The organism is Streptomyces sp. NPDC046303 (genome assembly GCF_055588085.1).
On sequence record NZ_JBVJFA010000009.1, the window covers coordinates 1 to 57,367 of the forward strand.

Below are 57,367 nucleotides of genomic sequence, written 5' to 3' on the forward strand. Positions count from 1 at the left end.
CCAGATGTGGAAGCCCGGTAACGGGTGAAGCTGACTGGTACTAATAGGCCGAGGGCTTGTCCTCAGTTGCTCGCGTCCACTGTGTTAGTTCTGAAATAACGAACGGCTGTGTCGGTGCCAGCGTTCTGAATTTCATAGTGTTTCGGTGGTCATAGCGTTAGGGAAACGCCCGGTTACATTCCGAACCCGGAAGCTAAGCCTTTCAGCGCCGATGGTACTGCAGGGGGGACCCTGTGGGAGAGTAGGACGCCGCCGAACAATCATTGCGGGAAGCCCCGCACCAGCCCTTTCGGGCCCGGTGCGGGGCTTTTCTGCGTTCAGGGGCTCGCGCCGTTTGGGGCGGCCCCGCGCATTCACCAGTCGGCGGGGTAGCTCTTGAGGCTGCTCGTGTCGAGCGTCCAGCGGCCGGCGGTGACGGTGTCCCCGAAGGCGTAGGGCACCGTCTTGCGAAAGCGGACGCCGTCCGGTCCTGCTGAGGGATCACTGTGCACAGTCACGGTCCGCTTGTCCTTGCGGGGGTCCACGACGACGTACAGCGGAACACCCATCTTTGGATAGTCGTGCAGCTTGTCGCGGATGTCAGTGAGCGAATTCGTGCGTGAGACGACTTCCACCACCATCAGGACATCGCGGGAGCTGACGACCTTCGCCATGTCGTCGGTGTCCTCTTCCGCGATGACCATGAGGTCGGGGACCTTGGTCAGGCCGGTCTGAGGATCCCCCATGTTCGTGTCGTTGAGGGCGATGACCTCAGGTGTCTGGGCCTCGATCTGACGGCGCAGTCGCACCACGTTGAGCCCGCGGGGAGCGGTGGGGCTCATCATGGTGAGGACGATCTGACCATCGGTGGTCTGCACCTTCCACCGGTCCTCCTGGTGCTCGGCCAGCTCCGCGAGCCGCTCCGCGAAATCGTGCAAGCGGCGCATCTGCTCGGGGGTGAGGTCGGCCGTGGTGTCCTCCTGGCGGGTGCCCGGCCAGCGTACGCGTGAGGAGGATCGGCGCAGCGGGTTACAGGCGGCCGGCGGCCTTGAGGGCCAGGTAGGCGTCGGCCAGGGCCGGGGCCAGGGTGTCCGGGGTGGCGTCGACGACGTGGACGCCGTGGCGGGTGAGCTGGTCGGCCGTGCGGCGGCGCTGCGCCTGGGACTGGGCGCCCGCCGCGGCCTCGTAGACCGCTTCCGCGCTGCCGCGGGACGCGGTCATCTCCGCCACGTGCGGATCCGCCACCGAGGCCAGCAGGACCGTGTGGCGCTGCGTGAGGCGCGGAAGCAGAGGCAGCAGGCCCTCCTCGATCGGCGCCGCGTCCAGGCTCGTCAGGAGGACCACCAGGGACCGGCGCGGGGCACTGCGCAGGATCGTTGACACCAGGGTGCGGGAGTCCGTCTCGACCAGTTCGGGTTCGAGCGTCGCCATCGCGTTGACGAAGGACGGCAGGACGTCGGCGGCCGGGCGGCCCTGGACCTGGGCGCGGGGGCGGCGGTCGTGGGCCAGCAGGTCCACGCGGTCGCCGGCGCGGGTCGCCAGGGCAGCGAGGAGCAGGGCCGCGTCCATCGCGGAGTCCAGGCGGGGGGCGTCTCCGACGCGGCCCGCCGAGGTGCGGCCCGTGTCCAGGCAGATCAGGATGTGGCGGTCGCGTTCGGGACGCCACGTGCGGACCGCCACGTTCTGCTGACGGGCGGTGGCCCGCCAGTCGATGGAACGGGTGTCGTCACCGGGGACGTAGTCGCGGAGGCTGTCGAACTCGGTGCCCTCCCCGCGGGTCAGGAGGCTCGTACGGCCGTCCAGTTCCCGCAGGCGCGCCAAGCGCGAGGGGAGGTGCTTGCGGCTGGTGAAGGGCGGCAGGACGCGGACCGTCCAGGGGACCGTGTGCGTGCCCTGGCGGGCCCACAGGCCGAGCGGTCCGTACGAGCGGATCGTGACCCGGTCGGCCTGGCGGTCGCCGCGGCGGGTGGGCAACAGGCGGGTGGTCATGCGGCGGCGTTCCCCGGCGGGGACGTCCAGCCTGTGGCGGGAGGCGGCCGTTTCCGTGCCCGGGGTCCAGCTGCTCGGGGGCCAGGCGTCGCGGACGCGGGCCCGGAGCCGGCGGCCGCTCGGGTTGGTGAGCGTGAGGTGGACCTCCGCCGGCTCGCCCAGCCGCACCGAAGTGTCGCCCGAGCGGGACAGGCGCAGGCCGCGGACCGGCGCCGCCAGGGCGCAGTCGAGCGCGCAGGCCAGTGCGAGCGGGCCGTTGACGGCGAGCATCCCCGTCCAGCTCGGTTCGAGGATGCCGACGGGGATGCTGCCGAGGGCCGCCAGCAGGGCCGTGCGTCCGGTGAGGGCCATCAGCGCGGGACGGGGACGTGGGAGAGGATCGCGGTGATGACCGCGTCCGCCGTGACGCCTTCCATTTCGGCTTCCGGGCGCAGCTGGACGCGGTGACGCAGCGTCGGCAGGGCCAGGGCCTTGACGTCGTCGGGGGTGACGTAGTCGCGGCCGGTGAGCCAGGCCCAGGCGCGGGCGGTGGCCAGCAGGGCCGTCGCGCCGCGCGGGGAGACGCCGAGGGTCAGCGACGGCGATTCGCGGGTGGCACGGCAGATGTCGACGACGTAGCCGGCGATCTCCGGGGAGACGGACACCCTGGCGACGGCCTCGCGGGCCGCTTCGAGCTGGGCCGGGCCGGCCACCGGGCGGATGCCCGCGGCATGCAGGTCACGGGGGTTGAAGCCGGCGGCGTGCCGGGTCAGGACACCGATCTCGTCCGCGCGGGACGGCAGCGGCACGGTGAGCTTGAGGAGGAAGCGGTCCAGCTGGGCTTCCGGAAGCGGGTACGTGCCCTCGTACTCCAGGGGGTTCATGGTGGCGGCCACGAGGAAGGGCTCGGGCAGCGGGCGCGGCGTGCCGTCGACCGTGACCTGGCGCTCCTCCATCGCTTCCAGGAGCGAGGACTGGGTCTTGGGCGGGGTCCGGTTGATCTCGTCCGCGAGGAGGAGGTTGGTGAAGACCGGGCCGTTCTGGAAGGAGAACTCGGCGGTCCGGGCGTCGTAGACGAGGGAGCCGGTGACGTCGCTCGGCATCAGGTCCGGCGTGAACTGGACGCGCTTCGTGTCGAGTTCGAGAGAAGCGGCGAGGGCTCGTACGAGGAGGGTCTTCGCGACGCCGGGGACGCCCTCGAGGAGTACGTGGCCGCGGCACAGCAGGGCGACGACCAGGCCGGTGACGGCGGAGTCCTGACCGACCACGGCCTTGCCGATCTCGGTGCGGAGCGCTTCGAGGGAAGCGCGGGCGCTGTCCGCGGCGGCGGACTCGGTGGCCGGGTACGTCATGACGTACGGACCTCTCTTTCGAGGGCGTCGAGGTGGTCGGCGAGCGCGACGAGTGCCGCGTCGTCGGAGGGAGTGGGGCCGAAGAGGGTGGTGGTCACGTCGTGGCCGCCGTCGCCGAGCCGGGCGGACACGGCGGGAACCAGGGTGGCGGGGTCGTGGGCCTGGGAGGCCGGTACGCCGACCAGGGCGGCCAGGCGTTCGCGGGTGGCGGCGCGCAGCACGGTGGAGGCGCGGTCGCGGGCCCCGGCCTTGCGGTAGAGGCGGGCGCGGCCCTCGGTGGTCTCGGAGGCGCGGATGACGACGGGCAGTTTCTCGGTGACCAGGGGGCCGAGCCGGCGGGCGCGCCACAGGGCGGCGAGGGCGGCGGCCAGGAAGAGCTGGAGCAGGGCCCAGGACCAGCCGGCCGGGACGAGTTCGAAGAGGCTCTTGTCCTGGTCGGCTTCGGTGCCGCTGCCCGGGTCGGAGTCCGCGAGGGACGGCATGTACCAGACGAGTTGCGGGCGGGAGCCGAGGAGTTGGAGGGCGAGGGAGGCGTTGCCCTCCGAGGCGAGGCTCTCGTTGAGGAGGATCGTGCCGGAGCCGAGGAGGACGGTGTCGCCGCCGGCGCCCGCCGGGAGGACGAGGAGGGTGGGCCGGCCGTCGCTGGGGTAGCAGGCGGTGGCCCGGGGCAGGTCGGTGGTGTAGCGGCGGTCGTCGCCGGTGTCGGCGCGGCCCGCGGAGGTGGCGGCGGGCAGGCCGCAGGCCGGGGTGAGGGTGTCGGCGCCGGTGGCGTCCTCGGCGCGGACACCGGGGGCCAGGTCGGTGAGGCTGTGGCTGCCGGGGGCGAGGAGGACGGTGCGGCCGCCGGAGAGGTCCATGGCCGAGCGGATCAGGCCGCGCTGGCGGGTGCCGAGGCGGTCCGGGTCGGTGATCAGGAGGGTGGTGCGCGGTCCGGCGGCTTCGGCGGCCTCGCGGGCGGTGGTGACGACGCGGGTGGTGACGCCCCGGTCCTTGAGCAGCTCGGCGGCGGCCCTGCTGCCGTAGGGGTCGGCGGAGCGCGGGTCGAGGAGGCCGTGCCGGGTGCCGGAGTTCAGGGCGGCGAGGGCGACGCCGCCCGCGGCGAGCACGGCGAGGAAGCCCAGGAGCCACCTGGCCTGGCGCAGCCGGCGGGTCCGCTGCGCGGCGCCGCCGGGGCCTTCGGCCGGGGCGGGCCGGACGGCGGGCCGGCCTGCGGGCCGGGTGGGCCCGGGGGCTGCGGCCGGGGTCGGGGGGCCCGCGGGCGGGGTGGGGCCGGTCATGCGGTGGGTCCCGTCAGGAGCGGCTTGGCACGGTCCAGGGTGAGGTCGAGGGTGCGCAGGCGGGCGTAGGTGTCGGCGTCGGCGGAACGGCCGCCGTAGGTGACGTCGTCGAAGGTGCGGGCGGCCGCGCGGAGATCACCGGCGTGGTCGGGGAGGGAGACCGCGGCTTCGGCCGCCGCCTCGTCGGCGGTGCGGCCCGGGCGCGGGTCGAGCAGGGTGCGCTCCTCCAGGGAGCGGACGACGGCGCGCATGCGTTCCTGGACGGCTTCGGTCCAGCGGCCGGCGGCGGCGTGGGCCTCCGCGGCCGTGCGGTGGTCGGCGGCGCTGCGGATGCCGTCGTCGAAGAGGACGCCCGCGCCGGCGGGGATCCGGGCGGGGGCGCCGAGCCGCCACCACAGCGCGCCGACGGCCAGGACCACCAGGAGGACGATCACCACGAGGCCGAGCGTCCCCCCGGGGGTCGCCCCGGAGGCCGCTTCGAACAGGTCGTCGATCCAGTCGAGGAACGTGCGCAGGGCGCGGTCCAGCAGGCCCGGATCGTTCTCGTGGTACATCGGCTTGGACAGTTCGCGCTCGGCCGCCTCCTGGGCGGGCTCGCGCGGCGTCGTGACCGGTGGTGTCTCGGCGCCCGGCAGGAGCGCCGTGGCACGCGTGATGAGGCCCCCCGTGCTCATCATGGGTGGTCAGCCTCCGGTCGTGCCGTAGTTCTCGATGCCGGCGGCCCGGGCCAGCTCCAGGTCGAGCCCCTCGCGGCGGATGCGCTGGTCCACGTAGAGGAGGACGGTGACGCCGGCCGTGATCGGCATCACGATGGTCTGGGCGATGATCGAGCCGATGCCGGAGAGGACGAGCGCTCCCCAGGCGGTGGAGGCGGTGCCGTCTTCCATCCCGGCCAGGCCGCCGCCGTAGACGGCCATGCCGAGGATGGTGAGCGGCCAGACGATGATCGCCGAGACGATGCCGGTGATGATCTGGGTGAGCACGGTGATGCCGAAGATGCGCCACCAGGTGCCCTGGACCAGCTTGGAGGACCGGGCGAGGGCCTTGAAGACGGTGCTCTTCTCCAGCATCAGTGCCGGCCAGGCCAGGCTGAATTTGATCCACAGCCAGACGATCAGCGGGACCCAGGCGAAGATCCCCAGGACGGCCAGTGCCGGGTTGTCGGCAAGGATGCCGGGCAGGGCCAGTACGGCGAGGAGGAGGATCGCGCCCAGTCCTACGAGGAGCGTGAGCCCGGTGAGGCGCAGGAGCTGGGGCCGGGCCTCGCGCCAGGCGGCGGAGACCGTGGACGTGGTGCCGAGCACCGCCCGGCTGTAGACCATCGTCAGCATGCCCGTGGCCACGATCCCGCCGAGGGCGGCGATGAAGCCGACACCGGCGAGGGCCGCCAGGGCTACGGCGACGTCGTTGAGCGCCTCGTCGAGGTCCGCACCGGGCTCCGGCGAGACGGCGAGGTCCCCCAGGGCGTACTTCTGCGCGAGCAGGCTGAGCACCTGCACCACGGTGGCGATGACCAGCGTGATCGGCAGGACCGAGCGCCAGTGGGAGCGCATGGTGGCGACCGCGCCGTCCAGGATCTCGCCGAGGCCGAGCGGGCGCAGCGGGATCACGCCGGGCTTGGCGGCGGGGGGCTGGCCCCACTGGCCGGGGCCGCCGGGGCCGCCGGGGTAGCCGTACTGCCCGTACTGGCCGCCGTACGGGCCGCCGTGCTGGCCCCCTTGCGCTCCCCAGCCCTGGCCCTGCTGGGGCGGCTGGGGCTGCTGGGGCGCCTGTGAGGGCGGGTTCTGGCCGGGGGCCGGGCTGGTCCACTGGCCGGGCGGCGGCTGCTCGGCCGACCACTTCGAGTCGCCGGGGGCCGGCCGGTCGGTGGGCGCCCCGGGCCGCTCGCCGTCGGACGGATCGGATCCGGGCGAAGCCCAGCCCGGAGAGTCGTTCATCGTCGCTCCTTCACGTGCACCTGCTGCGGCGGGGGCGCTGGTCGCTGCCATCGTGCCACGTGGGGTACACGAACGGGCCGGCGATCCCCCCGGATCCTCGGCAGCCCGTACCTTCAATTGTCACCCGGATCCGGGGCAGACTGGTCGACCTGATCTCCACGCAGGTCCGAGGGGCGATTTCCAGCCCTTTTGGCTGTGGGACAGCTCACCGCCAGGTAACGATTAGCTAATGGGATGATGTCAACCATGAAGGGACGCGTCCTTGTCGTCGACGACGACACCGCGCTGGCCGAGATGCTCGGCATTGTGCTGCGTGGAGAAGGTTTTGAGCCGTCGTTCGTAGCGGACGGTGACAAGGCACTTGCTGCCTTCCGGGAGGCGAAGCCGGACCTGGTGCTGCTCGACCTCATGCTGCCCGGACGGGACGGCATAGAGGTCTGCAGGCTGATCCGGGCGGAGTCCGGCGTACCGATCGTGATGCTCACCGCCAAGAGCGACACGGTGGACGTCGTCGTGGGCCTGGAGTCCGGGGCCGACGACTACATCGTCAAGCCGTTCAAGCCGAAGGAGCTGGTGGCCCGCATCCGGGCCCGCCTGCGCCGGTCGGAGGAGCCCGCGCCCGAGCAGCTGGCCATCGGCGACCTCGTCATCGACGTGGCCGGGCACTCGGTCAAGCGGGACGGCGCTTCCATCGCCCTGACCCCGCTGGAGTTCGACCTGCTGGTCGCCCTGGCGCGCAAGCCCTGGCAGGTGTTCACCCGTGAGGTGCTGCTGGAGCAGGTCTGGGGCTACCGGCACGCCGCGGACACCCGCCTGGTGAACGTGCACGTGCAGCGCCTGCGCTCCAAGGTCGAGAAGGACCCGGAGCGCCCCGAGATCGTCGTGACGGTGCGCGGTGTCGGCTACAAGGCCGGACCCAGCTGAGGTGCAGTCCGGCAAGGGCCGGGGCGGCTCCCGTTGGGGGAGCCTGCGGGCCGGCCGGCTGCTCCAGGAAGGAGCGCCCGGTGCTTCCGTGCTGCGGCTGTGCGTACGCCTCGTACGCCGGCCGCTGCTCCCGGCTGTCCGGCTGTGGCGGCGCAACATGCAGCTGCGGGTGGTCGCCGCCACCGTGCTGATGTCGCTCTCCGTGGTCCTCGCGCTGGGCTTCGTGGTGATCGCGCAGGTCAGCGAGGGCCTCCTGGCCGCCAAGGAGGAGGCGGCGCAGAGCCAGGCCGCGGGCGGGTTCGCGGTCGCACAGGAGAAGGCCAACGCCCCCGCGACCGTGGACGGGCCCGACGCCGCCGACAACAAGGTGGGGCTGGACGCCAGTACCTGGATGAACTCGCTGGTCAAACAGCTGGCCAGTGGTGGTCAGACCGCCTTTGAGGTGGTCGCGCTCGGCGCCGGGACCGGTGAGCAGATCCTGCCCGGCACCCAGGGCGTCAAGGGCGCCCGTGCCTCGGGCAACGTGGATCCGACGGCCAGCGTGCCCGTCAAGCTGCGCCGGGCCGTCAACCACTCGGCCGGCACCTTCAAGACCTTCTCGGAGATCCGGTACACCGCCGGGGCCGGGGAGAAGAAGGACCCCGAGCCCGCGCTGGTCGTGGGCAAGCGGCTCACCGACATCAACGGGGACCCGTACGACCTGTACTACCTCTTCCCGCTCACCCAGGAGGAGGAGTCCCTCACCCTGGTCAAGAGCACCATCGCCACCGCCGGGCTGTTCGTCGTCGTGCTCCTCAGCGCCATCGCCTGGCTCGTGGTGCGGCAGATCGTCACGCCCGTCCGGATGGCCGCGGGGATCGCCGAGCGGCTGTCGGCCGGGCGGCTCCAGGAGCGGATGAAGGTCACCGGTGAGGACGACATCGCCCGTCTGGGCGAAGCCTTCAACAAAATGGCCCAGAACCTCCAGAACAAGATCCAGCAGCTGGAGGACCTCTCGCGGATGCAGCGCCGGTTCGTGTCGGACGTCTCGCACGAGCTGCGCACCCCGCTGACGACGGTACGGATGGCCGCGGACGTCATCCACGACGCGCGGGTGGACTTCGACCCGGTCACGGCGCGCTCCGCCGAGCTGCTCGCCGGGCAGCTCGACCGGTTCGAGTCGCTGCTCGCCGACCTGCTGGAGATCAGCAGGTTCGACGCCGGCGCGGCCGCCCTGGAGGCGGAGCCCATCGACCTGCGGGACGTCGTGCGCCGCGTCATCGACGGGGCCGAGCCGCTCGCGGAGCGCAAGGGCACCCGGATCCGGGTGCTCGGCGACACCCAGCCGGTCATCGCCGAGGCCGACGCCCGGCGGGTGGAGCGGGTGCTGCGCAACCTGGTCGTCAACGCGGTGGAGCACGGCGAGGGACGCGATGTGGTGGTCCGGCTGGCGTCCGCGGGCGGGGCCGTCGCGGTCGCCGTACGGGACTACGGCGTCGGGCTCAAGCCCGGCGAGGCGACCCGTGTCTTCAACCGCTTCTGGCGGGCCGACCCGGCACGGGCCCGGACGACGGGCGGTACGGGCCTGGGCCTGTCCATCGCCGTCGAGGACGCCCGGCTGCACGGCGGCTGGCTGCAGGCCTGGGGCGAGCCGGGCGGCGGCTCGCAGTTCCGCCTGACCCTTCCGCGTACGGCCGACGAGCCGCTGCGGGGCTCGCCCATCCCGCTGGAACCCGAGGATTCCCGGGCCAACCGGGCCAGGGCCGCCGCCGATGCCGCGGGCGCCGCGGCGGACCGCCGGCAGCCGGCGGACGCCGGGGACCGGTCGCCGATACCGCCGCGGCCGGCGGTGGCCTCGGTGCAGTCCGTACCCGCCGACCCGACGGCCCTGCCGGGCAGCGGAGCCAGGGTCGTGGCCCGGCCGGCCGAGCAGGCACCACAGGAGGACCGAACTGATGCCGATGCCGATGCCGACGGACGCTGAGGGCGGGAGGCGGCTGCGCGGCCTGCGGGCGTACGCGCTCGGTGTGGCCGTGCTGCTGCTGGCCGGGTGCGCCTCGATGCCCGACCACGGCGAGATCCGCCGGGTGCAGGCTTCGCAGGGCGTCGACTCGCAGGTCCGGGTGTTCGGCGTACCGCCCGCCGACAAGGCCAGCGCGGGCGAGATCGTCGACGGTTTCCTGGAGGCGATGACCAGCGACGATCCGCAGCTGGAGACGGCCCGGAAGTACCTCACCGAGGAAGCCGCGAAGAGCTGGCGGCCCGGTACCGCCGTCACGGTGCTTTCGGCCGGCCTCGACCGGTTCCCGGTCCGCACCGAGAAGGATCCGGACGGGCCCCGCTGGAAGGTGACCGGCAAGAAGCTCGCGACCGTGGACGAGCGCAGCGCGTACCAGCCGGAGAGCGGCGATTACGCGGAGTTCCTGCAGCTGGTGCAGGAGGGCAAGCAGTGGCGGATCTCGACTCCGCCGAGCAGCCTCGTGCTGAGCGAGTCGGACTTCCAGCGCATCTACATGCCGGTCAACAAGTACTACTTCGCGGGCGGCACGTTGGTCGCCGATCCCGTGTACGTGCGCCAGCGCAGCGACCCGGACTCGCGGATGGACCCCACGACGCAGACCGTGCAGTCGCTGCTGGCCGGGCCGTCCAGGTGGCTCGGGCCGGTCGTCGAGTCCAGCTTCCCCACCGGGACGGAGCTGCGGCCGGGCACCAAGTCCCTTTCGTACGACGGCCAGAACACGCTGCGGGTGCCGCTGAACGACAAGGCCGACAACGTCGCGTCGCCGCAGTGCCAGAAGATGGCGACCCAACTCCTGTACACGGTCAAAGAGCTGACGGCCTCCCGGCTGGACCGGGTCGAACTGCTGCGCTCCGACGAGAAGTCCTCCTCGCTGTGCTCGGTGACCGAGGTGACGGCGGCCGTCATCGCCAACCGGCCCCGCACGCCCCAGTACCAGTACTACGTCGACAACGACGACCGGCTGGTCCGGATGAAGCTCGACGTCACCGCCGAGGACCAGCAGCCGCGTTCGGAGCGGGTGCCGGGACCGCTGTCCGCGCCCACCGCGATCAAGGTGGACTCCGCGGCCGTGTCGTACGACGAGGGGCGCGCGGCCGTGGTCTCCCAGGACGGGCACGGGTTGTACGTCGTGCCGCTGACCGGGGCGGGTGCCATGCCGCAGCCGGTGCTGACCGGCAAGGGAGCCGCGCCGAACACGCTGACCGCGCCGAGCTGGGACGCGGCGGGCGACTTGTGGGTCGTCGACCAGGATCCGCAGCATCCGGCGCTGTGGCGGGTGCCGGGCGGGACCCGGACCCCCGAGAAAGTGCAGGTGGCCGGGCTCGACGGGCGGATCACCTCGCTGAAGGCCTCCTCCGACGGGGCGCGCATCGCGCTGCTCGTGGAGAACAAGGACCGCCGCAAGAACCTGTGGGTGGGGCGGATCGAACGGCCCGACCCCAAGGGGGACGGCTCGGCGGTGTCGGTGCGCGAGCTGCGCCCGGCGGCCCCGCAGATGGCGGACGTGACGGCGATGAGCTGGGCGCCGCGGGGCCGGCTGCTGGTGGTGGGCCGGGAGAGCGGCGGGGTGGTGCAGGCCCGTTACATGCTGGCGGACGGTTCGGTGGCCGCGGGGAGCCTGCCGGGGGCCACCGGGCTCGTCGCGGTCGCGGTGGCGGCTGCGGAGGACGAGTCGAAGCCGAAGCCGGTGGTGGGGTACTCGGAGGACGGCATCGTGTGGCTGCCGCCGGGGGCGCAGTGGCGCACGGTGGCGGGCGGCCGGGCCCCGGTGTACCCGGGCTGACCGGTGCGCCGGTGAGTTGTCCACAGGGGTGGCGGGCCTTTGCGGGGCCCGCCACAGTGGAGGCATGCGGGGGTGGTGGCAGGAGCTCGCGGGGCTGGTCCTGCCGGTGGACTGCGCGGGCTGCGGGGCCGCGCGGGTGCTGGTGTGCGCCGGCTGCCGGGAGGCGCTGAGCGGGGCCGGTGCGGTGCGGGCGCGGCCGCTGCCGCGGCCCGGGGGGCTTCCGGTGGTGTATGCCGCCGCCGTGTACGAGGGGCCGGCGCGCGCCGTACTGCTGGCGCACAAGGAGCGCGGGGCGCTGCCGTTGGCCGGGGTGCTGGGCGCTGCCCTGGCGGGGGCGGTGACCGCGGTGCTGTCGGCGCCGGATGCCGACGGCGCGGCGGGCGGGGTGGGTGCGGCGGGCGGGGCAGGGCGGGAGGTGGCGCTGGTTCCGGTGCCGTCGGCGCGGCGGCAGGTCCGGGCGCGCGGGCACGATCCGGCGCGCAGGATCGCGCTGGCCGCGGCGGGGCGGCTGCGGCGGGCCGGGGTGCCCGCGCGGGTGGCGCCGGTACTGGGGCTGCGGCGGGCGGTGGCGGACCAGGCGGGGCTGGGGGCCCGGCAGCGGCGGGAGAACCTCGCGGGGGCGCTGCAAGCGCGCCCGGGCGCGGCGCGGCTGACGGACGGGTCCGTGCTCGTGCTGGTGGACGACCTGATCACCACGGGGGCCACGCTGGCCGAGGCGGCGCGGGCGGTGCGGGCGGGCGGTCTGGGCGAGGGGGCGGCGCCGCGTGCGGCGGTGGTGGCCGCGACCGCGCAACTCGGACAGAGCAAAAATCCCGTGAATAGATTTGGAACTGCCGGGGAAGGCCCATCGTTGCAGGTAGTAAGAGTGGATGGCCACCTGAACGGAAGTATGTTCCGGTAGCGGGTGCCGACAACCGTCATAGAGGGATATGTTCGGTTGTGAGGACTGGCGAGCCTTAAGGCCACACGCATCGCTGTCGCTCGACTCCGAAGTCGGTGGGGTGTGGATCTTGCCGATGGGGGAGGAGGAGGTGAAAGTCGCCAAGTCCGAGGCTCCGGCCTTCACCGGAGTCTGGTGCGAAAGGGAGACGCTTCGCCCCGTCGGGCGGAGCTATCCGGGAACGGAGTTCTGCGTGGACATCGTCGTCAAGGGCCGCAAGACCGAGGTGCCCGACCGGTTCCGCAAGCACGTGGCCGAGAAGCTGAATCCGGAGCGGATCCAGAAGCTCGACGCCAAGGTGATCAGCTTGGACGTCGAGGTGTCGAAGGAGCACAACCCGCGCCAGGCCGACCGTTCCGACCGCGTGGAGATCACTCTGCGCTCGCGGGGCCCGGTGATCCGTGCCGAGGCCGCCGCCGCCGACCCGTACGCGGCGCTGGACCTGGCTCAGGACAAGCTGGAGGCCCGGCTGCGCAAGCAGCACGACAAGCGCTACACCCGCAGGGGCGCGGGCCGGCTCTCGGCGGCAGAGGTCGCCGACGTCGTGCCGGACGCCGCCCAGCTGAACGCGAACGGCGAGCCGTACTCCGAGGAGAAGGCGAACGGGGTTCCGATCACCCGGATCGGTTCCCTCGAAGTGCAGGGCGAAGGACCGCTCATCGTCCGCGAGAAGACCCACTCGGCGGCACCCATGTCGCTCGACCAGGCTCTGTACGAGATGGAGCTGGTCGGACACGACTTCTATCTGTTCGTCGACTCCGAGACCAAACTTCCCAGCGTTGTCTACCGGCGCCACGCCTACGACTACGGCGTGATCCACGTGAACCCCGACGGGGCCTCCAGCTCGGAGGAGCCGCGCGGTGGGGCCGGGGGCGCGCTCGGCGGCTGAGCATCTCGTTCCGCTGCCCCCGCGGGACGCTGCGGCGTCCTGCGGGGGCCTTTGCGTGGCGCGTATGCACCGGGCGGTCCGCAGCGGCCCCCCGCGCCGTGCCGCGGGCATGGAATCATGGCGGGCAGTCAACCGGCGGCGCAGCCGGTCCGGTTGGCCCAGCAGCTCGGCACATGCAGGGGGAGGAACGATGGCGGACAGCTTCGGGCCGGTGCGCGGTGACGACGGTGCGGGCTGCCGTGAGACGGACCCGCCGGCGGAGTCCGCCGGGCCGTCGGCGGGGGAGCCCATCCGGGTCCTCGTCGTCGACGACCACGCGCTGTTCCGGCGCGGGCTGGAGATCGTCCTCGCGCAGGAAGAGGACATCCAGGTCGTCGGCGAGGCGGGGGACGGCGCGGAGGCCGTGGACAAGGCGGCCGACCTGCTGCCGGACATCGTGCTGATGGACGTACGGATGCCCAGGCGCGGCGGGATCGAGGCGTGCACCTCGATCAAGGAGGTGGCGCCCTCCGCGAAGATCATCATGCTGACGATCAGCGACGAGGAGGCCGACCTCTACGACGCGATCAAGGCGGGCGCGACCGGGTACCTCCTGAAGGAGATCTCCACGGACGAGGTGGCCACGGCGATCCGGGCGGTGGCGGACGGCCAGTCGCAGATCAGCCCGTCGATGGCGTCGAAGCTGCTCACCGAGTTCAAGTCGATGATCCAGCGGACCGACGAGCGGCGGCTGGTGCCGGCGCCGCGGCTGACGGACCGGGAGCTGGAGGTCCTGAAGCTGGTGGCCACCGGCATGAACAACCGGGACATCGCCAAGGAGCTGTTCATCTCGGAGAACACCGTGAAGAACCACGTGCGCAACATCCTGGAGAAGCTGCAGCTGCACTCCCGGATGGAGGCCGTGGTCTACGCGATGCGCGAGAAGATCCTGGAGATCCGCTGACCCCTCCGGCGGGGCCGGTGCCGGTGCTCAGCCCAGGCGCGCCAGTTCGGAGGTGACCGCGGAGGCTTCCGCCGCGCTCTGCGCGCGCTCCACGCGGACCGTGTCGCAGCCGACCCACTGCGCCGCCTCCCACAGGGCCTGCGCCATCGGCAGGGCGGCCTTCGGGGAGGTCAGGGAGAGCTGGCGGGCCACCAGCGTGCGGCCCTCGCGGGCCGGGTCGACGCGGCCCTGGAGCCGGCCGCCCGCGAGCAGCGGCATCGCGAAGTACCCGTGCACCCGCTTCGGCTTGGGGACGTAGGCCTCCAGGCGGTGCGTGAAGCCGAAGATCCGCTCCGTGCGGGGGCGGTCCCAGACCAGCGAGTCGAACGGCGAGAGCAGCGTGGTGCGGTGGCGGCCCCGGGGGGTCGCCGCGAGCGCCGCCGGGTCCGCCCAGGCCTGCTTCCCCCAGCCCTCCACCGTGACCGGGACCAGCCCGGAGTCCGCGATCACCGCGTCGACCTGCTCCCCCTTGAGGCGGTGGTAGTCGGCGATGTCGGCGCGGGTGCCCACGCCCAGCGACTGCCCGGCCAGGGCCACCAGGCGGCGCACGCACTCGCGGTCGTCCAAGTCGTCGTGGAGCAGCGCGTCGGGCACGGCGCGCTCGGGGAGGTCGTAGACCCGCTTCCAGCCGCGGCGCTCGCTGCACACCACCTCACCGGTGTCGAGCAGCCACTCCACCGCGATCTTGGTCTCGGACCATTCGAACCACTCTCCGCCGTTCTTGGCGCCGCCCAGCTCGGTGGAGGTCAGCGGGCCGTCGGCCCGCAGCCGGTCCAGGACCGCCTTCGTGGAGCGCTCCTTGTCCTGCAGGACGTGCCAGCGGTGCCCCCGCGCGTAGCGGGCGCGGCGCCGGAAGGCGAAATGCGGCCATTCCTCGATGGGCAGGATGCAGGCCGCGTGCGACCAGTACTCGAAGGCGTGGCGGTCCGACCAATACGCCTTCTCCACCGCTTCCCGGCCCACCGCGCCCAGCCGCGCGTACGGAATCAGCTCGTGGGAGCGGGCCAGCACCGAGATCGTGTCCAGCTGGACGGCGCCCAGGTGCCGCAGGACGCCCCGTACCCCGCCGCGCCGGTCGGGCACGCCGAGGAAGCCCTGCGCGCGCAGGGCGATACGGCGGGCCTCGTCGGAGGACAGGGACAGGGTCGGCTGCGGCAGGCTCGTCATGATCCGCAGCCTAGGACGCACCACTGACATCGGCGGGCAAGTAGGGGAGAGCGGGGGTCAGTCCGAGGTCAGAGGGGAGGAGGGCGCCGATCCAGCAGTCGCGGGCGGTGCCGTTCCTGATCACGGCGGCCCGCAGCAGGCCCTCCATGCGGAAGCCGACCTTCTGCGCCACGACGCGGGATCCGGTGTTGCCGGCCTCGGCGCGCCACTCGAGCCGTACGGCGCCCACCTCGGTGAAGGCCCAGCGGGCCACGGCGGCCACGGCCTCGGTCATGTAGCCCTGGCCGCGGTGCTCCTTGACCGCCCAGTAGCCGATCTCGTACGAGTCCCCTCCGTGCACGTGGAGGCCGACGGCGGCCACCAGCGGACCGCCGGTCCCCAGGCGCACGGCGAAGGGGTAGGCGGTGTCCTCGCGCCAGCCGTTCGGTACGACCTCGTTCACGAAGCCGTGTGCGTGCGCGCGCTCGTAGGGGGAGGGCACCAGGGTCCAGCGCTGGACGTCGGGGTCGAGGCAGGCGGCGTACACCTCGTCCTCGTCCGCGGGGACGAAAGGCCGCAAATCGAGTCGGTCGGTCGTGAGGGTCGTGTGCTCCATGCACGGATTCTGGTGCCCGGGCGGGTGTGGGGGGAACTCTTTTTCATAACCGCGGGCGGGAACAGCGGCACCTTCGGCGTCCCCCGTACGTTCTCAATCCGGGCGCCCACGCCCTCGCGGCTACGGCGGACCTCCCGACGCGACCACGTCCTCGCTTACGATGGCCGTTGCGGTGGGGCCCACCTGCCGTGCCCGTGTACGAACAGTGCCCAGGCCCGACCGGCAAGGAGACAAACCTCGGTGTCCGTCTTCAACAAGCTCATGCGTGCAGGCGAAGGCAAGATCCTGCGCAAACTGCACCGCATCGCGGACCAGGTCAACTCCATCGAAGAGGACTTCGTCAACCTCTCCGACGCCGAGTTGCGGGCGCTCACGGACGAGTACAAGCAGCGGTACCAGGACGGCGAGAGCCTGGACGACCTGCTGCCCGAGGCCTTCGCGACGGTGCGCGAGGCCGCCAAGCGCGTCCTCGGCCAGCGCCACTACGACGTCCAGATCATGGGCGGCGCCGCGCTGCACCTCGGCCACGTGGCCGAGATGAAGACCGGTGAGGGCAAGACCCTCGTCGGCACCCTGCCCGCCTACCTGAACGCGCTGTCCGGCAAGGGCGTCCACCTGATCACGGTGAACGACTACCTCGCCGAGCGCGACTCCGAGCTGATGGGCCGGGTGCACAAGTTCCTCGGCCTGGAGGTCGGCTGCATCCTGGCGAACATGTCGCCGGCGCAGCGCCGCGAGCAGTACAACTGCGACATCACCTACGGCACGAACAACGAGTTCGGCTTCGACTACCTGCGCGACAACATGGCGTGGTCGAAGGACGAGCTGGTCCAGCGCGGCCACAACTTCGCCGTGGTCGACGAGGTCGACTCGATCCTCGTCGACGAGGCCCGCACCCCGCTGATCATCTCCGGCCCGGCCGACCAGGCCACGAAGTGGTACGGCGACTTCGCGAAGCTGGTCACCCGCCTGACCAAGGGCGAGGCCGGCCAGCCGCTGAAGGGCATCGAGGAGACCGGCGACTACGAGGTCGACGAGAAGAAGCGCACCGTCGCCATCCACGAGGCCGGTGTCGCCAAGGTCGAGGACTGGCTCGGCATCGAGAACCTCTACGAGTCGGTGAACACCCCGCTCGTCGGCTACCTCAACAACGCCATCAAGGCGAAGGAACTGTTCAAGAAGGACAAGGACTACGTCGTCCTCGACGGCGAAGTCATGATCGTCGACGAGCACACCGGCCGCATCCTCGCCGGCCGCCGCTACAACGAGGGCATGCACCAGGCGATCGAGGCGAAGGAAGGGGTGGACATCAAGGACGAGAACCAGACCCTCGCCACGATCACCCTGCAGAACTTCTTCCGCCTCTACTCGAAGCTGTCGGGCATGACCGGTACGGCCATGACCGAGGCCGCCGAGTTCCACCAGATCTACAAGCTCGGTGTCGTCCCGATCCCGACCAACCGCGACATGGTCCGCAAGGACCAGCCCGACCTGATCTACCGCACCGAGGTCGCGAAGTTCGCCGCCGTCGTCGACGACATCGCGGAGAAGCACGAGAAGGGCCAGCCGATCCTCGTCGGTACGACGTCGGTCGAGAAGTCCGAGTACCTCTCGCAGCAGCTGTCCAAGCGCGGCATCCCGCACGAGGTGCTCAACGCCAAGCAGCACGACCGTGAGGCGACGATCGTCGCCCAGGCCGGCCGCCGCGGCGCCGTCACCGTCGCCACGAACATGGCCGGCCGCGGTACCGACATCAAGCTCGGCGGCAACCCGGACGACCTGGCCGAGGCCGAGCTGCGCCAGCAGGGCCTGGACCCGGAGGAGCACATCGAGGAGTGGGCGCACGCCCTTCCCGCGGCGCTCACCCGTGCCGAGGCGGCCGTGAAGGCCGAGTTCGAAGAGGTCAAGGCACTCGGCGGGCTGTACGTGCTGGGCACCGAGCGCCACGAGTCGCGCCGTATCGACAACCAGCTGCGCGGCCGCTCCGGCCGACAGGGCGACCCGGGCGAGTCCCGCTTCTACCTGTCGCTGGGCGACGACCTGATGCGTCTGTTCAAGGCGCAGATGGTCGAGCGCGTCATGGCCATGGCCAACGTGCCGGACGACGTGCCGATCGAGAACAAGATGGTGACGCGCGCGATCGCGTCGGCCCAGTCGCAGGTCGAGACCCAGAACTTCGAGACGCGCAAGAACGTCCTGAAGTACGACGAGGTCCTCAACAGCCAGCGCGAGGTCATCTACCGGGAGCGCCGCCGCGTCCTGGAGGGCGAGGACCTCCAGGAGCAGGTCCGCTTCATGATGGACGACACGATCGACGCGTACATCGCGGCCGAGACGGTCGAGGGCTTCGCCGAGGAGTGGGACCTGGAGCGCCTGTGGGGCGCCTTCAAGCAGCTCTACCCGGTGAAGGTCACCATCGAGGAGCTGGAGGAGGCCGCGGGCGACCGGGCGGGCATCACCGCCGAGTTCATCGCGGAGTCCATCAAGGACGACATCCACGAGCAGTACGAGGCGCGCGAGAAGGCGCTGGGCTCCGAGATCATGCGCGAGCTCGAGCGGCGCGTGGTGCTGTCGGTGCTGGACCGCAAGTGGCGTGAGCACCTGTACGAGATGGACTACCTGCAGGAGGGCATCGGCCTGCGGGCGATGGCCCAGAAGGACCCGCTGGTCGAGTACCAGCGCGAGGGCTTCGACATGTTCAACGCCATGCAGGACGGCATCAAGGAAGAGTCCGTCGGCTACCTGTTCAACCTGGAGGTCCAGGTCGAGCAGCAGGTCGAGGAGGTTCCGGTGCAGGACGCGGCGCCGTCGCTGACGAAGGAGCCGGCCCGTCCGGAGATCCGGGCGAAGGGGCTGGAGGCTCCGCAGCGCCCGGACCGGCTGCACTTCTCGGCGCCGACCGTCGACGGTGAAGGCGGTGTGGTCGAGGGCGACTTCGAGTCCGACGGCACCGGCGGTGACGGTGACGGGATGACGCGGGCGGAGCGGCGGAAGGCCGCCAAGGCCTCCGGCGGGCGTCGCCGCAAGAAGTAGCCCCCTGCGGGGTGAGCTCGCCGGCCGGGGCCGGACACCGTGGAGGGTGTCCGGCCCCGGCCGCGTTGCGCGCGCCTCACACGCCGACGGCGCCGGACGGTCCGGGCCCCTGGAGTTCCACCGCCGCGCAGCGCCAGCGGAGGTCCGGGCCCTGTTCGAGGCGGAAGGCCATGGCCGTCATGCGGTCGCCCGTGGCGATCCGGGCGAAGGCCTCGATCACGCCCGGGCCCGGGATGAAGCGGCCGCACTGGCGGACGACGGGGCGCAGGTGGTCGCTCAGGTGCTCCGCCGGAGCCAGGGTGACCAGCTGCTGGTAGGCGGGGCCGACGGTGTGGCCGAGGAGCGAGTGGACCGGCCGGAGGCCGCTGACGACCGCCAGGAGGCGGTCGGCGAACCAGTGGTGCGGGCCGAGCCGCGGGGCCCGCGGCGGGGCCGCCGCGGGGCGGCGGGTGTCGCGCCGGCCGGCGGGCCGGGTGCGGGAGTGGCCGCCGGTCCGGCGGCGGGCCGCCTCGCCGCCGATCGTGCCGCGCATCGTGGTGTCCATCGCGCTCTGCCCCCACAGTCGGGCCCGGAGCGGTACCGGGCGGTAACTTGATGGGGAACTTCTACGCCGCTCCCGCACGCTCCGCAATCGCCTCGTCACTGTGAGTTCAGGCCGGGTTCCGGTTCACCTATCCGGGTGGCCGGAGGGCGCCGCCACGGCCCGCGGACACCCCCAGGGGGACCGGGGTGGACGCGGCACGGTGCGGCCCGCGCCCTCCGAAGGGGTACGAGGCGGTCACTCTCCCGGCAGGCAGGGCCGCAGTCGTATCCTGGGGGCGTTTCCGACTACCGAAAGCAGCCGGCCATGCGCGTGTACGTCCCCCTGACCCTCCCCGGGCTCGCCGAGGCGCACAAGGTGGGTGAGCTGGGCCCCGGTCCGCTGCGGGCGTACGCCGTCACCCCCGGGCTGCGCGAGTGGTACGTGTCGGACGACATCGAGGAGCTGGAGTACGCGGCCCTGAGCCGGGCGGCGGCCGCCTCTCTCCGCCTGATCGCCGCCGACCCGGCCGCCCCGCCCCGGCGGGTCGTCGTCGCCGTGGACATCGCCGACAAGGCCGCCACCGCCACCCCCGGCGTGGACGAGGCCACCCTGGGCCAGGTCGCCCTCGCCGACCCCGTGCGGCTCGCCGCGGCCGCCGCCGTACACGTCGACGCCGACGACGCCGAGGCGGACGTGGCCGCCGCCGCGCGGGCCGTCCCGGCCGCCGACACCGGGGACGCCGACGCGCAGTTCACCGTGGACGGCGCCGAGGACCACGAGCTGCTGTGGTTCGGCGTGCAGGAGATCCCGGGGTTGCTGACGTGACGCCGTCGACCCATATCGTGTGGGACTGGAACGGCACCCTCCTCCACGACATCCACGCCGTCATCACCGCCACCAACGCCTCCTTCGCCGAGCTCGGCTTCGCTCCGATCACCCTCGAGACCTACCGCGACTTGTACGTCGTACCGGTGCCCAAGTTCTACGAGCGGCTGATGGGGCGCCTGCCCACGGAGGAGGAGTGGGTGGTCATGGACGACACCTTCCACCGCCACTACTGGGCCGCCGCCGAAGACGCCGGACTCGCCGACGGCGCCCGCGAGCTGCTCCGGGACTGGGAGCGCGACGGGCTCACGCAGTCCCTGCTGTCCCTCGCGCCCCACGACAAGCTCGTACCGCTGGTCCGCCTGCACGGCATCGACCGGCACTTCCTGCGCGTCGACGGACGGACCGGGCCCTCCCACACCAGCAAGGCGGGGCACCTCGTACGGCACATGGCCGCCCTGGAGGGGACGGGCGTGACGGCCGCGCGTACGGTCCTCATCGGAGACGCCGTGGACGACGCCCTCGCAGCGGCCCACGTCGGCGCCCGTGCCGTCCTCTACACGGGCGGATCGCACAGCCGCAGCAGTCTGGAATCGGCCGGTGTGCCCGTCGTCGACACCCTGGCCGAGGCCGTCCGCACAGCTCGAGAACTGGCCGAATAACGACGGTTGCGCGGACGCGCCCCCGACTCCTCCCCGTCGCTGTCCACAACGTCAAAGTTAAACCTCAAGTTTTGTACACATCCATGACGTGTGCGGGGTGGGTGGAGATAGCCTGGTACCCGTGATCAGCGCGATATTCATCGGGGGCGCCGAAGCCTCCGGCCTGCGCCCGAGGCACCACCGTGCCCGGGCCCTCGCTGGTCCCCGCCGCCGGGACGAGGCGCCTATGGCTCATTCCCTTCCGGTCGGCTCTCCCTACGGCGCAGCCCCGATCCCGCCCGGACCTCCCGGCGCGGAGCGGAGCTGTGCCCTTTTTTCATCACCTACGTCACGCAATGGCGCGTTGACCCCAGGAGCCAGAGGACATGCAGACCAAGCTGGACGAAGCAAAGGCCGAGCTGCTCACGCGGGCGGCCCGGGTAGCTGAGAACAGCCCGGCCGGGGGGCTACTTCCGACTGGGTCCGAGCAGGGGGAGCGTCCCGACCGGGACACGGTGCTCGCGTACCTCCAGCGCTATTACCTGCACACCGCCCCCGAGGACTTGCTGGACCGGGACCCGGTCGACGTCTTCGGGGCAGCGCTCTCGCACTACCGGCTCGCCGAGAACCGGCCGCAGGGCACGGCGAACGTGCGCGTGCACACGCCGACCGTCGAGGAGAACGGCTGGACCTCCAGCCACTCCGTCGTCGAGGTCGTCACGGACGACATGCCCTTCCTCGTGGACTCCGTCACCAACGAGCTGTCCCGCCAGGGCCGCGGCATCCACGTCGTGATCCACCCGCAGGTCGTCGTCCGCCGTGACGTCACCGGCAAGCTGATCGAGATCCTCGGACCCGACTGCGACGCGCACGGCCCCAGGACCGCGCGCCCCCACGACTCCCTCGTGGAGTCCTGGATCCACGTCGAGATCGACCGCGAGACCGACCGGGCCGACCTCAAGCAGATCACCGGCGACCTGCTGCGCGTCCTGTCCGACGTCCGCGAGTCCGTCGAGGACTGGGAGAAGATGCGCGACGCCGCGCTGCGCATCGCCGACGGCCTGCCCGACGAGCCCACCGCCCCGGACCTGCGCGAGTACGAACTCGAAGAGGCCCGCGAACTGCTGCGCTGGCTCGCCGACGACCACTTCACCTTCCTCGGCTACCGCGAGTACAACCTCGTCGACGGCGACGCCCTCGCGGCCGTCCCCGGCACCGGCCTCGGCATCCTGCGCTCCGACCCGCACCACAGCGGCAAGGACGACGGCCACCCCGTCTCGCCGTCCTTCAACCGGCTGCCCGCCGACGCCCGCGCCAAGGCGCGCGAGCACCGCCTGCTGGTGCTGACCAAGGCCAACAGCCGCTCCACCGTGCACCGTCCCTCGTACCTCGACTACGTGGGCGTCAAGAAGTTCGACGCCGAGGGCAACGTGGTCGGCGAGCGCCGCTTCCTCGGCCTCTTCTCCTCCGCCGCGTACACCGAGTCCGTGCGCCGCGTCCCGGTCATCCGCCGCAAGGTCAGCGAGGTCCTCGAAGGCGCCGGCTTCGCGCCGAGCAGCCACGACGGCCGCGACCTGCTGCAGATCCTGGAGACCTACCCGCGCGACGAGCTGTTCCAGACCCCGGTCGACAAGCTCCGCGAGATCGTCACCTCCGTCCTCTACCTGCAGGAGCGCCGCCGGCTGCGGCTGTACCTGCGCCAGGACGAGTACGGGCGCTACTACTCGGCGCTCGTCTACCTGCCGCGCGACCGGTTCACCACCGGCGTGCGGCTGCGCCTGATGGACATCCTGAAGGAGGAGCTCGACGGCATCAGCGTCGACTTCACCGCCTGGAACACCGAGTCGATCCTCTCCCGCATCCACTTCGTCGTCCGCGTCCCCCAGGGCAAGGAACTGCCGGTCCTCACCGACAGCGACGTCGAGCGCATCGAGGGCCGCCTCGTCGAGGCCGCCCGCTCCTGGGCCGACGGCTTCTCCGAGGCCCTGGTCGCCGAGCTCGGCGAGGAGCGCGCCGCCGAACTGCTGCGCCGCTACGGCACCTCCTTCCCCGAGGGCTACAAGGCCGACCACTCCCCGCGGGCGGCCGTCGCCGACCTGGTCCACCTCGAGAAGCTCTCCGCCAGCGACCGCCCGTTCGCGCTCTCGCTGTACGAGCCCGTCGGCGCCGGCCCCGGCGAGCGCCGGTTCAAGATCTACCGCACCGGTGAGCAGGTCTCCCTCTCCGCGGTCCTCCCCGTGCTCCAGCGCCTCGGCGTCGAGGTCACCGACGAGCGACCGTACGAGCTGCGCCGCGCCGACCGGGTCAGCGCCTGGATCTACGACTTCGGCCTGCGGATGCCCGCCGTCGGCGCCAACGGCGACGCCTACCTCGGCGACGACGCCCGCGAGCGCTTCCAGGAGGCCTTCGCGGCCGTCTGGACCGGCGAGGCGGAGAACGACAACTTCAACACCCTGGTGCTGAGCGCCGGGCTGAACTGGCGGCAGGCCGTCGTACTGCGCGCGTACGCCAAGTACCTGCGCCAGGCCGGCTCCACCTTCAGCCAGGACTACATGGAGGACACCCTCCGCAACAACGTCCACACCACCCGGCTGCTGGTCTCCCTCTTCGAGGCGCGGCTGTCGCCCGGCCGCCAGGCCGCCGGCAGCGAGCTCGTCGACGCCATGCTGGAGGAGCTGGACGGGGCCCTGGACCAGGTCGCCTCGCTCGACGAGGACCGCATCCTGCGGGCCTTCCTCACCCTCATCAAGGCCACCCTGCGCACCAACTTCTTCCAGGAGGCCAAGGGCTTCGAGTGGCACGACTACGTGTCCATGAAGTTCGACCCGCAGGCCATCCCGGACCTGCCGGCGCCCCGCCCGGCGTACGAGATCTGGGTGTACTCGCCGCGGGTCGAAGGCGTGCACCTGCGCTTCGGCAAGGTCGCGCGCGGCGGTCTGCGCTGGTCCGACCGGCGTGAGGACTTCCGTACGGAGATCCTCGGCCTGGTCAAGGCGCAGATGGTCAAGAACACCGTGATCGTGCCGGTCGGCGCCAAGGGCGGCTTCGTCGCCAAGCAGCTCCCGGACCCCTCCGTGGACCGCGACGCCTGGCTCGCCGAGGGCATCGCCTGCTACCGCACCTTCATCTCGGCCCTGCTCGACATCACCGACAACCTGGTCGCGGGCGAGGTCGTGCCGCCGCAGGACGTGGTGCGCCACGACGAGGACGACACCTACCTCGTCGTCGCCGCCGACAAGGGCACCGCGACGTTCTCCGACATCGCCAACGAGGTCGCCCTCAAGTACAACTTCTGGCTCGGCGACGCCTTCGCCTCGGGCGGCTCGGCCGGTTACGACCACAAGGGCATGGGCATCACGGCCCGCGGCGCCTGGGAGTCCGTCAAGCGGCACTTCCGCGAACTCGGCCACGACACCCAGACCCAGGACTTCACGGTCGTCGGCGTCGGCGACATGTCCGGCGACGTCTTCGGCAACGGCATGCTGCTCTCCGAGCACATCCGCCTGGTCGCGGCCTTCGACCACCGGCACATCTTCCTCGACCCGAACCCGGACGCGGCCACCTCGTACGCCGAGCGCCGGCGCCTGTTCGAACTGCCGCGCTCCTCGTGGGCCGACTACGACACCTCGCTGATCTCGGCGGGCGGCGGCATCCACCCGCGCAGCGCCAAGGCCGTCCCGGTCACCGCGCAGATCCGCGCGGCCCTCGGCATCGAGGCCGGCATCACCAAGATGACCCCGGCCGAGCTGATGCAGGCGATCCTCAAGGCCCCCGTGGACCTGGTGTGGAACGGCGGCATCGGCACGTACGTCAAGGCCACCTCCGAGACGCACGCGGACGTCGGCGACAAGGCCAACGACGCCATCCGCGTCAACGGCTCCGAGGTACGGGCCAAGGTCATCGGCGAGGGCGGCAACCTGGGTCTGACCCAGCTCGGCCGCATCGAGTTCGCCCGTACCGGCGCGGGCGGCGAGGGCGGCAAGGTCAACACCGACGCCATCGACAACAGCGCGGGCGTGGACACCTCCGACCACGAGGTGAACATCAAGATCCTGCTGAACGCGGTGGTGGCGGACGGCGACATGACCGTCAAGCAGCGCAACAAGCTGCTCGCCGAGATGACCGACGAGGTCGGCACGCTGGTGCTGCGCAACAACTACGCGCAGAACACGGCGCTCGCCAACGGCGCGGCGCAGGCCCCCAGCCTGCTCCACGCGCAGCAGCGCTTCATGCGCCGCCTGGAGCGCGAGGGGCTGCTCAACCGCGAGCTGGAGTTCCTGCCCACCGACCGGCAGATCCGCGAACTGCTGGCCAACGGCCGCGGCCTGACCCAGCCGGAGCTGGCCGTCCTGTTCGCCTACACCAAGATCACGGTGGCGGAAGAGCTCATCCACACCGGGCTGCCGGACGACCCGTACCTGCGGCGCCTGCTCTTCGCGTACTTCCCGGCCGCCCTGCGCGAGAAGTTCCCCGAGCAGGTCGAGGGGCACGCGCTGCGCCGGGAGATCATCACGACGCTGCTGGTCAACGACACCGTCAACACGGGTGGTTCGACCTTCCTGCACCGTCTGCGCGAGGAGACCGGGGCCTCCACGGAGGAGATCGTCCGGGCACAGCTCGCGGCCCGCGAGATCTTCGGCCTGGCCGATGTGTGGGACGCGGTCGAGGCCCTCGACAACAAGGTCGCGGCCAGTGTCCAGACCCGGATCCGGCTGCACTCGCGGCGCCTGGTCGAGCGCGGTACGCGCTGGCTGCTGAACAACCGGCCGCAGCCGCTGCAGATCACCGAGACCATCGAGTTCTTCGCGGAGCGGGTCGGCAACGTGTGGGCCGAGCTGCCGAAGCTGGTACGCGGCGCCGACCTCGAGTGGTACCAGTCGATCATGGACGAGCTGATCGGCGAGGGCGTGCCCGAGGAACTGGCGGCCAAGGTGGCCGGTTTCTCCTCGGCCTTCCCGACGCTCGACGTCGTCGCGATCGCGGACCGCACCGGAGTGGCCCCGCTGGACGTCGCCGAGGTCTACTACGACCTCGCCGACCGCCTGGACATCACCCAGCTGATGGACCGGATCATCGAGCTGCCGCGGGCCGACCGCTGGCAGTCGATGGCCCGCGCCTCCATCCGCGAGGACCTGTTCGCGGCGCACGCGGCCCTGACCGCCGACGTGCTGTCGGTGGGCAACGGCAGCTCGACCCCCGAGGAGCGGTTCAAGGCCTGGGAGGAGAAGAACGCGGCGATCATCGGCCGGGCCCGGACGACCCTGGACGAGATCCGCGGCTCGGACGACTTCGACCTGGCGAACCTGTCGGTGGCGATGCGGACCATGCGCAGCCTGCTGCGCGCGCACAGCTAGCCGGACGGAACGGAACGGAAGGGCCGGGCCCGGGACCATGTGGTCCCGGGCCCGGCCCGTTCGCGTGGGTCAGCGGCCCTGGGTGAAGGATGCGTACGCGTCGCAGACTTCGTCCGCCGGGCCGTCCATGCGCAGGACGCCCGATTCCAGCCAGATCGCGCGGTCGCAGGTCTCGCGGACCGTGTTGATGCCGTGGCTGACGAGGAAGACGGTGCCGGCGCGTTCGCGGAGCTCCTCGATGCGGTCCTGGCTGCGCCGCTGGAAGGCGGCGTCGCCCGTGGCCAGGGCCTCGTCGATCATCAGGACGTCGTGGTCCTTCGCGGCGGCGATGGAGAACCGCAGCCGGGCGCCCATGCCGGAGGAGTAGGTGCGCATCGGCAGGGAGATGAAGTCGTCCTTCTCGTTGATGCCGGAGAAGTCGACGATGCCCTGGTAGCGCTCCTTGATCTGCTCGCGGCTCATGCCCATCGCGAGGCCGCCCAGCATGACGTTGCGTTCGCCGGTCAGGTCGTTCATCAGGGCGGCGTTCACGCCGAGGAGCGAGGGCTGGCCGTGCGAGTAGACCGCGCCCCGGGCCACCGGCTGGAGGCCGGCGATGGCCTTGAGGAGGGTGGACTTGCCCGATCCGTTGGAGCCGATGAGGCCGATGGCCTCGCCCTTGTACGCGGTGAAGCTGACGCCCTTGACGGCGTGCACCTCACGGACGCCGGGGGCCGGCTTGCGGGAGAAGAGCCGGCTGAGCGCGGCGGTGGCGCCGCCCTTGCGGCTGCCGGCGCCGTGGACCTTGTAGACCACGTGCACCTCGTCCGCGATCACGGTCGGGATGCGGTTCCCGGTTGCGGTGTCAGCCACGTCCGTACTCCTCCTCGGCCTTCCAGAAGTAGATGAATCCGCCGACGCCCGCGAGCAGGGCCCAGCCGATGGCGACCGGCCACACGTGGGGCGGGAGCGAGTGCGCGGTGAAGCTGTCGATCAGCGAGAAGCGCATCAGGTCGATGTAGACGGCCGCCGGGTTCAGCTTGAGCGCCATCGACACCCAGTGCGGCAGGTGGTCCGTCGTGAGCATCTGGTCGATGGACCACATGACGCCCGAGGAGTACATCCAGGTGCGCAGGACGAACGGCATCAGCTGGCTGACGTCCGGGCTCTTGCTGCCGATGCGGGCCATCACCATGGCGCAGCCGGCGGCGAAGACGGCCGTCAGCAGCAGCGCCGGGACGGCCACGAGCCAGGACGGGCCCGGCGTCTGGCCGAAGGCGAGCAGCAGGATGACCAGGGCGCCCATGGTGACGAGCAGCTGCTGGAAGAGCTGGACGACGGTGGAGAGGGGCAGGCTCGCGCGGGGGAAGTGCAGGGCGCGGACCAGGCCGAGGTTGCCGTGGACGGCGCGGGTGCCGGCGTTGACGGAGCTGCCGATGAAGTCCCACACGAAGACGCCGGTGAGCAGGAACGGCAGGTAGTCGGGCACGCCGTGGCTGGCGCGCATGACGATGCCGAAGACGAAGTAGTAGACCGCCGCGTTGAGCAGCGGGGTCGCCAGGTGCCAGACCTGGCCGAGCTTGGCGGTGCTGTAGGTGGCCTGCATGCGGGCGGTGGCGTACGCCGTCACGAAGTGGCGCCGGTTCCACAGCTCCGCGAGGTAGCGGGGGAGGGAGGGGCGGGCGCCGCTCAGGGTCAGGCCGTGGGCGGCCGCCAGGTCCGCCAGGTCCGCGGGGGTCGTAGCGGTCGCGGGGGCTTTCGGGGGTGCGGTCGTGGTGGTCACGGGGGTCACGGGGGTCGCTTTCGCCGGGGTCCGGGACATCCACGACGATGGGACGGGTCCGTATCGTCGCTACGGCGAGGTTAGGTCGTCGCACGTCGGAACGCAACCGTATCGACGCGACGAGGGCGCAGCTATGCTCTGTGCATGACCACGGATCCTGCCGACACCGTTGCCGCCGCCCCGGCCCGCCGCGCCCCCGCCGGGGCCGCCGTTCTGCGCGAGGACGTGACCGAGGCGATCCGGGAGGCGGTGGTGGCGGAACTGGCCGCGGTCGGCTTCTCCCGGATGTCCATCGAGGCCATCGCCCGGCGGGCGGGCGTCGGGAAGACCGCGGTCTACCGGCGGTGGAAGTCCAAGCTGCACCTGGTGCTGGACCTGGTCGGCGCCTTCGCGGCGGACGGCCTGCCGGTACCGGCGACCGGCTCGCTGTACGGGGACGTACGGGCCCTGCTGGAGGTCATGTCCCACGTACTGCGGCACCCGGTGGCCTCGGCGGTCATCCCCGACCTGCTGGTCGAGGCGGCCCGCAACCCGGAGATCGCCGAAGCGGTGCGCGGCGCCCTGCTCGACGGCCAGCACCGCATGGCGCAGGGCATCGTCGCCGAAGCCGCGGCCCGCGGCGAACTCCCCGAGGGCATCAGCCCCGAGCACGCCCTCGACCTGCTGATCGGCCCGCTCTACTGGCGCCAGGTCGTCGTCCGCGACGCGGTGACCCCCACCCACCTGGACACCCTGGCCCACCAGGTGGTGGCGGCCCTGAAAGCGACCCCCGGCCCCGCCTGAGGGAACGCTACGGCCAGACGTGGGCCAGTGTCGGTTCCGGGGAGGGGGCGGGGGCGGCCGGGGTGGGGTGGCGGTCTTCCAGGGGGGTGATCGCCGGGAGGGGGGTGGGCTGGCCCAGGAAGACGCGGCGCACCACGCGCTCCGCCGCGTGGCCGTCGTCGAACGAGCAGAAGCGCGTCCGGAACGCCGCCCGCAGCTGGGCCGAGCGCGAGCCCTGCCAGTGGCCCGTGGCGAAGATGTCCACCAGTTCGTCCTCGGTCCGGGCGATCGCGCCCGGCGGACAGGTGCGCAGGTCGAAGTAGGTGCCCCGGGCCGCCTCGTACGCCTCCCAGTCGTCCGCGTGGATCACGATCGGCCGGTCCAGCACCGCGTAGTCGAACATCAGGGACGAGTAGTCCGTGACGAGCGCGTCCGAGACCAGGCAGAGCTCCTCCACCGAGGGGTGCGAGGAGACGTCCAGGAGGCGGGGGTGCGCCTCCACGGGCGCGTGGGCGCCGGCGCCCGCGTACGTGAGGTGGGTGCGGCTCAGGATCGTGAAGCGCGGGCCGAGATCGCGCAGCACCCGCTCGAAGTCCAGGTGGTCCGGCCGGCTGCGCCGGTAGTCGCGGTGCGTCGGCGCGTACAGGATCACCGTCGAGCCCGCCGCGATGCCCAGGCGTTCGCGCAGGCCCAGGACCTCGGCCTGGGTGGCCCGGTGGAAGACGTCGTTGCGCGGGTAGCCGTACTCCAGCGTCGTGTAGGCGGAGGGGACGGCCTTCTCCCAGACCAGGGTGGAGTGCCGGTTCGCGGAGAGCAGGTAGTCCCACTGGTCGGCGCCGCGCAGCAGACCCGCGAAGTCCGTCGTCGGGGTGGCCGCCGGCCGGTCCTGGAGGTCGAGCCCCACCCGCTTGAGCGGGGTCCCGTGCTGGGTCTGGACCACGATCTGACCGGGGCGCTTGACCAGGGTGCGCTCGAAGTTCACGTTCGTGACCAGGTACGTGGCCCTGGCCAGGGCCGTCCAGTACGCGGCCGAGCCCGGCCGCAGGTGGGCGGTCTCGCGGGGGAGGGTCGCGGCGTGCCGCGGGTCGCAGATCCAGGCCGTGCGCATCCGGGGCGCGAGCTCCCGCAGCTTCGCCTCGATCGCCGCCGGGTTGCAGGCGTAGCCGCCGTGCCAGTACGCGGAGAAGACCGCGAGCTCCGGCCGAAGCGGAAGGAGGCGCTGGGTGCGGTAGTGCAGCCGCAGGGCGCTCTCGCGCAGGCCCCGCCACAGCGTGGAGGCGCCCCGTCCGGCGCTCAGGCCGGCCGAGCGGAGGACGGACAGCAGCCGGTACGTGCGCCGCGTGCCCAGCCGCATCAGCAGGTGGCGGACCCGGTCGGTCCGGGACAGGGACAGCGCCTGCGCCCCGGGGGCCCGGTAGCGGCGCAGCAGCACGGAGGCCCGGCTGAAGAACTCGGCCCGGCTCGCGCGCGGGAGGCGGCGCGGGTCCGCGTACAGGGCGCAGAAGTGCTCGGCCATCCGCCGGTGCACGGCGGGGCGCCAGCGCTCCAGCTCGGGGCGGCCCGCGAGGTAGGAGAAGACCCGGTCGTACTGGTCGAAGACGTCGAGGTGGCGGCGGCTGGAGGTGGTCAGGATCGAGCCGGTGCGGCGCTGGCGGTAGTGGACGCAGACCCGGTCCAGGACGGCGACGGACTCGGCGGCCAGCAGCGCCGGGTAGGTCCAGGGGGTGTCCTCGTAGAAGCCGGGCGGGAACTGCAGGCCCTCGCGCTCCACGTACTCGCGGCGGTACGCCTTGTTCCACACCACCATCAGCATGCCGAGCAGTGCCGGCCGGTCGGCGAGGCGGAAGCTGGCCGGGCCCTCCTCGGACAGCCGGTGCGCGAGGCGGTTGCGGACGACCTCGCCCGTCCAGAAGGTGCGCGCGTAGTCGTAGACCAGGACGTCGGGGGAGCCGGTGGCCTTCAGCCGGTCGGTGACGGCCTGCAGGGCGCCGGGGGCCAGGGTGTCGTCGCCGTCGAGGAAGAGGAGGTAGTCGCCGGTGGCCCGGGCCAGGCCCGCGTTGCGGGCGGGGCCCAGCCCGAGGTGGTGCGGCAGGTGCACGGCGGTCACCCGCGGGTCCCGGGCCGCGTACTCGTCGATGATCGAGCCGCAGGCGTCCGGGGAGGTGTCGTCGACCGCGATCAGTTCCAGATCCGGGTACGACTGCGTCAGGACCGAGTCCAGACTCTCCTGGAGGTACGCCTGGACCTTGTACGCGGGCACGATGACGCTGAACCGGGGCACGGCACATCCAGGGGTCGGCACGGGCTGTTTCGCCAGGCAACCCCCGGTGTGCTGTTCGGGTTACGCAGGGTGTGGCAATCGGGTTACGCAGCGTCAACGCCGCACGTCGGCCGTCGTCTGGCGCCTGGGCCTCTGCCGCTCCGCTACTTGACCGCCCCCGCCATCACCCCCGAGACGAACTGCCGCTGGAAGGCGAAGAAGACCACGAGCGGAACGACCATCGACAGGAAGGCGCCGGGCGCCAGCACGTCGATGTTGTTCCCGAACTGCCGTACCTGCTGCTGGAGCGCCACCGTCACCGGCGGGTTCGCGGAATCCGCGAACACGAGCGCCACGAGCATGTCGTTCCACACCCACAGGAACTGGAAGATGCCCAGGGAGGCGATGGCCGGGCCGCCCAGCGGCAGCACCACCCGGGCGAACAGCCGCAGTTCGCCCGCTCCGTCCAGGCGGGCCGCCTCCAGCAGCTCGCGCGGGATCTCCGCGAAGAAGTTCCGCAGCAGGAACACCGCGAACGGCAGCCCGAAGGCGGTGTGGAAGAGCACCACGCCCGCGGTGGTCTCGAACAGCCCGATCGAGCCGAAGAGTTCGGACACCGGAATCAGCGCCACCTGCACCGGGACGACCAGCAGCCCGACGACGACCAGGAACAGCCAGTCCCGTCCGGGGAAGTCCAGCCACGCGAAGGCGTAGCCGGCGAACGCGCCCAGGACGACGACCAGCAGGGTCGCCGGCACCGTGATCGCGACGGTGTTCAGCAGCGAGCCGGTGATCGTGTCGTTGGCCAGCAGCCGCTCGTAGTTCCCGGCCGTCAGCCGTGCGGGCGCGGTCAGCACCTGCCACCAGCCGCCCTTGTTCAGGTCGGTGGGGGAGAGGAAGGAGGAGATCAGCAGGCCGAAGGTGGGCAGCAGCCAGAAGAGCGCGGCCGCGACCAGGAACACGCGCACGGCCCCGCCCGCCGCCCGCGCGGCCAGTCGGCCGACCGTCCCGCCGGTGCCGTTCATCGGGCCCCTTCCTTCCGCAGCCGACGGATGTTCACCAGCATCACCGGGACCACCAGCACCAGCAGCAGCACGGCGATGGCGCTGCCCAGGCCCGGATCGGCGTCCGTGCCGAAGGAGGTCCGGTACAGCTGGAGCGCGAGCACGTTCGCGTCGTCCTGCACCGCTCCCGGCGCGATCACGAAGACCAGGTCGAAGATCTTCATCACGTTGATGACGAGGGTGACCAGCACGACCACCAGGACGGGCGCGAGCACCGGCACGGTGATCCGGCGGAACACCTGCCACTCGTTCGCCCCGTCCACCCGCGCCGCCTCCAGCAGCTCCCGCGGTACGGCGGCCAGCCCGGCCCCGATCAGCACCATCGCGAAACCGGCCCACATCCACACGTACGCCCCGATCACCGCCGGGGTGACCAGCGCCGGGCCCAGCCACTGGACCCCCGCGTACGCCTCGCGGAAGTTCGCCGCGGGCAGGCGCAGCTGCGCCCCGTCGGCCTTCGCGGACAGCGTGAAGGTGCCGTCGGCACGGGCCGTCGCCGTGTCGACGACCCGGCCGTCCTTGACCGCCTCGATCCGCATTCCGGCGAACGCCGGCTCGGCCGGGTCGACCGCGTTGGTACGGCCGCCCCCGCCGCGCGCGAAGTCCTGCCAGGCCGTCCCGGTGACCTTGCCGGGCTCGGCGGCCGCCGCCGTGGCCGTACGGGTCCCCTCCGGCAGGGCCTCCGGGGCCACGCCGACCAGCGGCAGCAGCACCGGGGTGCCCGCCCGGACGGGATCGCGGGTCACGAAGGCGCCCCCGCCGGCGTCGGTCAGCGGAGAGTCCCGGCCCGGCCGGGCCTTGGGGAAGGCCGAGGACTCCGCGAAGGTGTCGTGGACCCCGACCCAGACCGCGTTGGCGACCCCCCGGTCGGGGTCGTGGTCGTAGACGAGGCGGAAGATGATGCCCGCCGCCAGCATCGAGATCGCCATCGGCATGAACACCAGCAGCTTGAACGCCGTCCCCCAGCGCACCCGTTCGGTGAGCACCGCGAAGATCAGGCCGAGGGCGGTGGCCGTGGTCGGCGCGAGCACCACCCACAGCGCCGTGTTCTTCAGCGCGGTGCGGATGGTCGGATCGCGCAGGATCTCGCGGTAGTTGTCACCACCGACGAACCCGGTACCGGGACGGTCGAAGAAGCTGCGGTAGATCGAGTAGCCGATGGGATGCACGACGAGTGCGCCGAGCAGCACGAGGGCCGGCAGGAGGAACGCCGCCGCTATCAGGCGGCGGCGCCTGGCCTCGGCCGAGCGGGCACTGCGGCCCGCAGGGGAGGCCGGGGCTGCCGGGGCGGCGGCTGGGGCGGTGGCCTTGGCCGTCACCGGAATCAGTTCCCGTAGGCCTTGGCCGCGTCCGCCTCCAGTTTGGCCTGGGTGCCGGCCACGTCCGACGGGTTCGCCAGGAAGTCCTGGAGGGCCTTCCACTCACCCGCGCCCGGAGTGCCGCCGAAGGCCGCCGGAGCCTGGTCCGACATGTCGAAGCGGAAGTCGTCGCCCGCCGCGATCAGCGCCTTGGCGATGCCGCGCTGGATGTCATTGGGGTACGCGGCCATGTCGACCGCCTTGTTCGGGGAGATGAAACCGCCCTCGCGGGCCTGGATGGCGGCCGCGTCCGCCGAGGCCAGGAACGTCAGCAGCGCCTGGGCGCCCTTCGACGGCTTCAGCGCCACCGCCACGTCACCGCCCGAGACCACCGGTGCCTTGGCGCCGACGGCCGGGAACGGGAAGACCAGCGCGTCCGTGCCCACCTTCGCCTCGGTCTGCGCGATGTTCACCGCCACGAAGTCGCCCTCGTAGACCATCGCGGCGGCCGGCCGGTCGCCACCGGTGAAGGTCTGGGTTACCGACTTCGGGAACTCGGTGGACAGGGCCCCGCTCGGCCCGCCCGCCAGGAAGTCCTTGCGCCCGAACAGCTCGCCCAGCGTGGTCAGGGCCTGCTTGACGCTGTCGTCCGTCCACTTGATCTGGTGCTTGGCCAGCTGGTCGTACTTCTCCGGGCCGGCCTGGGAGAGGTAGACGTTCTCGAACCAGTCGGTGAGGGTCCAGCCGTCCGCGCCGGCGACGGAGACCGCCGGCGTCCCGGAGGCGGACAGCGTGTCGGCCGCGGTCAGCAGTTCTTTCCAGGTCGCCGGGGGTTTGACGCCCGCCGCCTCGAAGGCCTTCGCGTTGTACCAGATCAGCGACTTGTTCGCGGCCTTGTAGTAGACGCCGTACTGGGTGCCGCCGACGGCCCCGAGCGTCTTCCAGCCCGCCGAGTAGTTCTTGTCGAGCTGTGCCTGGGCCTCCGGGCCCACCGGCTGCGCCCACTTGTTCTGCACCGCCGAGACCAGCGCCCCGACCTGCGGCAGCAGCGCCACGTCCGGCGGCGCCCCGCCCGCGATCTTGGAGCCGAGGAAGGTGACGATCGGGTCCTGGGCCGGGACGAAGGTGACGGAGGCCCCCGTCCGCTTCTCGAACTCCTTGAGGACCTTGGTGAAGTTCTCCTGCTCCGGTCCCGTCCAGACCGCCGCGACCTCCAGCTTCTCGCCGTTCAGCTGGGGTAACGCCACGCTCGGGGTCTGGACCGTACCGCCCTGGGCCGGCTCGTCCTTCCCGCTCCCGCCCCCGCCGCACGCGGCGAGCGTGAGCGCGCCCGCCGCGGCCAGCGCCGCCCAGCTGAGTGTCGTACGGCTCGTTCCGCGCCTGCGCATGGTTGTGCCCCCGATGCCCGTGGTGTGTCCCGGACCACAAGGTCTACGCCGACCCGCGCGACCCCGCAATACCGCCTCGGGGGGACGGGGCGGGGTTTGGGCACCCTACGGCGCGGCCGGGAACAGCACGGGTATCGCCGAGACCAGGTGCGAGGCCCGCTCCAGGGCACTGGCCAGCAGCGCGAGGTCGGTCGGCCCGTTGCCCAGCTCGCGCACCGGGCGGCGGGCCGGCGGGTCACCCATCCGCTCCCACTCCACCGGCACCACGGTCGGCCGCTGGGTCGCCGTCCGGGGGATCCGGCCGGTGACACGGCCCGCCTGGAAGGGCACCGTCCGGCCGTCCGGGTAGCGGAGCAGGCCGCGGCCGGGGCCCGGCTGGTCGGGGGCGTCGAGCTCCACGCGCAGGGTCGACGGCCGGGCCAGGACGGTGTCGGCCGTCCGGTCCGGGCGGGCAGTGGTCGCCACCAGGTGCACCCCGAGCCGGGCGCCGTCGCGGGCCACCGCCTCCAGCGCCCGCACCACCGAACCGGCGGCGGGCCGGCCGGTGCTGCCGAGCCCCGGCGCGACCAGCGCGTCGAAGTCGTCCACCAGCACCACCAGGCGGGGCAGCGGATTGGGCCCGGCCGGATCGGTACGCGCCGCCGCCAGTGACGAGCGCAGCCGCAGCGTGCCCGAACGCTGCGGGTCGAGGTCGCCGCGCAGCTCGGCCTCCGAGGGGCGGCGCGGCGAGACCATCCGGTCGGACAGCTCGCGCCGCGCGTGCCAGTCGGCGAACGCCGTCCCCTCCAGCAGCTCGGCACGGCGCTTGAGCTCGGCGCCCAGCGCCTGGGCGAACTCCCGCATCCGCAGCGGATCGGAGGCCACCAGGTGGGCCGACACGTGCGGGAGCTCGGTGCAGGGCAGCAGCCCGTCGCCGCGTTCACCGCCCGCCCCGTCGAGCAGGACCAGCCCGAGCCGGTCGGGCCGGGCGCCCGCCGACAGGGAGGCGGCCACCGACCGCAGCAGCTCGGTCCGCCCGCTGCCGGCCGGTCCCTCGATGAGCAGGTGCGGGCCGTCGTGGACCAGTTCGGTGCCGACCGGGCCGCGCCGTCCGCTGCCGAGCACCAGCTCGACCAGCCCGCCGACCGCCTGGCCCTGCTCGGTGGCGGCGGCCCAACGGGCCATCAGGGAGGCCGGGGTGGCCCGCGCCAGCCCCAGCTCGTCCAGCAGCCGGGCGGTCGCGGGCAGGGTGGCGGCGGCCGGCCGGGAGGGCTCGGCGCTGCCCGCGCCGTCGGCGCGCAGCGGTGCCAGGGCCCGGGCGAACCGCTCGGCCCAGGCCGCGGACACGGCGTCGGCGGTGGCCGCCGTGCCGCTCGGGTCCGGCCTGCCGCCGCGGACCGCGAAGGTCCGTACGGTCGTGGCCACGTCCCCGCTGAGCAGGGCGACCGCGCCGCAGTCCCGGAAGGCCGGGGTGCTCGCGCAGGCGGCCTCGTACGTCTCGGCGACCGGGGAGGCGGGCGTGGCGGGCGGAGCCTCGGCCAGCGCCAGGACGTGGATCCCGGCGGCCGGGCCGTGCGAGGCGAGCCGCCCGGTGAGGTCGCGCAGCGGGCCCGCGCCGGGATCGCCGTCCAGGACGAGGAGGGTGTACGGGCCTTCGTAGGCGTCGGCGGCCTGCCGCACCCGCTCGGGATCGGCGGCGGCCCAGTGCGTACCGAGCGGGCTGTCGTCGAGGCGCCGGGCCAGCTCACCGGCGCGGGCGGTCGCCTGGTCGCGGTCGTAGGCGAGCAGCAGCCGGCAGTCCTGGCCGTGCGCGGGCCGTACGTGGGGCAGCCAGCCCAGCCAGGCCCAGTCGCGGCGCCGGTCGGCGAGGGCGCGCGCCCGGTCGGTGGAGACCAGCACGATCTCCAGCTGCGCCGGCGCGTGCAGCCCCGCCAGCTGCGCGACGACCCAGCGGGCCAGTCCCGTCAGCCGGGCGCGCGGGCCGGCGATGCCGAGGGCTCCCACGGTGCGCAGCGACACCCGGCTTCCCGCGCCGAGTCCCACGTCCAGGACCCCGGGGTGTCCCGGCGTACGGGACCACAGGCGTTCGGTGGGGCCCAGCGCGGCCAGCAGCAGCGCGGCCGGGTCGTCGGGGTCGGGTACGGCGGCGGTGGCGGCCGCGGCGGCCGGGCCGGCCGCCGCGGCGGCCTCCTCGCCCCGCACCCACTTGCGGGCCCAGGCGCCGAGGCCCTTGCGGCGGCCGGCGGCCGGTTCGCCGGGGGCGGGCTCCGCGGCGGCCGCCGGTGCGCCGGCGGAGGACTCCGCGGCGTACGGGTCGGGGGCCGAGCCCGGGGTGCCGGTCCAGCCCGCGCCGGGCAGGGCGGGGCGCGATGCCGGCGGCGGGCCGGACGGGCCGGACGAGCCGGGCGGGCCGGGTGTGGCGGCGGAGGGGCCGGGGCCCCCGAGGGCGAGGTGGCCCTCCAGGTCGGGGGTCACCGGCAGCGGAGCGGCGGCCGCGGGGGCCAGCCGCAGGGTGGACTCGCCCACCCGCAGCAGCCTGCCCGGCGGCAGGGCCACCGGCTGCGGCCCCACCGGGGAGCCGTCCAGGGTGGTGCCGTTCGTCGAGTCCAGGTCGGCCACCGCCACCCGCCCGTCCCCCATCACGGTCACCGCGCAGTGCAGCCGGGACACGTCGGGGTCGTCCAGCGGGACGTCGGCGTCGGCGGAGCGGCCGATCTTGATCTGCCCGCTGTGCAGCAGGTGCACCCCGCCCGCGTCGGGACCGGCCACCACGTGCAGTTGGGGCGCGCCGAGGCTCTCCTCGGGCAGGACGTCAGGGACCGGACCGTGCAGGGCCACCACCGCCCCGTCCACCAGCGGCGGTTCGCCCAGCACCCGGCGCTGCAGGTCGAGCCGCTCGGCTCCGGCGTAGAGGATCACCGTGCCCCCGGTGTCGGGTCCGCCGACCGTCGCGGCGAGCCCGGAGGCGACCGCGGCCAGCGCGGTGCCGGCGGGCGCGGTGACGAGCACGTCACAGCTCACCGGGGCGGTCGAGGGCTGGTGGCCGCTGCGCGACCCAAGGACGGTCAGCCGGATCTGCATCGCCGTCAGCGGTCCCTTCTGCGCGGTGCGCGGTGTGTGCGCCCGGCGGGTGAACGCCGGCACATCACAGCCCGACCGCCCCCCGCCCGGCACGGACGCGTCGTCCGGTCAGGTCTGCCGGAAGGCGCGGCTCCCGCCCGTGCCGTTCCGTACGGGTGCATCCTCGCACCTGTCGCGGACAACACGCCCGGCACCCGCCGACAATTGATCTTGATCGGTCGCCGCATGGCGCGGACCTCACCCGGATCGGACAGCCGGTGGGGGAAAATCGCCTCCGGCATACCACCCGAACATCACCCTTCGTACATATGTGCGGCAACCAACCTCCGGCACCCGACGTCCTTCATGGGGACACCCCCTAGAGTGGGTCGGACATTCCGTACGACAGAAGACGACAGCAGGGGAGCGCGAGACGTGCGGCCAGTCGGCAGCAAATACCTGCTCGAGGAGCCGCTCGGGCGCGGCGCCACGGGCACCGTCTGGCGCGCCCGCCAGCGGGAGACCGCGGGCGCCGAGGCGGCCGTCGCCGGGCAGCCCGGCGAGACCGTGGCCATCAAGGTCCTCAAGGAGGAGCTCGCCCAGGACGCGGACATCGTCATGCGCTTCCTGCGGGAGCGCTCCGTCCTGCTGCGCCTGACGCACCCCAACATCGTGCGCACCCGCGACCTGGTGGTCGAGGGCGATCTGCTGGCCCTGGTCATGGACCTGATCGACGGCCCGGACCTGCACAAGTACCTCCGGGAGAACGGCCCCTTCACCCCCGTCGCCGCGAGCCTGCTCACCGCGCAGATCGCCGACGCGCTGGCCGCCAGCCACGCCGACGGCGTGGTCCACCGCGACCTGAAGCCCGCCAACGTGCTCGTCGACGAGCGCGGCGGACAGATGCGCCCGATGCTCACCGACTTCGGCATCGCCCGCCTCGCGGACTCCCCCGGCCTGACCCGCACCCACGAGTTCGTCGGCACCCCGGCCTACGTGGCCCCCGAATCCGCCGAGGGCCGCCCGCAGACCTCCGCCGTCGACATCTACGGCGCCGGCATCCTGCTCTACGAGCTGCTCACCGGCCGGCCCCCCTTCGCGGGCGGCACCGCGCTCGAAGTGCTCCACCGCCACCTCAGCGAGGACCCGCAGCGCCCCGCGTCCGTCCCCGAGCCGCTGTGGACCGTCATCGAGCGCTGCCTGCGCAAGGAGCCGAACGAGCGGCCCAGCGCCGAGAGCCTGGCCCGCGGGCTGCGCGTGGTCGCCGCCGGCATCGGCGTGCACTCCACGGCCGCCGAGGTGGAGGCCGCGCTCGGCGTCGGCGCGCTGCTCGCCCCCGACCCCTCGCCCGCCCCGGTCCCCGAAACGCCAGGCATCGTCGGGGCCGCGGACGCCACCCAGGTGCTGCCGGCGGGCGCCGCCGCGCCTGCGGGCGCGTACGACCCGAACGCCATGACCAGCGTCATGCCGCCGGTCGGCGCGGCCGGCGGGGCGGACCCGACCTCGGTGATGCCGCCCGTGCAACAGCCGGACCAGCCGCATCCGTGGGAGTCGCAGATGCGCGCCGCCCGCGACCGCAACGAGCAGACGCAGATGCGGTACCTCGACCCGAGCGAGGACCCGCTGCGCCGCCGCCCGCAGCGCCAGGCGCCGCCGCCCCCGCAGTACCGGCCCCAGCAGCCCCAGCAGCAGCAGTACCAGCAGCCGCAGCAGCCCCAGTACCGCCAGCCGCCGCAGCAGCAGTACGCGCCGCCGCCTCCGCAGCAGTACCAGCCCCAGCCGTACCAGCAGCCGCAGGCCCCTCAGCAGCCCCAGTACCGCCAGCCGCAGCCGCCCCCGCAGCAGCAGCCTCCGCAGCAGCAGCCCCCGCAGGGTCCGCCGCCGCGGCAGCAGGCACCGCGCGAGCCGCGCCGCCGCAGCGCCAACCCGGTGCGGATCCCCGGCCTCGGCTGCCTCAAGGGCTGCCTGGTCATGATCGTGCTGTTCGTCGTGGCGGGCTGGATGATCTGGGAGTTCACCGGACTCCAGGAATGGGTCGGCACCGGCCGGGGCTGGTGGGACCAGCTGTGGAGCTGGGGCTCCGACATCGCCGACTGGATCGGCACCATCGGGGACGCCACGGGCTCCACCCAGCCCTGAACGGGACGCCGTAGCGCCGAGTTCGTTGATTTGTCGACTTCTGGGACGTGATTTCGCCCGCAGAAGTGAAGGTCGCCGCGAATCCGGGCCCCTGCTGGCCTCCAACGCCCATCCGGCCGCGTAGCTTTGGTGCGTACGCCAGCCGCTGAGGGAGCAGTCGTGGCACGGAAGATCGGCAGCCGGTACACCGCGCACCAGATCCTGGGGCGCGGCAGCGCGGGCACGGTGTGGCTGGGCGAGGGGCCTGACGGGCCCGTCGCCGTCAAACTGCTGCGCGAGGACCTCGCGTCCGACCAGGAGCTGGTCGGACGGTTCGTCCAGGAGCGCAGCGCCCTGCTCGGCCTGGAGCACCCCCACGTCGTGTCCGTCCGCGACCTCGTCGTCGACGGCAACGACCTCGCCCTCGTCATGGACCTCGTCCGCGGTACGGACCTGCGCACGCGCCTCGACCGCGAGCGCCGGCTCGCCCCCGAGGCGGCCGTGGCCATCGTCGCGGACGTCGCGGACGCGCTGGCCGCGGCCCACGCGGCCGGGGTCGTCCACCGCGACGTCAAGCCCGAGAACGTCCTGCTGGACATGCAGGGCCCGCTCGGCCCCGGCGGCGCCCACCCGGCGCTGCTGACCGACTTCGGCGTGGCCAAGCTGATCGACACCCCGCGCAGGGCCTCCGCGAGCCGGGCCTCGGCGCCGACCACGCGGATCATCGGCACGCCGGACTACCTGGCGCCGGAGATCGTCGAGGGGCTGCCCCCGAGGGCGGCGGTGGACATATACGCCCTGGCGACCGTCCTCTACGAACTCCTGGCCGGTTTCACCCCCTTCGGCGGGGGGCACCCGGGCGCGGTGCTGCGCCGGCACGTCACGGAGACGGTCGTCCCCCTGCCCGGCATCCCCGACGAACTGTGGCAGCTGATCGTGCAGTGCCTGGCGAAGGCCCCGGCCTCGCGGCTGCGCGCCTCGGAACTGTCGGTCCGCCTCCGGGACCTCCTGCCCCTCCTGGCCGGGATGCCGCCGCTGGACGTGGACGAGCCGGACGACGCGGATCCGGAGCCGGATCCCTCGGAGGAGCCGGCTCCCGCCGATCCGGTCCGCCGCCGGGGGGTGGTCCCGCTCGTCCCGGGCTCCGCCACGGACTCCAACCGGGACACCCACACCTCGATGCGGGTGCCGGGGCCCGAGGAGCTGGCGGGCGGCGCGCTGGGCACGGCCCGGGTGCCCCGCCCGGCGGGCGGCCACCGCCCGGGCTCGGCCCGGCACCGGGCCGAGGCCGCCCGCAAGCGGCGGCTGGTGCTGTCCGCGTCGGCCGTGGCCCTGGCCGCGGCGGTGGGCCTCGGCACGTGGCTCGCCGCCTCCGGCGACGACACCCCGCCGCCGCAGGACGGCAAGCAGTCCGTCCCGGCCAAGCCGTAGGGGCTACGCCGTGACGAGTTCCGGATGCCAGCGGCGGGCCACGGCCGGGTGGGCCCGGACCCAGCCCTTCAGCTCGTTGCGCCCGTACTCCGCGTGCAGCGGGTTCGACGCGTCGTGCGCGATGCCCGGCGCCGACCGCAGGTACTCGCCCGGCACCGTGTCGATCACCGCGTCCAGCCGCGGGTTGTAGAAGAACGGCACCGAGTACCGCTCGACGGAGCCCGGCGGGCTGACCACCCGGTGGTCCGTCGCCGTCAGGTAGCCCTCCGTCGCGATCTCCAGCAGCTCGCCCAGGTTGACCACGAACGCACCGGGCAGCGGCGGTATGTCGACGTAGCCCCCGTCCCGGACCACCTGCAGGCCGCCCACCGAGTCCTGCAGGAGCAGGGTGAGGAAGCCGTAGTCCTTGTGCGCGCCGACCCCCTGGTCCGCGCCCGTCGGGTCGGACCCCGGGTAGCGGATCAGCTTCGTGTGCAGGTGGGGGCGGTCCGCGAAGGCCGCGTCGAAGAAGTCCGCCGGGGCGCCGATCGAGGCGAGGATCTCGCGCAGCAGCCGGTGGGCCACCCCCGCCAGGCGGGACTGCCAGTCCAGGACCACGCCCCGCAGCTCCGGCAGCGCGGCCGGCCACTGGTTCGGGCCCTCCAGCCACAGGTACGCCGGGTCGTCCGGCCCGACCGCCGGCGCCGGACGCTCCGCGCCCACGTCCAGCTGGTCCCGCCAGTCCGAGGCCCCGCCGGTCAGCTCGTGGCCGATGCGGGTGTAGCCGCGGAAGTGCGGGGAGTTGAGATTGCTCACGGCCAGCCGGTCGGCTTCCGGAAGGGCGAAGAAGGCCCGGGTCAGCTCCAGCATGCGGGCGCTCTCGGCGTCGGTGATGCCGTGCCCGGTGAGGTGCAGGAACCCGGTGTCCCTGGCCGCTGCGTGCAGCTGCTTCAGGAAGGCGGCCCGCTGGGCCGGATCGTCCGCCTGGGAGAGGTCCAGGACGGGCAGCGAGGGCTGGGAGGGCTGGGAGGAGTGCGCGGACGGCATGACGGCTCCGTTTCGGATGTCACGGGGTCCTGTTCCCCAGAGGTGGCGGGGCCGCGGGTGGGGAGGGTCACGGCAGGGATGGCGCCGGGACCGCTTGGGCCGCGTACAGGACCAAGTCGGATCGGGGTGGATCAGGCTTGTGGGTGGTCCGGCGGCAGACAGCTCGACGTCGTGACGCGCATGTGGTCCACATGCCGGCGCTTCACGAGGCGCGTGACGAAGAGAACGGTCATACCGTGAGCGTACGCCCGTGCGACCGGCCATCAGTACGGGTGATCCGGCCTGCCCGGACGGCCCCGCCCGCGGACCGGCTACGCTGGACCCGTGGCAGTCGTCGATGTTTCCGAAGAGCTGAAGTCCCTCTCCTCGACCATGGGGTCGATCGAGGCCGTCCTGGACCTCGACAAGCTGAGGGCAGATATCGCCGTGCTCGAGGAGCAGGCCGCCGCGCCGTCCCTGTGGGACGACCCGGAGGCCGCTCAGAAGATCACGAGCAAGCTTTCGCACCTCCAGGCCGAGGTCCGCAAGACCGAAACCCTGCGCGGCCGGATCGACGACCTCGCGGTCCTCTTCGACCTCGCGCAGGAGATGGACGACGCGGACACCCTCGCGGAGGCCGAGGCGGAGCTCGTCTCCGTCCGCAAGGCCCTGGACGAGATGGAGGTCAGGACCCTGCTCTCCGGCGAGTACGCCGAGCGCGAGGCCCTGGTCAACATCCGCGCCGAGGCCGGCGGCGTGGACGCCTCCGACTTCGCCGAGCGCCTCCAGCGCATGTACCTGCGCTGGGCCGAGCGCCACGGCTACTCCACCGAGGTCTACGAGACCTCGTACGCGGAAGAGGCCGGCATCAAGTCGACCACCTTCGTCGTCAAGGCCCCGTACGCCTACGGCACGCTCTCCGTCGAGCAGGGCACCCACCGCCTCGTGCGGATCTCGCCCTTCGACAACCAGGGCCGCCGCCAGACCTCCTTCGCGGGCGTCGAGGTGCTGCCGGTCGTCGAGTCCAGCGACCACGTCGAGATCGACGAGGGCGAGCTGCGCATCGACGTGTACCGCGCCTCCGGCCCCGGCGGCCAGGGCGTCAACACCACCGACTCGGCGGTGCGCATCACGCACATCCCGACCGGCATCGTGGTGTCCTGCCAGAACGAGCGCTCGCAGATCCAGAACAAGGCCAGCGCCATGAACGTCCTCCAGGCCAAGCTGCTCGAGCGGCGCCGCCAGGAGGAGCAGGCCAAGATGGACGCCCTCAAGGACGGCGGCAGCTCCTGGGGCAACCAGATGCGCTCCTACGTCCTGCACCCGTACCAGATGGTCAAGGACCTGCGGACGGAGTTCGAGGTCGGCAACCCGCAGGCGGTGCTCGACGGCGAGATCGACGGCTTCCTGGAGGCCGGAATCCGCTGGCGCAAGCAGCAGGAGCAGACCGCGTAGCCCACGGCACGCGAACCGCACGCGAACCGCACGCGGAAAGGGCCCGGACACCAGGTGTCCGGGCCCTTTCGCCATGAGTCGCCATGATCGGTACGTCTACGCGGTCTGCTGAGCCACCAGTACCAGCGCGGCCACCAGGATCACCATGAGGGCGATGAGCGCCACGGGATTCAGGCCGGAGAAGGGGCCCTCCTGCTGGAGGCGCTCCCGGTTCGCCCGGCACACAGGGCAGCGGCCCTGGCTTACGGGTGCGGCGCAGTTCGCGCACACGAGCCGGTCATATGTCATGCGCTCCTCCTCTCGTCCCCTTCGCACTGCGACATCCACTACAACGCGGTCGGGAACGAGACCGTTCCCCCTACCACTGTGCCAGCTCCGCCGACATTCGGCGCGGCCCGTCCGGGCAATCGCCTCCCGACCCGCCCCGGATCCTCCCGGACCAGGGGATAAAAGGGGCAAGTCCGGTTGCCGGGTCCACACCCCGCGCCCGTTCGCGTATGGTCACGCACACCTACTCCCGGCGACCGTGGTGCACCGTGATCCGATTCGACAGCGTCTCCAAGTCCTACCCGAAGCAGAACCGTCCCGCACTCAGAGATGTCTCCCTGGACATCGCGAAGGGCGAGTTCGTCTTCCTGGTCGGCTCCTCCGGCTCCGGCAAGTCCACCTTCCTGCGGCTCATCCTGCGCGAGGAGCGGGCGAGCCACGGCCAGGTCCACGTCCTGGGCAAGGACCTCGCCAAGCTCTCCAACTGGAAGGTCCCGCAGATGCGGCGCCAGCTGGGGACCGTCTTCCAGGACTTCCGCCTGCTGCCCAACAAGACGGTGGCCGAGAACGTCGCCTTCGCGCAGGAGGTCATCGGCAAACCGCGGGGCGAGATCCGCAAGGCCGTCCCGCAGGTCCTGGAACTCGTCGGACTCGGCGGCAAGGAGGACCGGATGCCCGGCGAGCTCTCCGGCGGCGAGCAGCAGCGCGTGGCCATCGCCCGTGCCTTCGTCAACCGCCCCGCCCTGCTCATCGCGGACGAGCCCACCGGCAACCTCGACCCGCAGACCTCCGTCGGGATCATGAAGCTGCTGGACCGGATCAACCGGACCGGCACCACCGTGATCATGGCGACCCACGACCAGCAGATCGTCGACCAGATGCGCAAGCGCGTCATCGAACTCGAACAGGGCCGTCTCGTACGCGACCAGTCGCGCGGCGTCTACGGCTACCAGCACTGAAAGGTCCCTGAGACGCAATGCGCGCCCAGTTCGTCATGTCGGAGATCGGCGTCGGCCTCCGCCGCAATCTCACCATGACCTTCGCGGTCATCATCTCCGTGGCCCTGTCGCTGGCCCTGTTCGGCGGTTCCCTGCTCATGCGCGAGCAGGTGACCCGGATGAAGGGCTACTGGTACGACAAGGCCAACGTCTCGATCTACCTCTGCAACAAGTCGGACGCCGAGCAGGCCACCGAGGCCGCCAACAAGGCGGCCGGTTCGGGCGACCCGGGCGTCGCCACCTGCCGCAAGGGCGCGGTGACCGACGAGCAGAAGAAGCAGATCGAGACCGAGCTCAAGCAGATGTCCCTGGTGAAGTCCGTCGCCTACGAGTCGGCGGACGAGGCCTACAAGCACTACCAGGAGCAGTACGGGCACACGGCGCTGGCCTCCTCCATCACCCCCGACCAGATGCAGGAGTCCTTCCGGGTCAAGCTCAAGGACCCGGAGAAGTACAAGGTGGTCACCTCGGCCTTCGCCGGCCGGGACGGCATCCACACCGTCGACGACCAGCGCCAGGCCATCGACGACCTCTTCCGCATCCTCAACTACCTCAACATCGCGGCCCTCGCCATCATGCTGATCATGCTGATCGTGGCGCTGCTGCTGATCGTCAACACGGTGCGCGTCTCGGCGTTCAGCCGGAGGCGGGAGACCGGGATCATGCGGCTGGTGGGTGCCTCCAGCTTCTACATCCAGGTCCCCTTCATCATGGAGGCCGCCGTCGCCGGGCTCATCGGCGCCGTGTTCGCCTGCGTGATGCTCGTCTCGGGCCAGTACTTCGTCATCGACCACGGCGTCGGCCTGCGGGACAAGATCCAGCTCATCGACTTCATGGGCTGGACCTCGGTCGTCCGCAAGCTGCCGTACGTGCTCTTCATCGGCCTCCTGATGCCCTCCGTGGCCGCGTTCCTCGCCTTGCGCAAGTACCTGAAGGTGTGACGAGCGCCCCGTGAGCGGTCCGGTCAACCATCCGTACCGGCACGGGGCTTGTCCTAGACTCGGCGCCATGCCGGACTTGCCGAGTATCCGCGCCTCCTGTCTCCGGCCCCGCGACCTGCGTCGCGGGGCCGTTGTGACGTTGGCTCTCCTCGCGGCGCTCGGAACCGCCGCGAGCACCGGGTGCTGGGACCGCGACGACGCCACCACCGCCGCCCTCGCCGCCGCCGGCACGGGGGCCGCCGCGCCCGAGCCGCCCCGCGCCACGGGCACCGCCGACCGCGAGGCCGTGGCCCGGGCCGCCGCCGAGGCCGTCGCCGACGGGAAGTCCGGCAAGAAGGCCGCCCAGGAGGTGGTCAGCCGCAGCGGCGACCGCTGGGGCACCGTCTACGACCAGGGCGAGTACGCCGCATTCGCCGACGCCCTCGACGGCCGCTGGACCGGGGTCGGACTGTGGGCCCGGCGGGTTCGCGACGGCCGGATCCAGGTCGACAGGGTCCAGCCGGACGGCCCCGCGGCCCGGGCCGGCGTACGCGCCGGGGACCGGCTGCTGAGCGTCGACGGGCACGCCGTCACCGGCCTCGCCGTCACCGACGTGATCGCCCTGCTGCGCGGCGAGGCCGGTACCCCCGTGGTGCTGAACCTGAGCCGCGACGGCGCCGACCTCACCGAGACCGTCCGCCGCGAGCAGCTGCGGACCGAGCCGGTGACCGTACGGCAGCTGCGCGACGGGATCACCGTCATCAAGGTGGCCTCCTTCACCCGCGGCTCGGGCGAGCGGGTCAGGGCCGCCGTCCGCGCGGCCCCGCCCGGTGGTGGGGTCATGCTCGACCTGCGCGGCAACCCGGGCGGGCTGGTCGCCGAGGCGGTGACGGCCGCCTCCGCCTTCCTGGACGGCGGGCTCGTGGCGACGTACGACGTACGGGGCGACCAGCGCGCCCTGTACGCGGACCCGGGCGGGGACACCGGCCGGCCGCTGGTGGCCCTGGTGGACGGCGGCACCATGAGCGCGGCCGAGCTGGTCACCGGCGCCCTCCAGGACCGCGGCCGGGCCGTGGCGGTCGGCAGCCGGACCTTCGGCAAGGGCTCGGTGCAGATGCCGACCGAGCTCCCCGACGGCTCGGTGGCCGAGCTCACGGTGGGCACCTACCGCACCCCGGCGGGCCGCAGCCTCGACGGCAGCGGCATCACCCCCGACGTGCCGGCGGGCGCGGGCGCCGAGGAACGGGCCGCGCAGGTATTGGGTGGCCTCGGGGTGGGTCCGTAGTGCAAAAATGACTGCACTATGGCTAAGGAAAAAGGGCGCAAGCTGATCGCCCAGAACAAGAAGGCGCGGCACGACTACACGATCCTCGACACCTACGAGTGCGGTCTCGTGCTCACGGGCACCGAGGTCAAGTCCATGCGCCAGGGCCGTGCCTCGCTCGTGGACGGCTTCGTGTCGGTGGAGGGCCGCGAGGCCTGGCTCTACAACGTGCACGTGCCGGAGTACAGCCAGGGCACCTGGACGAACCACAGCGCCCGGCGCAAGCGCAAGCTCCTCATGCACCGCGAGGAGATCGACAAGCTGGAACGCAAGGCGGACGAGTCGGGTCACACGATCGTGCCCCTGTCGCTGTACTTCAAGGACGGCCGCGCGAAGGTCGAGATCGCGCTGGCCAAGGGCAAGAAGGAGTACGACAAGCGGCAGACGCTCCGGGAGAAGCAGGACACCCGCGAGACGAACCGGGCGATCTCGGCGATCCGCCGCAAGCAGCGGGGCACCGTTTAACCTCCTGGCACGCGGTGGTCCACTTCGCGTAGGATGTAGTCAGCACCACCTCCTTGGGGGTGGAGCACTTTGAAAAATCAACATGGGGATGATCGGTTTCGACAGCGGATGTCGATGCAGGGGAAGCGAGCCGAGGAAGCGGCAATGATCTCGTAAACCATATGTCGCAAACAATAATCGCCAACTCCAAGAGCGATAACTCCCGCTTCACCCTCGCTGCCTAATAACAGTGAGCTGAAGCCTCTGTGAGGAGCGTCAGCCCGGAAGTGGTCCCGGTCCGGATCCTGGCGTCAATTAGGGATCTAAACCTCTAGCCCCGGTCACGGGGGTTGGAGGGAAATCAAACAGTGACTGAGCCCGTCGGAGACTTGTCCGTGTGATCTCCGGGGCCGAGAAAAGCGCAGCGGACTGCGCTCGGAGAAGCCCTGCTTCTGCACCGTTGGACGCGGGTTCGATTCCCGCCATCTCCACTCATCCCATGTGGGCAAAGGCCCCGCAGCCTCGGCTGCGGGGCCTTTGTCGTTTCGGCTTGCGTGAGCGTCCTACGGCGTCATACGGTCGTCTCATGGCGAAGACGCGCATCACCGTCACCTTCGATCCGGCGGACGAGGCGGTCGTCCGTGAGGCGGCCGCGGAGTACGGCCTCGACCTTGCGACGTTCCTGCGGACCGCCGCGCTGGCCGAGGCGGGTCGCCAGGCGCGCATCAGGGTCAGGTTCGCGGAGATCGACGCCATAAACCGGTCTGCGGAAGCGGCGGAGCCCGAGGCCGCACCCGACACCTCCCCGGAGGACGACGCGGCCATGGACGCGTACCTCGACGCCATCGATGCCGGATTCACCCGGCGGGGCGCCGTCGCGTGACCGTGTTCGTGTACGACACGGGCATGCTGATCGCCCTTGAGCGCCGGGATCCCGAAGCGCACCGTTTCCACGAGCGACTCAGTGCACGGTCCGGCTGGCATCCGCCCGTTGTGCTCGTTCCGGTGCTTGCCCAGGCCTGGCGTCCGCAGCCAGGCAACTGGACGCCTCTGAGCCGGGTGCTGCCGTCTTGTGTGGTCTTCGGCGCCGACCGGGAAGTGAGCGACTGTGGAGTGTGCCAAGCGGGCCACACGGTAGAGGACGGAAAGCGCGCCGGAGTCGCGGCCACGCTCGCCGCTCTGCCGCCCAAGAAGCGACCCGATGCCGTGGACGCTCTGGTCGCGGTCGTGGCCGCCCGACACGACCGTTCGGTCATCCTGACATCGGATCCGGATGACATCTGTGCCTATCGGGACGCGCTTGCCGCGACGCCTGCGAGTGTGGCGGTCCTATCGGTCGAGGAACTGACGGAATTCCGCTCAGGTAAGCCGGCGCTCAGGTGAACGTGTGCCGGCGAGCACCGCGTCTGCGCTGCCGGCCCGGCTCGCCCAGGGCTACGCCCCTCTCGGCGACGACATGAGTCGTAGTCGTCGGCGGACATGATGCCCAGTCCTCTCCGAGTTGTACGAGTTGCGGTACGGGATGGGTATCGGAAACCGGTACAACTCTGCAACGGCCCCGCAGCCGTGGCTGCGGGGCCCTTGTCATGCGAGGTCGGCTGTCAGCAGAACGGAACCTTGTTGAGGTTCAAGGCGTAGCGGGCGGAGATCCAGCCGCGGCCGTCGGCGAGCTTGTACCAGATCGAATTGCCGTCGACGTTCTGGCCGTTGACCTTGCACTGCAGGCTGACCACCGTGCCGCTGCCGATCTTGCCGACCTTTCCGTACTGGGTGCCGGGACCCGAGCGGACGCCCAGGCCCTTGCCCAGCTTGACGATGCGGGCCTTCGGCTTGTGCGTGGGCTTCGGGGGCTTCGGCTTGCCGGGGTGGTGACCGCCGCACTTCTTGCAGTGGCCGGGCTTGCCCTTGTCGCCCTTCTCGCCCTTGGGGCCTTGCGGGCCTTGCGGTCCCTGGGGGCCTTGCGGGCCCTGCGGCCCCTGGGGACCCTGCGGGCCTCCGGCCGGACCCTGCTCGCCCTGCGGTCCCTGCGGGCCGGAGGGGCCGGGGTTGCCCTGCGGGCCCTGGGGCCCGGGGACTCCCTGGGGACCCTGGGGTCCGGCGGGGCCGGGGTTGCCCTGGTTGCCCTGCGGGCCACCCGGTCCCTGCGGGCCTTGCGGTCCCTGCGGACCTTGCTCGCCCTGCGGTCCCTGCTCGCCCTGCGGTCCCTGCGGCCCCGGGGGGCCTCCGGCCGGGCCCTGTTCGCCCTGCGGTCCCTGTGGTCCGGCGGGGCCGGGGTTGCCCTGGTTGCCCTGCGGGCCCTGGGGGCCACCGGGTCCTTGCGGGCCTTGCGGGCCTTGCGGGCCTTGCGAGCCCTGGGGGCCACCGGGGCCGGCCGGCCCCTGGGGGCCCTGGGGTCCGGCAGGACCCTGGTCGCCCTTCTCGCCCTTCGGGCCGGGCCTGCCGGGCTTGCCGTGGTGGCCGGGCTTTCCGTCATGGCCGTGGTGGCCGTCGTCGCCCTTGTCGCCCTTGGGGCCCGTCGGGCCCGTCACCGCCGTGGCCACGGCGAACAGGGCGGACTCCTCGGTGCCGGTCGCCCACTCGCCCCCGTCCAGCGTCGTGCCCTCCGGTGCCTTCGCGTCCACCCGGACGGCCACGCCGAGCCGGGTCCGCTCGTTCGCGGGGAAGACGAAGCCCGCGCGGGTTCCGGCCTGGCAGGTCAGCTGCCGGGCGTCCGGCGAGAGCGTGCACGGGGACGCCGCACGCCGGCCGTTCCAGTAGAACCGGGCCTCGGGGAACGTCGTCTGTTCCGGAGCGGTGATCCGGAAGGTGCTGCTGACGGCCTGTTCCGTCCCGGTGGCGGCGGCGATGACGACGCGGCCCGTCCGGCCGGGAGCGATGGAGGGGACGTACGGCTGGGAGAACCGCGGACCCGCCGCATCGGCCAGGGCGGGTACGGCCGGTACGAGACAGGAGGCGGTGACGGCCGCGACGATCACGGCAGCCGAAACGGAGCGGTGAGCAGACAAAGGGTGTTCCTCCGCGAAGGGAAAAGCGCTGGGGGAAGGCACCCCCAGTTATTGCGGATCACGAGCGGAGACGACGCGTACCACGCGGGAACGATCACCCGCCCGCCGGATGAATCGCCCTGCCGCGGCAGCCCCGACGGCGGCCAGCGCCCCCGCGGCGGGCAGCAGGTACGCCGTCGGCGGCCCGAGGCGGTCGACCGCCAGGCCCGCCGTGGCCGAACCGGCCGCGATGCCCGCCAGGATGGCGGTGACCGCGAGCGTCATGCCCTCGTTGAGGCGGCCCTCCGGGGTCAGGGCGTGGACCCGGGCCATCGCCGTGACCATCGTCGGGGCCGTGGCCATGCCGGCCACGAGCAGCGCCCCGGCGAGTGCGGCCACCGAGCCGCCGGCGGCCGCGGCCCAGGGCAGGGCCATGAGGACGGCCAGGGCGCCCACACAGGTGCGCAGGCTGCGGGGGCGCAGGGTCCCGTAGAGCAGGCCCGCCGCGCAGGAGCCCGCCGCCTGGAGGGCCAGGACCAGGCCGGAGGCGGCCCCCAGCCCGGCGGCGTCGAGGTAGGCGATCGAGGTGACCTCCATCGAGCCGAAGACCAGGCCCAGGCAGCCGAACAGGGCCAGCAGCGGAGCCAACGCGCGCAGCGGGGAGCCGTGCCGGGGCGCCGACCCCGTCGCCGGGGGTTCGGTGGAGCGCTGGGCGGTGAAGAGCAGCATCCCCGTGAGGAACAGGGCGGCCCCGGCGAGGGTCCCGGCCTCGGGGAAGACGGCCGTGCAGAGGAAGGCGGCCAGCACCGGGCCGAGCAGATAGCAGAGTTCGTCGGCGGCCTGCTCGAAGGACATCGCCGTGTGGTGCGAGGCGGGGGAGTCGCGCAGCAGGTGGGTCCAGCGGGCCCGGGACATGCCCCCGATGTTGGGGGTGGTGGCGGTCGCCGCGTAGGAGGCGAAGAGGGTCCAGGCCGGGGCCCCGGTCCGGACGCACACGATCAGGGCGAGGGATCCGAGGACGGCGACCAGGGTGGCGGGGACGGCGACCCGGGCCTGCCCGTACCGGTCGACCAGCCGGGCCGTCCAGGGTGCGACCAGCGCCGTGGCGGCCAGACCGGTCGCCGTGACCGCGCCGGCCAGGGCGTACGAACCGCGCTGCCCGGCGATCATCATGACCGCGCTGATCCCGAACATGCCCATGGGGAGCCGCGCGAGGAGGTTGCCGGCGGTGAAGGCGCGCGTGCCGGGCAGGGCGAACAGGCGCCGGTACGGTCCGGCGGCGCGGCCCCGGCCGGGGACGGGGCCGGGCGCGGGGGCGCCAGGGGTGGCCGGGGCGGCCGGGGCGGCGAGGACGAGCGTGGTGCCGGAAACGGTCATGAGGGGCATGACCACCACCCTCGGCCGCACCCCGCCCCGGCGTCCAACACCTGTTCACGACCCATTCACCGCTTTCCGTTGTTAGTCTCCGGGGGTGAATCCCCGTGATGTGGACCCGCGGCTGCTGCGCGGGTTCGTCGCCGCCGCCGAGGAGCTGCACTTCACCCGTGCCGCCGCCCGCCTCTACGTCGCCCAGCAGGCCCTCAGCCGCGATGTCCGGCGGCTCGAACAGGCCCTGGGGACAGGGCTGTTCGTCCGGACCACCCGCGCCGTCGAGCTGACGCCCGACGGGGTGCGGCTGCTGCCGCTGGCCCGGCGGGTGCTGGCCGCGCACGAGGAGCTGGCCGCCGCCTTCACCGCCCCCCGCGCGCTCCTCGTCGACCTGAACACCGACGGCCCCAGCACGGGCCGCCGGGTCCTGGAACGCGCCCGCGAACTCGCCCCGGACTGCGAGCTGATGGCCCGCTTCGAGAGCGGACTCACCCACGCCGCCGCCGAGATCGCCGCCGGCCGGCTCGACGTCGCCTTCGGCTACGCCGACGGGCTGGCCCCGGCGCTGCGGGCACGCCTCGCGCAGGCGCCCGTACGGTACGAGCCGCTCGCCGTGCTGCTGCCCGAGGGCCACCCGCTGGCCGCGGAGGCCGCCGTACCGCTGGACGCGCTGGCCGGGGAGACCGTGTACGCGGGAGCCGGGAACCCGCGGACCGTGGAATGGACCGGGCTCGCGCGCGAGCTGTTCGCCGGGCGCGGGATCGCGCTGGCCCCGCCCGCCCCCGTGGCCGTGGGGAAGGAGGAGTTCCGCCGGGTGATGGCCAAGACCGGCAATCCGGTCCTGGCCACCGTGGACTTCCTGGACATGCCCGGCTGCGTGAAGCGCCCGCTGACCGACCCCGTGCCGCTGTCCCCGCTGTCGATGGTGTGGCGGCGGGGCTTCGGCCATCCCGGCCTGGACGCCCTGCGCGCTGCGGCCGCCGGACTGGCCGCCGAGCGGGGATGGCTCGAACCGCCCCCCGGGAGCTGGGTCCCCGCCCGGCTCACACGCGGCCCGGGCGCCGGGTGAGAGCAAGGTTTCCCGGCGGTCATCCGGCGGGGACCGGGGCCGAAACGCGCCGTTCCTACGGTCGTCACCACGGACGCGACAGCTGTGGAGGCGTGTGATGACCGGTACGACCGCACCGCGCAAGGGGGGCCGCTGGATCGAGCGGTGGGACCCCGAGGACGAGACGTTCTGGCACGAGACCGGTGAGCGGGTGGCCCGCCGCAACCTGCTCTATTCCGTGCTCTCCGAGCACATCGGGTTCTCCATCTGGTCGCTCTGGTCCGTGATGGTCCTCTTCATGGGACCGCAGTACGGGGTCGACCCGGCCGGGAAGTTCTTCCTGATCGCCACCGCGACCTTCGTCGGGGCGCTCGTGCGGGTGCCGTACACCTTCGCGGTCGCCCGCTTCGGCGGCCGGAACTGGACCGTCTTCAGCGCACTGCTGCTGCTCGCGCCCACCGTGGCCGCGATGGTGGTCATGGAGCCCGGGACCTCGTACGGCACCTTCCTGGCCGTGGCCGCCCTCACGGGCGTCGGCGGCGGGAACTTCGCCTCCTCGATGACGAACATCAACGCCTTCTTCCCGCTGCGCAAGAAGGGCTGGGCGCTCGGGCTGAACGCCGGCGGCGGCAACATCGGCGTGCCGGTGGTGCAGCTGGCCGGACTGCTGGTCATCGCCACCGCAGGGGCCGGACACCCGCGGTTCCTGCTGGGCGCCTACATCCCGCTGATCGTGCTCGCGGCCGCGCTGGCCGCGACGCGGATGGACAACCTGGCGCCCGTGCGCAACGACACCGGCGCCGTCCGCGAAGCGATCAAGGACGCACACACCTGGATCATGTCGTTCCTCTACATCGGGACGTTCGGGTCCTTCATCGGATACAGCTTCGCCTTCGGACTCGTGCTCCAGACCCAGTTCGGGCGCACCCCGCTCCAGGCCGCCTCGCTGACCTTCATCGGACCGCTGCTCGGTTCGCTGATCCGGCCGGTGGGCGGCGCGCTCGCGGACCGCTTCGGCGGGGCGCGGATCACCCTGGGGACCTTCGTGGCGATGGCGGCGGCGACCGGTGTGGTGGTGTTCGCCTCGCAGCGGCACTCGCTGTCGGTGTTCCTCGTCGGCTTCGTGGCCCTGTTCGTCCTGAGCGGGCTCGGCAACGGGTCGACGTACAAGATGATCCCGGGCATCTTCCAGGCCAAGGCCCTCGCCCGCGGCATGAGCGGCGAGGCCGCGGCCGCCTACGGGCGACGGCTCTCCGGGGCCTCCATGGGGCTGATCGGGGCGGTCGGCGCGCTCGGCGGGCTGGGCATCAACCTGGTCTTCCGGGAGGCGTTCCTCACCTCCGGATCGGGCACCGCCGCCTTCGTCACCTTCCTCGGCTTCTACGCCGTGTGCTGCGCGGTCACCTGGGCGGTATACCTTCGCCGGCCGGCGGTGGCGGTGGTCCAGACGGCCGGGGTCGAGGCGAAACCCCAGCTCACGTCGGTGTAACCGGGGCGAAATACGGGTGAACCGAGTCCGACACGCCACCTTGGCAGGCTCGGTCCACCCGTACCGCCCCCCATGCACGTCACTAGGCAGGTCACGATGGACGACACCAAGACCGGCCCGCTCTCGGGCTTCACCGTCGGCGTCACCGCCGCCCGGCGGGCGGACGAACTCATCGCCCTGCTGCGCCGGCGCGGCGCCTCCGTACTGCACGCGCCCGCGCTGCGGATCGTCCCGCTGGCCGACGACAGCGAACTGCTCGCCGCCACCAAGGAACTCATCGGCTGCGCGCCGGACGCGGTGGTCGCCACCACCGCGATCGGGTTCCGCGGCTGGATCGAGGCCGCCGACGGGTGGGGCATCGGCGAGGAGCTGCTGGGACGGCTGCGGACCACCGAACTGCTGGCCCGCGGACCGAAGGTCAAGGGCGCCATCCGGGCCGCCGGACTGGTGGAGGCCTGGTCCCCGGAGTCGGAATCGCTCGCCGAGGTACTGGAACGGCTGCTCGCGGCCGGGGTGGCCGGGCGGCGGATCGCCCTCCAGCTGCACGGGGAGCCGCTGCCGGGCTTCGTCGAGGCGCTGCGGGCCGGCGGGGCCGAGGTGGTGGTGGTCCCGGTGTACCGGTGGATGGCGCCCGAGGACCTCGCCCCGCTGGACCGGCTGCTGGACGCGGTGGCCGGCGGCGCCGTGGACGCGGTCAGCTTCACCTCGGCACCGGCGGCCGCCTCGCTGCTGTCGCGGGCGGAGGAGCGCGGAGTACGGGAATCCGTGCTGGCGGCCCTGCGGGGCGGGGTGCTGGCCGCGTGCGTGGGGCCGGTGACGGCGCTTCCGCTTCAGGCGCTGGGGGTGGACACCGTGCAGCCGGAGCGGTTCCGGCTGGGCCCGCTCGTGCAGCTGCTGTGCCAGGAGCTGCCGGGCCGGGCGCGGGTGCTGCCGGTGGCCGGGCACCGGCTGGAGATCCGCGGGCACGCGGTCCTGGTCGACGAGGAGCTGCGGCCGGTGCCGCCCGCCGGGATGGCCCTGCTGCGGGCCCTGGCGCGGCGCCCGGGGTGGGTGGTGTCACGGGCGGACCTGCTGCGGGTACTGCCGGGGGCCGGGCGGGACGAGCACGCAGTGGAGACGGCGATGGCCCGGCTCAGGGTCGCGCTGGGCACTCCGAAGATGATCCAGACCGTGGTCAAGCGGGGGTACCGGCTGTCGCTGGACGCGGGCGGAGAGGTCAAGTACGGGGAGCCGCCCGCCTCCTGACGGGGGCCCAGGTCCCGGGATCCGGGGCGCGACCTGGTGAACCTTTCCGGGCACGGCGCTAGGGTGCGACCGTGATCATTGACGGGGTGGAGATGAGGGGCCTCGAGCTCGGCGACGCCGCCGGGCTGGCCGCGGCCTACGCGCGCAACCGGGCGTTCATGGCGCCCTTCGAACCGGCACGGTCGGAGGACTTCTACACCGAGCACGGGCAGCGGGTCCGGATCGAGGGCATGCTCGCGGACCGGGACGACGGGCGGATGGTCCCGTACGTGCTGGTCGAGGCCGCGAGCGGCACGCCCGTCGGCGCGATCAACCTCGGCTCGATCGTGCTCGGTCCGCTGTGCAGCGGCGGCATCGGCTACTGGGTGGACCAGGACTGGAACGGCAAGGGCCTGGCCACGGCCGCCCTGGAAGAGGTGTGCCGGGCCGCCCGCGACGAGGTCGGCCTGCACCGGGTGGAGGCGGGGACCCTCCTCGACAACCTCGCCTCGCAGCGGGTCCTGCGGAAGGCGGGCTTCGAGGAGTACGGGATCGCGCCGCGCTACCTCCACATCAACGGGGCCTGGCGCGACCACCGCCTCTTCCAGCGCCTCCTGCACGACCATCCGCCGGGGCCGTGACGGCAACCCCGTCGGGGGCTTCCGCTCGTACGCGCGGGGCGGCACTCTGGTGGGGCGCCCCACGACGCGAGGCGGTGACGGGCATGCGGTTCGACTGCGGGCGGGTCTGCCTGGACCTGGTGGCCACTGAGCGCATCCGGGACGGCGACGAGCTGCGGACGTGGCTCGCCGGGGCCGGGCTGGTGCCCGACCGGACGCCGCTCGCACGGGTCGGACCCGACTGGGCGGCGGCCTTCCAGACGCTGCGCCGGGACGTGGAGGCACTCGTACGGGCCGAGCTGCACGGGACCGGGCCGGAAGAGGCGGCCCTCGCCCGGGTCAACGCGCTGGCCGCCGGGCCACCCCCGGGCCTGTGTGCCGTACGGGACCAGGAGGGGCACCTCGTACGGGAGTTGTGCGGCGGCGTGGAGTGCGGGGCCCTGCTCGCGGCGGTGGCCCGGGACGCCGTCGAGCTGCTCACCGACCCCGGCGACCTGGCCCTGCTGCGGGCCTGCGAGGGCGACGGCTGCACCCGGGTCTACCTGGACACTTCCCGCGGCCACCGGCGCCGCTGGTGCTCCAGCGAGCTGTGCGGCAACCGGGAGCGCGTCGCCCGGCACCGCCGCCGGGCCCTGGCCGCGGGCTCGGTGTAGGCCTTGGTGTAGGCCCGCCCCGGCCGGTTCCGGAACGGGCGTGCGGACAGGGCGCCGATTCGCGTACGGTTGACGGTCGCCCATGCACGTCAGAAGGGGGCCTTGGTGGCCGCGCAGAATGCCGCTGTCGACAGCACGGCGGATTCCGTCCGAGATCGGGAGATCGCGGTCGAGCAGACGCATCTCGACCGGGTGTACAGACGCCTCGAGGAGAAGATCCACGAGGCGGAATTCCTGATGAACGACGCCGCCAAGCGCGGTCAGGTGGGCACCCCCGG

46 protein-coding genes, 1 rRNA gene and 1 other RNA gene (1 of these 48 cut by a window edge) are annotated in these 57,367 nt (G+C 72.5%); 28 read left to right on the forward strand and 20 right to left on the reverse strand.

The features are described 5' to 3' along the window. Window positions 1-141 precede the first annotated feature (141 nt). Window positions 142-258 (forward strand): 5S ribosomal RNA (rrf, locus tag ACZ6I1_RS11505). A gap of 95 nt (window positions 259-353) precedes the next feature. Here the strand turns inward: rrf and ACZ6I1_RS11510 are convergent. From ACZ6I1_RS11510 to ACZ6I1_RS11535, 6 genes are all read right to left on the reverse strand, one after another. After that, entirely contained in the window at window positions 354-926 is a 573-nt protein-coding gene (locus ACZ6I1_RS11510) for a Uma2 family endonuclease (protein WP_469285882.1), read from the reverse strand. A gap of 82 nt (window positions 927-1,008) precedes the next feature. Continuing rightward, on the reverse strand, window positions 1,009-2,319 hold the full coding sequence (locus ACZ6I1_RS11515; protein ID WP_469285884.1) for a DUF58 domain-containing protein: 1,311 nt from the start codon (window positions 2,317-2,319) through the stop codon (window positions 1,009-1,011). Beyond that, entirely contained in the window at window positions 2,319-3,299 is a 981-nt protein-coding gene (locus ACZ6I1_RS11520) for an AAA family ATPase (RefSeq protein WP_469285886.1), read from the reverse strand. The genes ACZ6I1_RS11515 and ACZ6I1_RS11520 overlap by 1 nt, the downstream gene beginning before the upstream one ends. Continuing rightward, entirely contained in the window at window positions 3,296-4,576 is a 1,281-nt protein-coding gene (locus tag ACZ6I1_RS11525; RefSeq protein WP_469285888.1) for a DUF4350 domain-containing protein, read from the reverse strand. Before ACZ6I1_RS11525 ends, ACZ6I1_RS11520 begins: the two co-directional genes overlap by 4 nt. Then, window positions 4,573-5,253 (reverse strand): DUF4129 domain-containing protein, encoded by a 681-nt coding sequence (locus ACZ6I1_RS11530; RefSeq protein WP_469285890.1) that lies wholly within the window; start codon window positions 5,251-5,253, stop codon window positions 4,573-4,575. Before ACZ6I1_RS11530 ends, ACZ6I1_RS11525 begins: the two co-directional genes overlap by 4 nt. 6 nt (window positions 5,254-5,259) lie before the next feature. Then, window positions 5,260-6,513, reverse strand: coding sequence for a hypothetical protein (locus ACZ6I1_RS11535; protein WP_469285892.1), 1,254 nt, complete (start codon window positions 6,511-6,513; stop codon window positions 5,260-5,262). 234 nt (window positions 6,514-6,747) lie between these two features. Between ACZ6I1_RS11535 and mtrA the strand changes: the two genes are divergently transcribed. The 6 genes from mtrA to ACZ6I1_RS11565 all read left to right on the forward strand — a co-directional run bounded on the left by mtrA (window position 6,748) and on the right by ACZ6I1_RS11565 (window position 13,991). Continuing rightward, window positions 6,748-7,437: a two-component system response regulator MtrA gene (mtrA, locus tag ACZ6I1_RS11540; protein WP_189747360.1), complete on the forward strand. Its 690-nt coding sequence runs from the start codon at window positions 6,748-6,750 to the stop codon at window positions 7,435-7,437. 1 nt (window position 7,438) lies between these two features. Next, window positions 7,439-9,400 carry an MtrAB system histidine kinase MtrB gene (gene mtrB, locus ACZ6I1_RS11545; RefSeq protein WP_469285894.1) on the forward strand — a complete coding sequence of 654 codons (1,962 nt, stop codon included), beginning with the start codon at window positions 7,439-7,441 and terminating at the stop codon, window positions 9,398-9,400. Next, window positions 9,384-11,219, forward strand: a complete 1,836-nt coding sequence (locus ACZ6I1_RS11550; RefSeq protein WP_469285897.1) for an LpqB family beta-propeller domain-containing protein — start codon at window positions 9,384-9,386, stop codon at window positions 11,217-11,219. Before mtrB ends, ACZ6I1_RS11550 begins: the two co-directional genes overlap by 17 nt. Before the next feature lie 64 nt (window positions 11,220-11,283). After that, window positions 11,284-12,120: a ComF family protein gene (locus ACZ6I1_RS11555; RefSeq protein ID WP_469285899.1), complete on the forward strand. Its 837-nt coding sequence runs from the start codon at window positions 11,284-11,286 to the stop codon at window positions 12,118-12,120. 232 nt (window positions 12,121-12,352) lie between these two features. Beyond that, a complete protein-coding gene (gene hpf, locus ACZ6I1_RS11560) occupies window positions 12,353-13,048 on the forward strand; it encodes a ribosome hibernation-promoting factor, HPF/YfiA family (protein ID WP_469286258.1) in 696 nt (231 codons plus the stop codon). Window positions 13,049-13,238: 190 nt separating this feature from the next. Then, window positions 13,239-13,991 carry a response regulator gene (locus tag ACZ6I1_RS11565; RefSeq protein ID WP_469285901.1) on the forward strand — a complete coding sequence of 251 codons (753 nt, stop codon included), beginning with the start codon at window positions 13,239-13,241 and terminating at the stop codon, window positions 13,989-13,991. Window positions 13,992-14,018: 27 nt separating this feature from the next. Here the strand turns inward: ACZ6I1_RS11565 and ACZ6I1_RS11570 are convergent, their stop codons facing one another. Beyond that, window positions 14,019-15,197, reverse strand: coding sequence for a winged helix-turn-helix domain-containing protein (locus ACZ6I1_RS11570; protein ID WP_469285903.1), 1,179 nt, complete (start codon window positions 15,195-15,197; stop codon window positions 14,019-14,021). A gap of 10 nt (window positions 15,198-15,207) precedes the next feature. Continuing rightward, on the reverse strand, window positions 15,208-15,792 hold the full coding sequence (locus ACZ6I1_RS11575; RefSeq protein WP_469285905.1) for a GNAT family N-acetyltransferase: 585 nt from the start codon (window positions 15,790-15,792) through the stop codon (window positions 15,208-15,210). 240 nt (window positions 15,793-16,032) lie between these two features. Here ACZ6I1_RS11575 and secA point away from each other — a divergent pair, with 240 nt between their 5' ends. Further along, window positions 16,033-18,825, forward strand: coding sequence for a preprotein translocase subunit SecA (gene secA, locus ACZ6I1_RS11580; protein WP_469285907.1), 2,793 nt, complete (start codon window positions 16,033-16,035; stop codon window positions 18,823-18,825). Between the two features lie 76 nt (window positions 18,826-18,901). Here secA and ACZ6I1_RS11585 read toward each other — a convergent pair whose 3' ends face one another. Next, window positions 18,902-19,357, reverse strand: coding sequence for an Rv3235 family protein (locus ACZ6I1_RS11585; RefSeq protein ID WP_469286260.1), 456 nt, complete (start codon window positions 19,355-19,357; stop codon window positions 18,902-18,904). Window positions 19,358-19,672: 315 nt separating this feature from the next. Here ACZ6I1_RS11585 and ACZ6I1_RS11590 point away from each other — a divergent pair, with 315 nt between their 5' ends. The 3 genes from ACZ6I1_RS11590 (at window position 19,673) to ACZ6I1_RS11600 (ending at window position 26,168) form a co-directional block, all read left to right on the forward strand. Next, window positions 19,673-20,173, forward strand: a complete 501-nt coding sequence (locus ACZ6I1_RS11590) for a DUF6912 family protein (protein ID WP_469285910.1) — start codon at window positions 19,673-19,675, stop codon at window positions 20,171-20,173. Continuing rightward, window positions 20,170-20,835: an HAD family hydrolase gene (locus ACZ6I1_RS11595; protein WP_469285912.1), complete on the forward strand. Its 666-nt coding sequence runs from the start codon at window positions 20,170-20,172 to the stop codon at window positions 20,833-20,835. The genes ACZ6I1_RS11590 and ACZ6I1_RS11595 overlap by 4 nt, the downstream gene beginning before the upstream one ends. Before the next feature lie 365 nt (window positions 20,836-21,200). Continuing rightward, window positions 21,201-26,168, forward strand: a complete 4,968-nt coding sequence (locus tag ACZ6I1_RS11600) for an NAD-glutamate dehydrogenase (RefSeq protein WP_469285914.1) — start codon at window positions 21,201-21,203, stop codon at window positions 26,166-26,168. 69 nt (window positions 26,169-26,237) lie between these two features. Here the strand turns inward: ACZ6I1_RS11600 and ACZ6I1_RS11605 are convergent, their stop codons facing one another. Together ACZ6I1_RS11605 and ACZ6I1_RS11610 are read right to left on the reverse strand one after the other, a co-directional pair. Further along, on the reverse strand, window positions 26,238-27,020 hold the full coding sequence (locus tag ACZ6I1_RS11605) for an ABC transporter ATP-binding protein (RefSeq protein ID WP_469285916.1): 783 nt from the start codon (window positions 27,018-27,020) through the stop codon (window positions 26,238-26,240). After that, complete coding sequence (locus tag ACZ6I1_RS11610; protein WP_469285918.1) at window positions 27,013-27,969, reverse strand: ABC transporter permease; 957 nt, start codon at window positions 27,967-27,969, stop codon at window positions 27,013-27,015. The genes ACZ6I1_RS11605 and ACZ6I1_RS11610 overlap by 8 nt, the downstream gene beginning before the upstream one ends. Before the next feature lie 105 nt (window positions 27,970-28,074). Here ACZ6I1_RS11610 and ACZ6I1_RS11615 point away from each other — a divergent pair, with 105 nt between their 5' ends. After that, complete coding sequence (locus ACZ6I1_RS11615; RefSeq protein ID WP_469285920.1) at window positions 28,075-28,713, forward strand: TetR/AcrR family transcriptional regulator; 639 nt, start codon at window positions 28,075-28,077, stop codon at window positions 28,711-28,713. Window positions 28,714-28,720: 7 nt separating this feature from the next. Here ACZ6I1_RS11615 and ACZ6I1_RS11620 read toward each other — a convergent pair whose 3' ends face one another. From ACZ6I1_RS11620 to ACZ6I1_RS11640, 5 genes are all read right to left on the reverse strand, one after another. Beyond that, window positions 28,721-30,973, reverse strand: coding sequence for a bifunctional glycosyltransferase/CDP-glycerol:glycerophosphate glycerophosphotransferase (locus tag ACZ6I1_RS11620; RefSeq protein ID WP_469285922.1), 2,253 nt, complete (start codon window positions 30,971-30,973; stop codon window positions 28,721-28,723). A gap of 143 nt (window positions 30,974-31,116) precedes the next feature. Beyond that, on the reverse strand, window positions 31,117-31,977 hold the full coding sequence (locus ACZ6I1_RS11625; RefSeq protein ID WP_469285924.1) for a carbohydrate ABC transporter permease: 861 nt from the start codon (window positions 31,975-31,977) through the stop codon (window positions 31,117-31,119). Continuing rightward, window positions 31,974-33,335, reverse strand: a complete 1,362-nt coding sequence (locus ACZ6I1_RS11630) for a carbohydrate ABC transporter permease (RefSeq protein ID WP_469285926.1) — start codon at window positions 33,333-33,335, stop codon at window positions 31,974-31,976. Before ACZ6I1_RS11630 ends, ACZ6I1_RS11625 begins: the two co-directional genes overlap by 4 nt. Before the next feature lie 5 nt (window positions 33,336-33,340). Beyond that, window positions 33,341-34,702 (reverse strand): ABC transporter substrate-binding protein, encoded by a 1,362-nt coding sequence (locus ACZ6I1_RS11635; protein ID WP_469285928.1) that lies wholly within the window; start codon window positions 34,700-34,702, stop codon window positions 33,341-33,343. Between the two features lie 105 nt (window positions 34,703-34,807). After that, window positions 34,808-37,762 (reverse strand): FHA domain-containing protein, encoded by a 2,955-nt coding sequence (locus tag ACZ6I1_RS11640; RefSeq protein ID WP_469286262.1) that lies wholly within the window; start codon window positions 37,760-37,762, stop codon window positions 34,808-34,810. Between the two features lie 414 nt (window positions 37,763-38,176). On the opposite strand from ACZ6I1_RS11640, the gene ACZ6I1_RS11645 reads away from it, so the two are divergent. Together ACZ6I1_RS11645 and ACZ6I1_RS11650 are read left to right on the forward strand one after the other, a co-directional pair. Then, window positions 38,177-39,880, forward strand: a complete 1,704-nt coding sequence (locus tag ACZ6I1_RS11645) for a serine/threonine-protein kinase (protein ID WP_469285930.1) — start codon at window positions 38,177-38,179, stop codon at window positions 39,878-39,880. Window positions 39,881-40,039: 159 nt separating this feature from the next. Next, window positions 40,040-41,290, forward strand: a complete 1,251-nt coding sequence (locus ACZ6I1_RS11650; protein WP_469285932.1) for a serine/threonine-protein kinase — start codon at window positions 40,040-40,042, stop codon at window positions 41,288-41,290. A 3-nt stretch (window positions 41,291-41,293) separates the two neighbouring features. Here the strand turns inward: ACZ6I1_RS11650 and ACZ6I1_RS11655 are convergent, their stop codons facing one another. Further along, complete coding sequence (locus ACZ6I1_RS11655) at window positions 41,294-42,316, reverse strand: isopenicillin N synthase family dioxygenase (protein WP_469285934.1); 1,023 nt, start codon at window positions 42,314-42,316, stop codon at window positions 41,294-41,296. 324 nt (window positions 42,317-42,640) lie between these two features. On the opposite strand from ACZ6I1_RS11655, the gene prfB reads away from it, so the two are divergent. Then, a complete protein-coding gene (gene prfB, locus ACZ6I1_RS11660; RefSeq protein WP_469285936.1) occupies window positions 42,641-43,750 on the forward strand; it encodes a peptide chain release factor 2 in 1,110 nt (369 codons plus the stop codon). 96 nt (window positions 43,751-43,846) lie between these two features. Here prfB and ACZ6I1_RS11665 read toward each other — a convergent pair whose 3' ends face one another. Continuing rightward, window positions 43,847-44,038, reverse strand: coding sequence for a hypothetical protein (locus tag ACZ6I1_RS11665; protein ID WP_215018373.1), 192 nt, complete (start codon window positions 44,036-44,038; stop codon window positions 43,847-43,849). A gap of 248 nt (window positions 44,039-44,286) precedes the next feature. Between ACZ6I1_RS11665 and ftsE the strand changes: the two genes are divergently transcribed. The 7 genes from ftsE (at window position 44,287) to ACZ6I1_RS11700 (ending at window position 49,086) form a co-directional block, all read left to right on the forward strand. Then, window positions 44,287-44,976, forward strand: a complete 690-nt coding sequence (ftsE, locus tag ACZ6I1_RS11670; protein ID WP_069923855.1) for a cell division ATP-binding protein FtsE — start codon at window positions 44,287-44,289, stop codon at window positions 44,974-44,976. 17 nt (window positions 44,977-44,993) lie between these two features. Further along, the gene (gene ftsX, locus ACZ6I1_RS11675; protein ID WP_469285938.1) at window positions 44,994-45,956 is read left to right on the forward strand and encodes a permease-like cell division protein FtsX; all 963 of its coding nucleotides are present in this window, start codon (window positions 44,994-44,996) and stop codon (window positions 45,954-45,956) included. Between the two features lie 67 nt (window positions 45,957-46,023). Continuing rightward, entirely contained in the window at window positions 46,024-47,220 is a 1,197-nt protein-coding gene (locus tag ACZ6I1_RS11680; RefSeq protein ID WP_469285940.1) for a S41 family peptidase, read from the forward strand. An 18-nt stretch (window positions 47,221-47,238) separates the two neighbouring features. Next, window positions 47,239-47,724, forward strand: a complete 486-nt coding sequence (gene smpB / locus ACZ6I1_RS11685; RefSeq protein WP_069920480.1) for an SsrA-binding protein SmpB — start codon at window positions 47,239-47,241, stop codon at window positions 47,722-47,724. An 84-nt stretch (window positions 47,725-47,808) separates the two neighbouring features. Beyond that, window positions 47,809-48,197: a transfer-messenger RNA gene (gene ssrA / locus ACZ6I1_RS11690) on the forward strand. Window positions 48,198-48,289: 92 nt separating this feature from the next. After that, a complete protein-coding gene (locus ACZ6I1_RS11695) occupies window positions 48,290-48,586 on the forward strand; it encodes a hypothetical protein (protein WP_469285942.1) in 297 nt (98 codons plus the stop codon). Then, the gene (locus ACZ6I1_RS11700) at window positions 48,583-49,086 is read left to right on the forward strand and encodes a hypothetical protein (protein WP_469285944.1); all 504 of its coding nucleotides are present in this window, start codon (window positions 48,583-48,585) and stop codon (window positions 49,084-49,086) included. The genes ACZ6I1_RS11695 and ACZ6I1_RS11700 overlap by 4 nt, the downstream gene beginning before the upstream one ends. 218 nt (window positions 49,087-49,304) lie before the next feature. Here ACZ6I1_RS11700 and ACZ6I1_RS11705 read toward each other — a convergent pair whose 3' ends face one another. Next, window positions 49,305-50,708 carry an SH3 domain-containing protein gene (locus tag ACZ6I1_RS11705; protein ID WP_469285946.1) on the reverse strand — a complete coding sequence of 468 codons (1,404 nt, stop codon included), beginning with the start codon at window positions 50,706-50,708 and terminating at the stop codon, window positions 49,305-49,307. Window positions 50,709-50,756: 48 nt separating this feature from the next. Next, entirely contained in the window at window positions 50,757-52,064 is a 1,308-nt protein-coding gene (locus tag ACZ6I1_RS11710) for an MFS transporter (RefSeq protein ID WP_469286264.1), read from the reverse strand. Window positions 52,065-52,158: 94 nt separating this feature from the next. Here ACZ6I1_RS11710 and ACZ6I1_RS11715 point away from each other — a divergent pair, with 94 nt between their 5' ends. From ACZ6I1_RS11715 to ACZ6I1_RS11740, 6 genes are all read left to right on the forward strand, one after another. Continuing rightward, a complete protein-coding gene (locus tag ACZ6I1_RS11715) occupies window positions 52,159-53,124 on the forward strand; it encodes a LysR family transcriptional regulator (RefSeq protein WP_469285948.1) in 966 nt (321 codons plus the stop codon). Window positions 53,125-53,221: 97 nt separating this feature from the next. Continuing rightward, window positions 53,222-54,592: a nitrate/nitrite transporter gene (locus ACZ6I1_RS11720; RefSeq protein WP_469285950.1), complete on the forward strand. Its 1,371-nt coding sequence runs from the start codon at window positions 53,222-53,224 to the stop codon at window positions 54,590-54,592. Between the two features lie 96 nt (window positions 54,593-54,688). Beyond that, window positions 54,689-55,837, forward strand: a complete 1,149-nt coding sequence (locus ACZ6I1_RS11725) for a uroporphyrinogen-III synthase (protein WP_469285952.1) — start codon at window positions 54,689-54,691, stop codon at window positions 55,835-55,837. Between the two features lie 92 nt (window positions 55,838-55,929). Next, window positions 55,930-56,457: a GNAT family N-acetyltransferase gene (locus tag ACZ6I1_RS11730; RefSeq protein WP_469286266.1), complete on the forward strand. Its 528-nt coding sequence runs from the start codon at window positions 55,930-55,932 to the stop codon at window positions 56,455-56,457. Between the two features lie 83 nt (window positions 56,458-56,540). Continuing rightward, window positions 56,541-57,089, forward strand: a complete 549-nt coding sequence (locus tag ACZ6I1_RS11735; RefSeq protein WP_469285954.1) for a CGNR zinc finger domain-containing protein — start codon at window positions 56,541-56,543, stop codon at window positions 57,087-57,089. Window positions 57,090-57,194: 105 nt separating this feature from the next. After that, window positions 57,195-57,367, forward strand: the 5' portion of a protein-coding gene (locus ACZ6I1_RS11740; RefSeq protein WP_469285956.1) for a HelD family protein. 2,134 nt of this gene lie beyond the right edge of the window; the window shows 173 of its 2,307 coding nt (coding positions 1-173); it begins with the start codon at window positions 57,195-57,197; its stop codon lies off the right edge, out of view.

Bases quoted from the DNA above. Each gene is read 5' to 3' on its own strand.
- ACZ6I1_RS11615 (WP_469285920.1), top strand. From the start codon at position 28,075: ATGACCACGGATCCTGCCGACACCGTTGCCGCCGCCCCGGCCCGCCGC.
- ACZ6I1_RS11710 (WP_469286264.1), bottom strand. From the start codon at position 52,064: ATGACCGTTTCCGGCACCACGCTCGTCCTCGCCGCCCCGGCCGCCCCG.
- ACZ6I1_RS11665 (WP_215018373.1), bottom strand. From the start codon at position 44,038: ATGACATATGACCGGCTCGTGTGCGCGAACTGCGCCGCACCCGTAAGC.
- ACZ6I1_RS11635 (WP_469285928.1), bottom strand. From the start codon at position 34,702: ATGCGCAGGCGCGGAACGAGCCGTACGACACTCAGCTGGGCGGCGCTG.
- ACZ6I1_RS11590 (WP_469285910.1), top strand. From the start codon at position 19,673: ATGCGCGTGTACGTCCCCCTGACCCTCCCCGGGCTCGCCGAGGCGCAC.
- ACZ6I1_RS11530 (WP_469285890.1), bottom strand. From the start codon at position 5,253: ATGATGAGCACGGGGGGCCTCATCACGCGTGCCACGGCGCTCCTGCCG.
- ACZ6I1_RS11520 (WP_469285886.1), bottom strand. From the start codon at position 3,299: ATGACGTACCCGGCCACCGAGTCCGCCGCCGCGGACAGCGCCCGCGCT.
- ACZ6I1_RS11515 (WP_469285884.1), bottom strand. From the start codon at position 2,319: ATGGCCCTCACCGGACGCACGGCCCTGCTGGCGGCCCTCGGCAGCATC.
- ftsX (WP_469285938.1), top strand. From the start codon at position 44,994: ATGCGCGCCCAGTTCGTCATGTCGGAGATCGGCGTCGGCCTCCGCCGC.
- ACZ6I1_RS11550 (WP_469285897.1), top strand. From the start codon at position 9,384: ATGCCGACGGACGCTGAGGGCGGGAGGCGGCTGCGCGGCCTGCGGGCG.
- ACZ6I1_RS11575 (WP_469285905.1), bottom strand. From the start codon at position 15,792: ATGGAGCACACGACCCTCACGACCGACCGACTCGATTTGCGGCCTTTC.
- smpB (WP_069920480.1), top strand. From the start codon at position 47,239: ATGGCTAAGGAAAAAGGGCGCAAGCTGATCGCCCAGAACAAGAAGGCG.
- ACZ6I1_RS11525 (WP_469285888.1), bottom strand. From the start codon at position 4,576: ATGACCGGCCCCACCCCGCCCGCGGGCCCCCCGACCCCGGCCGCAGCC.
- ACZ6I1_RS11695 (WP_469285942.1), top strand. From the start codon at position 48,290: ATGGCGAAGACGCGCATCACCGTCACCTTCGATCCGGCGGACGAGGCG.
- mtrA (WP_189747360.1), top strand. From the start codon at position 6,748: ATGATGTCAACCATGAAGGGACGCGTCCTTGTCGTCGACGACGACACC.
- ACZ6I1_RS11565 (WP_469285901.1), top strand. From the start codon at position 13,239: ATGGCGGACAGCTTCGGGCCGGTGCGCGGTGACGACGGTGCGGGCTGC.
- ACZ6I1_RS11655 (WP_469285934.1), bottom strand. From the start codon at position 42,316: ATGCCGTCCGCGCACTCCTCCCAGCCCTCCCAGCCCTCGCTGCCCGTC.
- ACZ6I1_RS11600 (WP_469285914.1), top strand. From the start codon at position 21,201: ATGCAGACCAAGCTGGACGAAGCAAAGGCCGAGCTGCTCACGCGGGCG.
- ACZ6I1_RS11555 (WP_469285899.1), top strand. From the start codon at position 11,284: ATGCGGGGGTGGTGGCAGGAGCTCGCGGGGCTGGTCCTGCCGGTGGAC.
- ACZ6I1_RS11535 (WP_469285892.1), bottom strand. From the start codon at position 6,513: ATGAACGACTCTCCGGGCTGGGCTTCGCCCGGATCCGATCCGTCCGAC.
- ACZ6I1_RS11735 (WP_469285954.1), top strand. From the start codon at position 56,541: ATGCGGTTCGACTGCGGGCGGGTCTGCCTGGACCTGGTGGCCACTGAG.
- ACZ6I1_RS11680 (WP_469285940.1), top strand. From the start codon at position 46,024: ATGCCGGACTTGCCGAGTATCCGCGCCTCCTGTCTCCGGCCCCGCGAC.
- ACZ6I1_RS11625 (WP_469285924.1), bottom strand. From the start codon at position 31,977: ATGAACGGCACCGGCGGGACGGTCGGCCGACTGGCCGCGCGGGCGGCG.
- ACZ6I1_RS11725 (WP_469285952.1), top strand. From the start codon at position 54,689: ATGGACGACACCAAGACCGGCCCGCTCTCGGGCTTCACCGTCGGCGTC.
- ACZ6I1_RS11570 (WP_469285903.1), bottom strand. From the start codon at position 15,197: ATGACGAGCCTGCCGCAGCCGACCCTGTCCCTGTCCTCCGACGAGGCC.
- ACZ6I1_RS11640 (WP_469286262.1), bottom strand. From the start codon at position 37,762: ATGCAGATCCGGCTGACCGTCCTTGGGTCGCGCAGCGGCCACCAGCCC.
- ACZ6I1_RS11585 (WP_469286260.1), bottom strand. From the start codon at position 19,357: ATGCGCGGCACGATCGGCGGCGAGGCGGCCCGCCGCCGGACCGGCGGC.
- ACZ6I1_RS11510 (WP_469285882.1), bottom strand. From the start codon at position 926: ATGCGCCGCTTGCACGATTTCGCGGAGCGGCTCGCGGAGCTGGCCGAG.
- ACZ6I1_RS11720 (WP_469285950.1), top strand. From the start codon at position 53,222: ATGACCGGTACGACCGCACCGCGCAAGGGGGGCCGCTGGATCGAGCGG.
- ACZ6I1_RS11610 (WP_469285918.1), bottom strand. From the start codon at position 27,969: ATGTCCCGGACCCCGGCGAAAGCGACCCCCGTGACCCCCGTGACCACC.
- ACZ6I1_RS11730 (WP_469286266.1), top strand. From the start codon at position 55,930: ATGAGGGGCCTCGAGCTCGGCGACGCCGCCGGGCTGGCCGCGGCCTAC.